The sequence below is a fragment of the Micromonospora sp. AKA38 genome (assembly GCF_027925725.1).
Taxonomy (GTDB): domain Bacteria; phylum Actinomycetota; class Actinomycetes; order Mycobacteriales; family Micromonosporaceae; genus Micromonospora.
Genome location: NZ_BNEI01000005.1, coordinates 1,314,260 through 1,370,840 on the forward strand (window position 1 = coordinate 1,314,260; position 56,581 = coordinate 1,370,840).

Genomic DNA, 56,581 nt, shown 5'->3' on the forward strand with positions numbered 1-56,581 from the left:
TGAGCATGGTGTACACCTCGTCCCAGGTGGTCGGCGACGGGATGCCCAGTTGCTCCAGGATGTCGGTGCGGACCGCGAGCGTGTACTCCTGCCAGGGCTTCTCGTGCAGGCCGGGCAGCAGGTAGAACTTGCCGTCCTCCTGCCGGAGCGTGTCCATCTCCGGCTTGAGGTTCCACTTCTCCAGCTTCTCCGCGAAGTGCGGCATCAGGTCGAGGTAGTCGCTGACCGGCAGGATCGCGCCGGAGGAGACGTACGAGTTCTCCTGCGGGTGGTAGGTCTTCGGGATGATCAGCGGCGCGTCCCCGGAGGAGACGAGCACGCTGCGCTTCTGCTCGTAGTCGCTGAGCGGCACGGCGACCGGGTCGAGCTTGACGTTGGTCCGCTTCGCCAGCTCCGACCAGAACAGCCACTCCGGCTTGAGCGGGTAGTTCGGGTGGTTGTTGTAGAGGATCGAGAACGACACCGGCTCGGTGGCCCGGAACTGGTCGCCGATGCCGTACTTCTCCATCGCGCCGGCCCGGTTGCGGTCGAGGTCCTTCTTGTCGGGGCCGTCGTCACCGCATCCGGTCAGCGAGACGACGGCGGCCGCGCCGGTGGCGAGCAGCACCTGGCGGCGGGACAGCTGGACCATGGGTGTTCCCTTCGGTTGGTGGCACCGCTATCCCTTGACGGCGCCGAGCATGATTCCGGAGACGAAGTAGCGCTGGATGAAGGGGTAGACCGCGAGGATCGGCAGGACCGTCAGCACGACGGTCACGGACTGGATGGTCGCGGCGGCCTGCACGATGTCGTCGCCGCTGCCGAGCCCGCCGCCGGTCTGCGTGGCGTCGGTCGCGCCCACGATGAGGTTGCGCAGGTAGACCGTCACCGGGAGCAGGTCCTGACGGTCCATGTAGAGGAACGCGGCGAACCACGAGTTCCAGAACGACACCGCGTAGAACAGCACCATCGTGGCCACCATCGCCTTGGACAGCGGCAGGACGATCCGCAGCAGCGTCCCGTACGTGCCCAGCCCGTCGACCGCGGCGGCCTCCTCCAGCTCGACCGGCAGGCTCTCGAAGAACGCCTTCATCACCAGCAGGTTGAACACGTTGATGGCATTGGGCAGCGCGACGGCCCACACGGTGTTCTTCAGGCCCAGGCTGGTGACCAGCACGTAGTTGGGGATCAGGCCGCCGGTGAAGAACATGGTGAACACGGCGATCCCGACCAGCGCGGTCCGGCCCCGCAGGTGCTTCTTCGACAGCACGTACGCGTAGCAGGTGGTCAGCACGACGGAGATGAGCGTGGCGACCACCGTGTAGACGACGGTGTTGCGGTAGCTGATCCAGAACGTTGGGTCGGACGTCACCACCCGGTACGCGGTGAGGTTGAACCCGCGCGGGACGAGGTTGACCTGCCCGCTGACGATGGCGGCGTTGTCACTGAGCGAGCGCGCCACGATGGTGAGGAACGGGTACACCGTCACCACCACCACGGCGGTGAGGACGACGGCGTTGACCGCCTGGAAGACGCGGTAGCCCCGGCTGGGCCGGGGGCTCACCACAGGCTCGTCCCCACCGCGCGCCGGGAGATCCCGTTCGCGGACAGCACCAGCGTCAAGCCGATCACGGCCTCGAACAGGCCGATCGCGGCGGCGTAGCTGAGGTTCCCGGAGACGATGCCCACCCGGTACAGATAGGTGGAGATGACGTCCGCGGTCGGATAGGTGAGCGGGTTGTAGAGCAGCAGGATCTTCTCGAAGCCGACCGCCATGAACGTGCCGATGTTCAGGATCAGCAACGTCATCATGGTCGGTCGGATCCCGGGCAGCGTCACGTGCCAGGTCTGTCGCCACCGGTTGGCGCCGTCGATCCGGGCCGCCTCGTAGAGGTCGCCGTCGATCGTGGTGAGCGCCGCGAGGTAGAGGATGGTGCCCCAGCCGACGGTCTGCCAGACCTCGGAGGAGACGTAGATCGACCGGAACCAGCCCGGGTCCTGGATGAACGGGACCGGGCGCCCACCGAACGCGCCGACCACCTGGTTCACCGTGCCGTCCACGGACAGCAACTGCATGACCATCGCGGCCACGATCACGATCGACAGGAAGTGCGGCAGGTAGGACACCGACTGCACGAACCGCTTGAGGACCCGGCTGCGCACCTCGTTGAGCAGTAGCGCGAGCACGATCGGCAGCGGGAAGCAGAACAGCAGCGTCAGCGCGCCCAGCACCAGCGTGTTGGTGAAGACGTCCCAGAACGTGGGGTCGGTGAAGAACAGCCGGAAGTAGCGCAGGCCGGTCCAGTACTCGCCGAACACGCTGCCGCCGGGGCGGAAGCGCCGGAACGCGATCACGTTGCCCAGCATCGGCAGGTAGCGGAAGACCAGGAAGAACAGCAGCGGTAGGACGGCCAGCGAGTAGAGCTGCCAGTCCCGCCGCAGCGCCCGCCGCCAGGGCCGGCGGCGGCCGACGCGGCGTCGGCGGTCCCGCCGCGGCGCGGGCGCGGGCGCCGCCGGGGCGAACCGCGCATCCGAGCGTACGGATGTCATTCGCGCCCTCCCACCGTGGCCGAAAATTCCGGTAATGGCCCGTAAGCTTTCCGGAAATTTATGGCCATCGCTTGATCGATGTCAAGGCGATCGATGTCCCCGTCATCCGTGGAGGATCCGTGCCCTTCTCCGACCTGCCACTCGACCAGCTCCGGCGGTACCGGCCGGAGGTCCCCGAGCCCGCCGACTTCGACAGGTTCTGGCGCGCCACGCTCGACCGGGCCGCCGCGACCCCGGTCCTGTGTGACGTCCGGCCCGAACCCACCGGCCTGCGCCTGGTGGACACCTGGGACGTGACGTACGCCGGCTTCGACGGCGAACCGGTGCGGGCCTGGTACACCCGCCCCGCGGGCGTCGACGGCCCGCTGCCCGCCGTGGTGGAGTACGCCGGCTACGGCCGCGGGCGGGGCCTGCCGGGGGAGCGGCTGACCTGGCCGGTGGCCGGGTACGCCCACCTGCTGATGGACAACCGGGGCCAGGGCGGCTGGCACGCCCGCGGCGACACTCCCGACCCGCACGGCGGCCCGGGCGGTCCGACCATCGCCACCCGGGGCATCCTGAACCCGGACGACTACTACTACCGTCGCCTGATCACCGACGCGGTCCGCGCGGTCGACGCCGTCCGCGCGCTGCCGGGCGTCGACGCGACGCGCGTCGTCGCGGCCGGGAACAGCCAGGGCGGCGGTCTCGCCCTGGCGGTCGCCGGCCTGGTCGACGACCTCGCCGCGGTGCTGGTCACCGCGCCGTTCGCGTGTCACATCCTGCGGGCCGTCCAGCTCACCGACGCCTCCCCGTACGGCGAGATCGCCCGGTACCTGGCCGTGGATCGCGAGGTCGAGGCGGCGGTCCGGCACACGCTCGCCCACGTCGACGGCGTCGCCTTCGCCCGCCGGGCCACCGCCCCGGCGCACTTCGGCATCGGCCTGCGCGACGACGTCTGCCCGCCGAGCACCGGTTTCGCCGCGTACAACCAGTACGGCGCCGCCAGCGGCCGGCCGGTGCCGCCGCTGCGGGAGATGCACACCTACCCGTACAACGGCCACGAGGGCGGGGAGGCGGTCCACGTGCGGCGGCAGCGGAGCTGGCTGGAGGCGGTGCTCCGGCGCGCCGACGCGCCGGTGCGGACCTGACCGCCCGCCGCTCCCGGCGTGCCCGGCCGGTGCGGCCGGGCGCGTCGGGACGGCGGGTACGGTCCGTCGGCGGTCGATCAGCCGACCGAACAGGGGGCGCCGTTCAGGGTGAAGGACGCCGGCTTGCCGGTGTTGCCGGAGTGGCTGGCCTGGAAGCCGATGTCGACGGAGGCGCTCGGGGCGATCGTGCCGTTGTAGGAGACGTTGCGCGCGGTCACCGCCCCACTCGTCGGCGCGTACGAGGCGTTCCAGCCGCCGGTGATGGTCTGCCCGCCCGGCAGCGTGAACGCCAGCGCCCACCCGTTGACGGCCGCGCCGCCGGTGTTGGTGATCGTGACGCTGGCGGTGAGACCGTTGCCCCAGGCGTTGACCGCGTACGCCACCCGGCATCCGCCGGCCGGCGGCGGGGTGGTCGGCGGGGGAGTGGAGGGCGGCGGTGTGGTGGGCGGGGCAGTGGTGGGGGGCGTGCTGTCGCTGATGCTGCCCGGCACCGATCGCAGCGCGTTGTACCAGGCGGCGGCCATCTTGGCGTAACCGCCGGCGTTGGGGTGCACGCCGTCGGCCAGGTCGCCGAGGGTCAGCGCGGCGTACATGTCCACCAGGTGCACACGCCGCCCCGCGTCGGCCCGGCTCTTCACGATGCCGGGAATCGCCGCGTTGTACGCGCGGACCTGCGTGTCCGCGCCGGACTTGGGGACGATCGTGGCGACGAAGAGTTCGGTCGTGGGCGAGGTCGACGTGATGCGGTCGACAAGCGTGGCCAGCCGGCCCGGGGCGCCGCTGGTGTCGCCGTACATGTCGTTGGTGCCGATGTGCAGCAGCACGGTGCGGGGGTTCGTCGCCCGCAACCAGTTCACCACGTTGGCGTCGATCTGGGCGATGGTCCACCCGGAGTGCCCCTCGTGGTCGTGGTCACCCAGGCTGCTCGGGCCGTTGAACTGCGAGCCGACGAAGTCGATCCGGTAGTTGTCCGCCGCCAGCCGTCGCCACAGCTCCGTCCGGTAGCCGCCGGGCACGTTGAACCCGTCCGTGATGGAGTCGCCGAGCGGCATCACCCGGACGCCCCCGTTGGACTCGGCGCTCGCCGGGCCGCCGGCCATCGTCGCCGCGGCGGCCAGGGCCACCATCGCGGCGGCTGCCGCGCTCCACAGTCGAAATCTTCGGATCATCGGGTCCTCCGCGGGGGATCGGTCGGTGCGTGCGTCACCGCGGTCGCCGTGGCACGCGCGGTGAACGGGAGTGAGGTGCGGCGCGGCCGACCGGGACCCGGACACCGGTGTCGTGCCGCACGGGAGCCTGCCCTCCGCTCCCGCCGGCCCCACGCTACTGAGCCTTCGATAACGATGTCAATCGATGGTTCTAAATCGGTTTCGAGCCTCCCGGGTGGGCGCGGCGCGCCGTGGTGCGGCGCGGGCGTGGTAGGCAGGTCGAGGACCGCAACCGCGACGGAGGGCCCGCAGCATGCCGACGTTCATCACCATCGGGTACGGCGACCAGGACGGCTACGACCGCACCGACCCCGCGGTACGCGACGCCGCCCACGCGCACGACGAGCGGCTGCGGGCGGCCGGGGTGCGGATGGGCGTGGCCGGCGCTCCGGTGCAGGTGCGCAACCCCGACGGCGCGGGCGCCGAGGTGCGGGACGGGGCATTCCTGACCTCGGTGCTGCCGATCGGCGGCTTCGCGGTGATCGAGGCGGCGTCGATGGCGGAGGCGATCGAGCTGGTGTCGGGAACGCCGTGCGCGGTGGCCCACGGCGTGGTCGAGGTGTGGCCGCTGCGCGACACGCCCTAGCCGAGCCGGCGTAGCGCCGCGTCCACGGTGTCCTCCGGGGTGCTGTTGAACGCGATCGCCGCGCCCGGGGCGTGCCGGTGCACCAGGTTGACGACCTGCTCGAAGAGCTCCAGCAGCGGCTCGTGCTTGCGGAGGCCGCCACCGACCACCACGCAGGCGTACGCCCGGCGGGTCAGCGCCGCCGCGACCTCCCGTCCGGCGTCCGGGTCCGGCGCGACCAGGCACAGGTCGGCCTCGATCCCGTGCTCGGCGAAGCGGGCGTGACCGCGCGCGATCGCGGCGACCACCGGCGCCGGGTCCCATCCCGGGATCCGAGCCGGGTCGATTCCGATCACCAGCACCGGGCCGTGTGCCATCGCGTCCTCCTCGGTGTGCCGCGCCGTCCGGTCCGTCCCATCCCACCCCACCGGCGGCGCTCCGGTCAGCCCGCCACCCGGTTTCATTTTCCGTTGCCCGGGGCAATTGACCGGTCGACTCACATCCCTGAGGAAGGGCGGCCATCATGCACGTCGGCGGCATCATCTCCGGCATCATCATCGGTCTGATCATCGGCGCGCTGGGCCGCCTGGTCGTACCGGGCAAGCAGAACATCCCGATCTGGCTCACCCTGGTCATCGGCGTGGTCGCCGCGCTGCTGGGCACCGCCGTCGCGGGCGCGCTGGACGTGGCCGACACCAACGGCGTCGACTGGATCGAGCTGCTCATCCAGGTCGTCTTCGCCGCGATCGGCGTGGCGATCGTCGCCGGCACCTACGGCCGGCGACGGATCTGACCCGACCGCACCGCCGTCACCCGGGCCGGTCGGGACGCCGCGAGCGTCCCGACCGGCCGGCGTGTCAGGAACCGTCGGCGGCGAACGGGCCGCCCGCGCCGAACGCCAGCGCGGCGAACCGCTCGCCGATGCGGCGGTCCGCGACCGGGTCGGGGTGCAGCTCGTCGGGCAGCGGCAGCTCGGCGTAGTCCGCCTCGCCGTAGAGTTCCAGCCCGTCCAGGTAGTGCAGGTTCGGGTCGTCGGCGGCGCGGGCGGCCACGATCCGGGCCAGTTCGGCGCGGATCACCCGCAACGTGAGCTTCCCGGCGGCCTGCTCGGCCGGGTCGCCGGTGGCGACGAACCGCAGCGTGCCGGTGCTGAGGTCGGCCGCACCCGGGCCGGGCGTGTCCTCCTGGATCGGGCACAGGATCGACGAGACGACAAGCAGCGGGGTCTCCGGGTGCCCGTCGCGCAGCGTGTCGAGGAAGCCGTGCACCGCCGGGGTGAACGCGCGCAACCGCATCGCGTCGCTGTTCACCAGGTTGATGCCGATCTTCACGCTGATCAGGTCCGCCGGGGTGTCGCGCATCGCCCGCGCGGTGAACGGGTCGAGCAGCGCGCTGCCGCTGAACCCGAGGTTGACCAGCTCCACGCCGGCGAGCCCGGCGGCGACCGCCGGCCAGGTGGCGGTGGGGCTCTCGGCGTCCGAGCCGTGGCTGATCGAGCTGCCGTGGTGCAGCCACACCCGCCGCCCCCGGTCGCCGACCGGCTCGACCGGCGCGTCGGTGCGCAGCGCCACCAGCTCGGTGATCTCGCGCTGCGGCAGCCAGACCTCCACCTCCTTGTCGCCGACGGGCAGGTCGGCGAAGCGGACCGTGGCGACCGGTCCGGCATCGGTGGTCACGTCGCCGGTGGTCAGGTCGATGGTGAGCACCTTGCCGCCGTCGGCGGTGGCCTGCCCGGCCAGCCGCCCGTCGACGAGCAGGTCGTAGCGGCCGTCCGGGCGCGGCGGGGCGCCCCGGTAGACCATCTTGGTGGGCAGCACGTCCAGCTCGACGACGGTGGCGCGGGTGCGGAACACCAGTCGTACGCCGGACGGCATCGTCTCCGCCATCGTCACCTGCGGGTCGGTGTTCTGGGCCCGGGCGCGGGCCGGCAGCCGGTGCGGCAGCACGCCGTGCGCGGTGCGTTCCAGGTCGAGCGCGCCGCGCAGCAGGTCGGCGGTGATCGGCGTGGTGATCGAGGGGGGCGGCAGCGTCATGACCCGATCTTGACCTACCGGTCCGCCGGACGACCACGTGTTTCGTCCGACAGGCCGGACCCGGGCGCGCGTCAGTCGGCCAGCACCAGCTCGACGTAGCGCTCGGCCATGGTGGCGACGACCTGGTCCGGGTCGGTCGCCCACACCTCGGCGTTGAAGATCTCCACCTCGGTGTCCCCGGTGTAGCCGGCCGCCGCCACGGCGCGGCGCAGCGGCGGGAAGTCGATGTGCCCGTCGCCCATCATTCCGCGCCCGAGCAGCACGTCGGCCGGGAGCGGGGTGAGGAAGTCGCACACCTGGAAGCTGGCGATCCGCGCCCCGGCGCGAGCGATCTGCCGCCACACGTCCGGGTCCCACCAGACGTGGAACGTGTCCACCACGACGCCGACCTGGTCGACCGGGAACGCCTCGGCCAGGTCGAGCGCCTGCCCGAGCGTGGACAGCACCGCTCGGTCGGCGCAGTACATCGGGTGCAGCGGCTCCAGCGCCAGGCGCACGCCGCGTTCGCCGGCGTACGGGGCGAGCTCGGTGAGCGCGTCGGCGACCCGCGCCCGCGCGCCGGCCAGGTCGCGGGAGCCGGGCGGCAGACCGCCGACGACCAGCACCAGACAGTCGGTGCCGAGGCCGGCCGCCTCGTCGATGGCGCGCCGGTTGTCGGCCAGCGCCTCGGCCCGCGCGGTCCCGCCGGCGGCGGTGAGGAACCCGCCCCGGCACAGCGACGACACGCGTAGCCCGGCGTCCGTGACGAGCGACGCCGCGGCCGGTACGCCGATCTCGGCGACCGGCTCGCGCCACAGCCCGATCGCCGGGATGCCGGCGCGGACGCAGCCGTCGACCGCCTCCCGGACCGACCAGCGTTCGGTGGTGCGCTGGTTGAGCGACAGCTTCGCCAGCCGCGGATCGGCGGTCATCCGGTCACCCCCGCCACGTCGAGGTACCCGCGCATCCGGTGTGCCGCCAGCTCCGGGTCGAGCAGCAGCCCGGCGGCGTCGGCCAGCCGGAACGTCTCCACCAGGTGCGGTACGCCGCGCCCGCCGTGCAGGCCGCCGACCATGGTGAAGCCGGGCTGCCGGCCGTTGAGCCAGGCGAGGAACGCGATGCCGGTCTTGTAGTACCGCGTCGGCGGCGCGAACACGTGCCGGGACAGCGGCACGGTCGGGTCCAGGACCGCCCGGAAGCCGGCCGGGTCCCCGGCGTCGAGCCGTTGCAGCGCGGCCGACGCGGCCGGGGCGACGGCTGCGAACGCGCCGAGCAGCGCGTGACTGGACCGCTCGCCATCGCCGGCGATCAGCTCCGGATAGTGGTAGTCGTCGCCGGTGTAGACCTTCACGGAGGGCGGCAGCAGCTCCCGCAGCCGCACCTCCCGGCCGGCGTCGAGCAGCGACACCTTCACGCCGTCGATCACGTCGGCGTGCGCGCGCACCAGCGCGACGAACGTCGTGGTGGCGTCGTCCAGGTCGGTCGAGCCCCAGTAGCCGGCGAGCGCCGGGTCGAACATGTCACCGAGCCAGTGCAGCACCACCGGTGCGCCACTGGCGCCCAGCACCTGCTGGTAGACGCGCCGGTAGTCGTCGGGGCCGGTGGCGAGCGCGGCGAGCTGCCGGCTGGCCATCACCACCGCGACCGCGCCGCACTCCTGCACGAACGCGACCTGCTCGGCGTACGCGGTGACCACCTCGTCGAGCGTGTCGGGCACGCCGGTGAGCTGGTCGGTGGCCGCCCCGGCGACGATGCGCCCGCCGCACGCGGCGGCCTCGGCGGCGCTGCGCCGGATCAGCTCGCGGGTGGCCGCCCAGTCCAGTCCCATGCCGCGCTGCGCGGTGTCCATCGCCTCGGCCACGCCGAGCCCCCACGACCACAGGTCGCGCCGTACCGCGAGGGTGGCGTCCCAGTCCAGCCGGGCGGGCGCGTCGGGGGCGTTGTCGGCGTACGGGTCGGCGACCACGTGCGCCGCCGCGTACGCGATCCGGCTGGCCGGCGGCGCGGCCGGCCGCTGCCAGCCGGCCGGTTCCCGCAGCGTCCGCGTCTCGGTGCCGCCGCCCGGGGTGGGCAGCGTGATCCGGACGGTCACCTGTCGATCTCCTCGATCTCGACCCGCCGTCCCTCCCGGGCGGAGCGCAGCCCGGCCTCGGCGAGCTGCACGCCGCGCGCGCCGGCCAGGAAGTCCCACGGGAACGGCTCGTCGTCCACGACGTGCCGCAGGAACGCCTCCCACTGCACCTTGAACCCGTTGTCGTAGTCGGCGTTGTCCGGCACGGTCTGCCACTGGGCGCGGAACGGCTCGGTGACCGGCAGGTCCGGGTTCCACACCGGCATCGGGGTGGCGCCGCGGTGCTGGATACGGCAGTCCCGCAGCCCGGCCACCGCGCTGCCGTGCGTGCCGTCGACCTGGAACTCGACCAGCTCGTCCCGGTACACCCGGACCGCCCACGAGGAGTTGATCTGCGCGATGACGCCGCCGGCCAGCTCGAAGATCCCGTACGCGGCGTCGTCGGCGGTCGCCGGGTAGGTGACGCCGTTCTCGTCGACCCGCTCCGGGACGTGCGTGGCGGTGACCGCGGTGACGGCGGTGACCCGGCCGAAGAGCTGCTCCAGCACGTAGTGCCAGTGCGGGAACATGTCGACGGTGATGCCGCCGCCGTCCTCGGCGCGGTAGTTCCAGCTCGGCCGCTGCGCGTCCTGCCAGTCGCCCTCGAACACCCAGTAGCCGAACTCGCCGCGCACCGACAGGATCCGGCCGAAGAAGCCGCCGTCGACCAGCCGCTTGAGCTTGCGCAGGCCGGGCAGGAACAGCTTGTCCTGCACCACGCCGTTCTTCACGCCCCGGTCGGTGGCGAGCCGGGCCAGCTCCAGCGCCCCGTCCAGCCCTTCGGCGAGCGGCTTCTCGGTGTAGACGTGCCGGCCGGCCTCGATCGCCGCCCGGATCGCCTTCTCCCGCTGGGCGGTGACCTGCGCGTCGAAGTAGATCTGGTGGCGGTCGTCGGCGAGCGCCGCGGCCAGGTCGGTGGTGTACGAGGTGAGCCCGTGCCGGGCGGCGATCTCGGCGAGCCGGGCCTCGTTGCGGCCCACCAGGGTCAACTCCGGCCAGATCCGGCTGCCGTCGCGGGCGGGTAGCCCACCCTGCTCCCGGATCGCGAGCAGGGACCGGACCAGATGTTGCCGGTAGCCCATCCGCCCGGTCACGCCGTTGAGGATGATCCCGATAGACGTGCGCTCCACGTGTGTCCTTCCGGGTGGCGGTCCCGCTCCTGAATGCGTTTTCAGTAAGCGCTTTCAGGAGGTACGGTAGCCACGCCGAAACCGGCCGGTCAAGACGTTCCGCACGGGGGAGATCGATGCAGCCACGGGCGCACGTGACGCTGGAGGACGTGGCCCGGGCCGCCGACGTCTCGCTGGCCACGGCCTCCCGAGCGCTCAACGGCATGCGGGTCACCCCGCACCTGCGCGACCGCGTCCTGGCCGCCGCCGCGCAACTCGCGTACACCCCGAACGCGCACGCCCGGGCGCTGGCCGGGGCCTCCCACCGCACCGTCGGCGTCATCTGCCACGACGTCACCGACCCCTACTTCGCCGCCGTCGCCGGCGGCGTCATGCGGGTCGCCGGCGCCAACGACCTGCTGGTCATGCTGGCCAGCACGTTCCGCGACCCGGAACGCGAGATCGCGTACGTGTCGATGCTGCGCGCCGAACGCGCCCCCGCCATCCTGCTCATCGGCTCCGGCTTCGAGGACACCCGCTGGGAGCGGGCCATGGAGGCCGAGCTGAAGCCCTACCTCGACGGCGGCGGCCGGGTCGCCGTGGTCAGCCGGCACCGCAGCCTCAAGGTCGACAGCGTGCTGCCGGAGAACCGGGCCGGCGCCGCCGCCATGGCCCGCGCCCTGCTGGAGCTGGGTCACCGCCGCTTCGCGGTGCTCTCCGGCCCCCGGACGCTCACCACCGTCACCGACCGGCTCGGCGGCTTCCGGGACGAGCTGGCCGCCGCCGGTGTCGCCCTCGACCCGGCAGACGTGATCGAGGGGCCGTTCACCCGCGACGGCGGCTACCAGGCGATGACCGACCTGCTGACCCGCGGCCTGGACGCCACCTGCGTGTTCGCGGTGACCGACGTGATGGCCATCGGCGCGTACGCGGCGCTGCGCGACCACGGCCTGTCGGTGCCCGGTGACGTGTCCGTCGCCGGGTTCGACGACATCCCGATCGTCCGCGACCTCACCCCGCCGCTGACCACCGTGGCGCTGCCGCTGCGCGAGATCGGCGAGAAGGTGATGGAGCTGGCGCTCACCGAGAACACCACCCGCCGCCGGCGGATCCTGCGCCTGAGCGGCGAGGTGGTCCTGCGCGCCAGCACCGCCAAGGTGGGCGCGTGAGCAGGCGGGAGGGCTGCGCCCACGCCAGCACTGGCACCGCTGACCAGGACGGCGCCTACGGCTCGGCCACCCGAGGGTGCGGCGAGCCGTAGGCGCCGTCGTGTCAGTAGGTCAGGCGGCGCAGGTAGCGGTAGCCGACCTCGGCGGTCCGCTGCGGCGTCACGTCCGGGGTGTCGTTCTCCACGATGTACTCCAGCACCTGGTGCCGGCGGAAGATCCGGGCGAAGTCGATCATCCCGGTGCCGAGGTCGGCCATGTCGCCGGTGACCGGGTCGCGGTCCTTGACGTGGTACTGCAACACCCGCTGGGGCGCGCAGCGGATGACGTCGAGCGCGAAGCCCTCCGGGTCGTCGACGCCCTCACCCGAGTTGATGCCACCGGTCACCGCCCAGTACAGGTCGATCTCCAGGTGCACCAGGCGCGGGTCCAACTCCTCGGTCAGCACGTCCCACGGGCGCCGGCCGTTGCCGAAGTCGATGGTGAACTCGTGCGCGTGGTTGTGGTAGCCGTACCGCAGGCCGGCCCGGCGCGCGGCGGCGGCCTCGACGTTCATCTGTTCCGCCCAGCGCTTCCAGTCGTCCTCGCGGTCGGAGTTCAGGTACGGCACCACCATGAACCGCTGGCCCAGCGTACGGGCGTTGGCGATCTTCTGCTCCAGAGCGGCGGCGTCGGCGGCGATCCCGTCGTGGCTGGAGGTGGCCCGGATGCCGATGCCGTCGAGGAACCGGCGCAGCTCCTTCGCGGTGCGGCCGAAGTAGCCGAGCGCCAGCTCCACCCGCGGGTAGCCGACGCGGGCCAGGTGGGCCAGCGTCGCGTCGTAGCCGGGTGCGCCGTTGAGCGCGTCGCGGACCGTCCAGAGCTGAAGGCTGATCAGCTCCTTCGGCACGTGCCGCCGGCCGTGCTGGTGCCCACCGCCGGCCTGGGCCGCGGTCGCGCCGAGCCCGCCGGCCAGCCCGACACCGGCCAGCGCCGCCAGCGAGCCGCGCAGCAGGTTGCGCCGGTCGAGGGACTGCCGCAGCGCGCTCTCCCCGTCGAATCCGTAACACATGACGTTCTCCTTTTCGCCGGTCTTACGCGGAGGGGACCAGGACGACCTGGTCGGTGCCGGTCAGCGCGGGCAGCCCGTCGCTCCCGGCATCGGTGTAGCTGGCGACGAACACGCCGGTGAGGTTGTCCGTCCCGGGGTCGTGGCCCTCCGGGACGGTGGTGGTGATCGAGCCGGTGCAGCCGCTGGCCGTGGTCTGCGGGTGCCCGTGGCTGTCGTGGCCGAGGATGTAGGTGACGGTGACGCGGGCGCAGTCCACCGGCTGGTCGTCGGCCACACGGACCTCGAAGGCGACCGTGTCGCCGAACGAGAACGACTGACCCTCGACCGGGTCGACCAGCTCCACCACCGGGGCGGCGTTGCCGACCGCGATCCGTACCTCGGTGGAGGCGGACCGGCCGGCGGGGTCGGTGACCTTCAGCGTGGCCCGGTAGAGGCCGTTCTCCCGGTAGGTGAACGTCGGGTTCGGCGCCCGCGAGTCGACCCGGTTGTCGTCGTCGAGGTACCACTCGTAGCGCAGCCGGTCACCGTCCGCGTCGGTGGTGCCGGCGCTGGAGAACGCGACAGTCAGCGGGGTGGCGCCGGCGGTGGGCGTCGCCGAGGCCCGCGGCACCGGCGTGTGGTTGCCGGTCCAGCCGATGTGGTCGATGCGGGCGAGCTGCGCGTCCGGGTTCTCGCTGAAGTAGCCGTCGCCGTACTCCAGCACGTAGAGCGCGCCGTCCGGGCCGAACTCCAGGTCCATCGGGTTGTCGAAGACCACCGAGGGCAGCACCGGCTCGATGCCGGTCACCGCGCCGCGCCGGTCCTGCCGGAACGCCTTGACGTAGTCGCGGGTCCACTCGTGGAACAGCGGCAGGCCGTCGTAGTGGGACGGCCAGCCGACCGCGGTGCGACCCCGGGTGGTGCGCCTGTCGAAGTCGTACGCCGGGCCGGCCATCGGGCCGATGCCACCGTCGCCCAGCTCTGGGAACCGCGGTGAGTCGCCGTACGTGTAGGCCACCTGCGGCTGCTGCACCAGTGGCAGCGCGCGCAGCCCGGTGTTGTGTGGTGAGTCGTTGACCGGGGCGGCGCAGTCGAACGGGGCCCCGGACGCGCCGGTGGCGAAGTCGTGGTCCACGTAGGGCAGGTCGGCGGTGGCGCAGTACGGCCAGCCGAAGTTGCCGGCCCGGCGGGTGGACAGCCACTTGCCGTGCCCGGCCGGCCCGCGCGTCGGGTCCGCCTCCCGCGCGTCCGGCGAGTAGTCCGCGACGTACAGCTCACCGGTGCCCCGGTTCACCTCGATCCGGAACGGGTTGCGCACGCCCATCAGGTAGATCTCCGGGCGGGTGCGGGGCGTCCCGGTGCGGAACAGGTTGCCCGCCGGGATCGAGTACGACCCGTCGGCCGCGACCCTGATCCGCAGGATCTTGCCGCGCAGGTCGTTGGTGTTGGCGGCGGTGCGCTGCGCGTCGTACGCCGGGTTGCGGCCCGGCCGCTCGTCGATGGGCGCGTAGCCGCCGGACTCGAACGGGTTGGTGTCGTCGCCGGTGGACAGGTAGAGGTTGCCCTGGGCGTCGAAGACGATGTCGCCGCCGACGTGGCAGCAGATGCCCCGGTCGACCGGCACGTCCAGGATCTGCTGCTCGGTGCGCAGGTCCAGCCGGTCCTTGACCAGGCGGAACCGGGACAGGCGCAGCACGCCCCGGAACGGCGCGAAGTCCTCGGCGGTGCCCCAGCCGGGCGCGTCGCCCTCGTTGACGCCCGGGGTGGCGGGGTCGTCGACGGGCGTGTCCATCGGCGGCGAGTAGTAGAGGTACACCCAGTTGTTGCCGCCCCGCCCGAAGTTCGGGTCGACGGCGACGTTCTGCAGGCCCTCCTCGTCGTGCCGGTAGACGTCCAACGTGGCGGCGACCGTGTTGCGGCCGGTGGCGGGGTTGTGCAGCCAGACCTCGCCGGCGCGGGTCACGTGCAGCACCCGGCGGTCGGGCAGCACGGCCAGGTCCATCGGCTCGCCGGGACTGTCGTTGAGGGTGACCTTCTGGAAGGCGCTGTCCGGCGGCGGGGCGGCGGTGCCCGGTGCGGCGGTGGCGGCGACGGTGGGAGTGGTGACGAGGGCGGTGGCGGTAACGGTGGCCACCGCGAGTGCGAGTCGTCCAGTCAACTGCCTCTCCTTGCTCGGGACGGTCGGGCAGGTCATGGGATGCGGCCGACGCTACAAAAGCCATGTCGATATGTCCATAGCTTTCTGTTGTTTCGGCTCAACTTTTGCCCAGGTTGGACGAAAGTGGCTCGCCGTGCCATGCTCCGCGCATGACCAGCTACGACGTCGCCCTCGTCCTGCTCGTCGACCCGGCCGGCGCGATCCTCATGCAGCACCGCGACGGCAACGCACCCGTCTCGCCGTACCGGTGGAGCCTCCCCGGCGGCAGCATCGAGCCCGGCGAGACACCCGAGCAGGCCGCCCGCCGCGAGCTGCGGGAGGAGACCGGCCTGACCGCCGGTGACCTGCGCCTGCTGTGCAGCGGCCCCCGACCGTACGAGGAAGGTTTCCCGCACACCGTCACCGTGTACGTCTTCCGTGGCACCACGGACGCCCGCCAGGAGGACGTGGTGCTCGGCGAGGGGCAGGCCATGGTCTTCGTGCCCCGCGACCAGGTGCTCGACCGCGAACTGGCGGTCGGCACCGCCAAGGTCCTGTCGCTGCACCTGGCCGACCCCGAGGTCGGCTAGCGTTCCGTCACGTCACGTCAGGCTTCGGTCGGCGTCGGACGGCCACTGTCGAGCTGAGAGCGGAGACGACTCACGCGGCGGTGATCAGCGCACGACCAGCAGGTCCAACGCGTCGACCACCGGCCCGGTGCCGGCCCGGGCAGCCTCGCGCAGGCGCGCGACGCCCGCCGCGTACTCGTCGTCGGTGATCAACTGGAGCGGCGTGTGCGCCTCCCGGCGCAGCGTGACCGCCGCCTCCCGCAGCGACGTCGCGGTGACCTGCGGGACCGGCTCGACGGACGCGGCGGGGAAACCGGCGCCGGCGAAGGCCGACCCGACCTCGGCGACGCCGGGGTACGTGTCGAGCACGCGCACGGCCTCCGGGAAGTAGCGGAACAGCGTGATCGCCCGATGCCGGCCGGCGAATGCCGAGCGGATGAGCACCGGGCCGCCGGGCCGCACCACCCGGCGCAGCTCGCGCGCCGCGGCGACGAGGTCGGGCACGTGGTGGATCACGGTGGAGAGCCACGCGCCGTCGACGCTGCCGTCGCCGAGCGGGAGGCCCGCCGCGTCGCCGCCCAGGAGCGGCCGGAACGCGGCACGGGCGCGCATCGCCGGCGACGGCTCGACCGCGACGACGTGCAGGCCCGGAAACCAGGTGGTGAACGCGTCGGCCCACCTCCCGGTGCCGGCGCCCAGGTCGAGCAGGCGCATGCCGGGCCGCGGGTCGAGGTGCCGGGCGACGGCCTCCCGCCACGCGGTGAGCCCGTCGTCGGCGAGGTGCCGGGTCGCCGCGAACGCCGCCGCGTCGGTGTCGTCGTACGCGATGCGGGCCATGTCGTCGAGTCAACTATCCGGTGGGCGCCCGGAGCAAGCGTGGAGATGAATTCCGCAGACCGGCGGCGGCCGCATCGAAGATGGATGGCGTTCACCTTTCTCATCTTCGGAAGCGTCCTGGACCTGCTCGCCTCCTGACTGGCGGGACGGCGGCCTACGTTGCGGCCCGCTGTCATGTATCCGACGGCGGCTCGGGGACGCGAATGGGTGCTCTGAGAGCACCGGCCTGATTGCGTAGCCGGCTCAAGGTTCCACGCCCGCGAGGCCGTGGACGTGTCCTGGAGCGGCGCGCCCAGCCCGCACCTTCCGGCCCGAGGCAGGAATCCGATACGGCCTGACCGCGACTCGGAACACGTATGATTATCGATCTCGTGAGGCTGGCAGGGGAGCGTCATGCGGCTGCTGAGAGCGGATGCCCTCGCGGAGTTGGGTCCTGAGCAGACGCCGAGCGTTCTCGGCCACGACGGCGTGGTCCTGATTCGCGAGGCGAGTGTCGACGAAGTCGGTGATCTCCTACGCCGATGGACGGAGCCGGTCGATCACCCGCACCAGGCAGTCGACGGCCTGACCGTCATCACTCCGCGCCACCGCTCCGAGGGCGCGAAGTCCGAGGCCGGTTTCACCCGGTCGGCCCTGCGCCCGCACACCGACCGCAGCCTGCAGGCGACACCGCCGAGCGTGCTCGCCGCGCTGATGGTCTCGCCGGTGGGATCAGGCGGGGCAACCACCCTGGTCGACAGCGCCCGAGTCCTTACCCGGCTACGCCGTCACTTCGGCGACGCCGCGGTGGCGGCCCTGCGGCTGGTGCCGGCGGACGGCTCGGTCGAGCGTCCGGTGGTCGAGACGGCGGCGGGACTCACCCGGCTTCGATACCGCGACGATCAGGTCGCCGGCCCCTACGGAAGCGCTGACCTGGTGGCGCGGTTGCGTCGCCTGATTGTCGAGGAGACGGTCACGGTGGAGCTTGCCGCAGGCGAGGGCTACCTCGTCCACAACCACCGTTACCTGCACGGGCGTACGGCCTTCACCGGCGACCGTCGCCTGATGAGGTTTCTCGCCCGGGTCAGATCCGACCACCCGTACGCGTGGCTCGACAGGGGGTTCTCGAATGCGAATTCCTAGGCCCAGGCCGGGCGAGACGGCGGCGGCCGACCGTGCGCGCCTGATCAGCGCGTTGACCTCGGTGCCTCCGCCCGCCGACGTGGCGTTTCCGCAGGTGATCCGGGAGGTCGTGGAAGCTCATCCCGATCCGGAGCGGGTGCTGCGGACGATTGTCGACGACCGCGGCCTGCGGTCGCGAGTCCGGTTCGCGGCTCTGTACGCGTTGCTGCTGCGGCTGCGCCGCGAGGAACGGCATGCCGAGTACGGCGGCATCGTCCGCGACTACGAAGGCGAGTTCGGCATCGAGCCCTACTTTCACACCTTCCGCGCCATCGTGGCCCGGACGCGAGGCGATCTGGCTTCGCTACGAAGTTCCGTCGAGTATTCTCGGCAAGCGGTCGACGCCATGCCGGACGTGCCGGGAGTCGTGCACCAGCTTGCCGCATTCTGGGTGGAATACCTCGAACGGTTGGAGGAGACCGCACCCGTCAACGACCTCGACCAGATCGAGCGACAGGTCGATCGTGCGATCACCCTGACTCAGGGTCGAGTCGCCCACTACTACGAGACGAAGGGGCGTGTGCTGGCGCTGCGCGGCGAGTTCGAGGCGGCGCGTGCCGCGGTCGGACAGGCTGTCGAACTGGAACAACGCACGTCGCGCGACTATCTTCGCCGGCTCACGCAGTATCAGGCCACCCGGGTACGCGTCGACCTCATGCAGGAGCGGAGTCGCTGGGCCCGTGCCCACGGACGGTTTCGCACCGAGCTGACCGAGTTCAAGGCGCAGCAACTGCAACTCCTCGGCCTGCTTGCGGCGGTGGTCGCGTTCATCGCCACCGCGAGTAACATCGCGAGTCAGAGCAAGGGAACCGACGCTATCCGTCTGATGCTGGTGGCCTCGGGTGCGACCGGCATCGTGTTCGGTACCTTTTCCCTGGTCAACAACAGCAGCATCCGCCGGGTCGCGGCAGCGATCCTGCTCGGCGGCGCGCTGGTCGGGGCGGGGATGTTCGTGCCCAGCTCCTGGATGTCATGAGAACGGACCAGTCCATGCAGGTACGAGAAATGATCACCACTGCGGGCGGCGTGCGGGCGAATGAGGACCGCGTCGGTCACCGTGGCACGCTCGGCTGGGTCATCGACGGGGCCACCGATCTGTACGACGACGCTGCGCTTCCCGCCGGCAGTGACGTGCAGTGGCTCGTCGACACCGTCGGCGAGCGGCTGACGGAGGCCGGGGCGGATGCCTACCGCGACGACCCCGCGGACCTGCTCGACAGCGTCGCCGCCGAAGTGGCCCAGCGCCAGGCCCGGCTCGGGTTTCCGGACGATCGCGTGCCACCGGCGTGCTCGATCGCGCTCTGCGTCGACCAGGGCGCGCGGTTCGCGATCAGCCGGGTCGGTGACGCCACGGCAGCGGTCAGCGGGCGAAAGCCGCTCGTCCTGGCCACCGGCTATTTCGACCGGCGGGAGGCGGCGGCGGTGGGGTCCGGTGAGACGAAAGCCCAGCGGGTCGCGGCGGCGATGCACGAGCGGCGGCTGCACACCATGACTTCCGGCGACATCGAATCCGTCTTCTCCGGGCATCCGCGGCGGGTCCTGCGTCCACACGGGATGGTAGGCGCCTGGGCAGACACCGACCACGTCCTCCTGTGCACCGACGGCTTCGCCCGGCTGGTCACCGACTATCGGCTCTATCCGGGATGGCCGGAGGTCGTCACCGACGCGTGCGAGCGCGGGTTGCCGTTCCTGGAGAAGCTGATCCGCGACGTGGAGGCCGATGTCGGCACGGTGAGCGGCCGGTTCAAGCGCGCCGACGACGTCGCCGCCATTCTGATCACCAGAGACTGACCCTGGAAGGCTGCCCGCATGACCGATCGACCGCCTTATCTCGTCGAGCGTAACCCCGGCTACTTCGAGTACCAACTGCCGATCTCGGTGAAGCTGGTCGTGGACCACCACGGCCGGGTGCCACTGCTGAGGAACGAGCGCGACGAGTGGGAACTGCCCGGCGGCAAGCTCGAGGTCGGCGAGACACCCGAGGACGGGGTGTGCCGTGAGGTCGCCGAGGAACTCGGACTGACGGTTGGCGACGTCGACATCATCGACGCGTGGGTCTACGAGATCACGCCTCAGCGCCACGTGTTCATCGTCAGCTTCGGCGCCGTCTACACCGGAGACGAGGGTCTCGTCTGCTCCGCCGAGCACAAGGAACTGGGCGTTTTCACCTACGACGAGGTGCCCGGCCTGCGCATGCCGGAGCCGTACAAGCGGACCATCGTCCGGTGGCGTGAGCGGGTGGAGCGTCTGACCTCAGCGCCGTGATCCTTGCGCGAGAAGACTTCCGCTTCCGCGTCGGTCGGCCGCTTCCCTGCCCTGAGCAGAATGACTGGCGGCCTGCCGACGGCTGCGGGCAGGCTGCCCGAGTGACGAACGGTTTCACCGGCGAGGTCGCCACCCTGTACGCACTGCATCGGCGCGGCTACCCGCCCGAGGTGCTCGACGCCCTCACGGACGCGTTCCACCTCGACGCCACCGACACGGTGGTCGACCTGGGGTGCGGCACCGGCCAGTTGAGCCTGCCGCTCGCCGCCCGGGCCGGCGCCCTCATCGGCGTGGACCCGGAGCCGGACATGCTGGCCCTCGCCCGTCGCGCCGCCCTGGACGCCGGAACGACGAACGCCACCTGGGTTCTCGGCGGTGACGGCGACCTGCCCGCGCTGTCCCGGCTGCTCGGACCGGGACGGGTCGGCGCGCTGACCGTCGCGGTCGCCATCCACTTCATGGATCGGGACGCGCTCTGTGGCGTCGCCCGGCCGCTGCTGCGGCCCGGCGGCGGCATCGCCGTGATCACCAATGGCGCGCCCCTGTGGTTGCAGGATGCCGACTGGTCGCGCGCGCTGCGCGGATGCCTGGAACGGCTGCTCGGGCATCCGGTGACCGCGAGCTGCCAGACCGACGAGGCCGGTCGCCGACTCAACCGGGAGGCCCTCGTCCGGGCCAGCTACCGGTACGCGGAGTCGGTGGTGTGGTACGACGCCCCGCTCACCGTCGACGACATGATCGGCGGCGTCTTCTCCGCGATGTCCGCCGACCGGTTGCCCACCGCGGAGCGGCGTGCCGCGTTCACCGCCGAGGTCCGCGACGCCCTCGGCGGAAGGGACGAGGTGTCGGAGCGGGTGAACGTCTGGCTGCAGTGCGGGGTGCTCGGAACGTAGCCGTCCTCAGCGAGCCACGCTCCGGTGTGTGAGTCGGACGATCGCGGCCACCGACCGGTCCACGTCCGCCGCCGTGGTGGTCGCGTTCGACACCGAGATCCGCATCAACCGTCGGCCCCGCCACGTCGTCCCGCCCACCCAGCAGGTGCCGTCGGCCTGCACCGCGGCCACCAGCCGGTCGGTGCGCGCGTCGTCGCCGAATCCGACCAGCACCTGGTTGAGCACCACGTCGTTGACCACCTCGAACCCGGACGCGGCCAACCCGTCGGCGAACCGGCGGGCCAGCGCGCAGCACCGGTCCACCAGCGCGGTGACGCCGTCGCGGCCCAGCTCCCGCAGGCCCGCCCAGACCGCGAAGCCACGGGCGCGGCGGGAGGACTCCGCGGTCAGGTCCGCGCCCGCCGGCACCCCGCCGGAACCGACGAGGTACGCGGCCGAATACGACAGGGCCGCCGCGTGCGCGTCGGGTCGGGCGCAGAACGCGAACGCGGTGTCGTACGGCAGGTTCAGCCACTTGTGCCCGTCGCAGGCCCACGAGTCGGCCGCCTCGATGCCGTCCACCAGGTGCCTGGTGGCCGGGCTGGCGGCGGCCCACAGCCCGAACGCGCCGTCCACGTGCACCCAGCCGCCGTGCCGGTGCACGAGGTCGCAGGCCCGGCGCAGCTCGTCGCAGGCGCCGGTGTTGACGTTGCCGGCCTGGAGGCAGACGATCGTGGGCCCGGGCCCGGGCCCGGGCCCGGCATCGCGCAGCGCCCCGGCCAGCGCGTCCGGGTCGATCGCGCCCTGCGGGTCGGCCGGCACCTCGCGCAACGCGTCCGTGCCGAGGCCGAGCAGGCGCAGCGACCGGTCGACGGTGGCGTGCCGTTCGGCGCCGGCGAGCACCCGCACCGGCGGCGCGCCGAGCAGGCCGCGCCGTTCCACGTCCCAGCCGGCGTCGGCGAGGACCTGGTGCCGAGCGGCGGCGAGCCCGGCGGTGTTGGCGGCCTGGCCGCCGGTGACGAAGCCGACCGACGCCGACGCCGGCAGGCACAGCAGGTCCTTGAGCCAGGTGCCGGCGGCGGTCTCGGCGGCGACTGCGGCCGGCGAGGTGACCGCGTTGAACGCGATCTGGTCCCAGCCGGCGGCGAGCATGTCGGCGGCGGTGGCGGCCGGGGCCGCGCCGCCGACCACGAAGCCGAAGTAGCGCGGCCCGGCGGTGGCGACCAGCCCCGGCTCGGCGGCGGCCACCAGTTCCGCCAGCACCTGTTCCGGGGGTGTGGGCGCGGCCGGCAGCGGGGCGGCGAACGCCCGGTCCAGCGCGGCCTGGTCGACCGGCCGGCCGACCGGCCGCTCCGGCAGCGACCGCCGGTAGTCGGCGGCGTGGTCGGCGGCCCGCCGGAACAGCTTCCGCAGCTCGTCCATCGCCGCACCCTAGCCCGGCCACCGGTCACGCGCGTCGCAGGGACGTGGCGGGGCCGCCCCTCACGTCGACCCGATGGCGGCGTCGAGCCGGTCCAGGTGCGCGGCGACCGGGCCGGCGGTGAGCATGCCGCTGCCCGCGCCGGCCACCTCGTGCGCCGCCGGGGCGAGCGCGGCCCGGGCCCGCCGCATCGCGGCCCGGTCGCCGAGCGCCACCGCGGCCCGGCCGGTCAGGCACCACAACGCTTCGAGCAGCAGGTCGGGCGGGGGCGCGGGGGTCCGGCGCAGCGCGACGGCGGCGTCGGCGGGGCGGTCGGCGGCGAGCAGGACCAGCGGGCGGGCCCAGGGCGCGTACGGCCCCCAGTCGGTGTCGTCGGGGAAGTCGGCGGGCCGGTCGTGCCACACCCGCAGGCACAGCAGCGCCAACGGGAGCAGGCCGCGCGCCACGCCGGGCATGCCGCAGCCGACCAGCCGGGGCGCGGCCGACCGGTAGGCGGCCTCGGCCCGCGGGTACGGCGCGCCGGTCGCCGCGGTCCGCATGGCCCGGTACCAGGTGGTGAACACGCCGGTGAGCGGGGACTCGTGCCGGTCGGCGAGTCGGTCCGCGGCGTCCGCGTGCCCGTCGGCGCCGGCGAAGTCGGCGAGTGCGCCGCGGGCCTGCATCCGGATCAGGTGTCCGAGGATCTCGACCGGGGCCTGGCCGTGCCGGGCGGCCAGGGCGACCAGTTCCGCGCCGACGGCGTCCCGTTCGGCGGCCAGCCCGGTGCGGTGGAACGTCTGCAGGAACACGCCGTTGAGCGCTTGGGCCAGCAGCCCCGGGTCGGCCAGTCGCCGGGCGATCGCCTCGGCCTGCCGGGCCGCTTCGGGACCCCGCGTCGACGGCCGGCCGCGTGACTCGACCGCGACGGTGGCGAGCAGCCGCGCCCGGGTCGTCTCCGGCGCGTCCGGGCCGAGACCGGCGAGCGCCCGCTCCGCCGCGGTCACCACCCGGGCCGCCTGTTCCGGGTCGTCCGACCGGGTCCAGATCGCCGGCACGTCGTACCCGCCGATCACCCGCGCGGTGAGGTCCGGGTCGCCGAGCTGCTCGGCCGCGTCGATGGCTGCCAGTCGCTGGTCACGGGCGGCGGCCAGGCCGCCCGGCCCGGTCACCGCGAGGCTGCGCAGCAGGCCGACGGTGGACTCCAGCCGGGCCCGCGCGCCCGGCACCACGCTGCGCTGGTACGCCGCGGCGGCCTCGGCCCAGACGTGCGCGGGACCGGCCGGCTCGGGGTCGGCCTGGCGTCGCAGATCGGTCTCCAGTCGGCGCAGTCGCGGGCCGGGGTCCAGGCCGAGCTGGTCGCGCAGCAGTTCGCGGGCCCGGCGCAGCACCGCGAGCGCGTCGGCCTGCCGCCCGGCCCGGTAGAGCGCCAGCGCCAGCAGCCGCCAGCCGTCCTCCCGCCACGGGTGGTCCGCCACGTGGGCGTCCAGGTCGGGTACGGCGTCGGCGGCCCGGTCGAGCGTGAGCAGCGCCTCGGCCCGGCGTTCGACGGCGGTGAGCCGCACCTGGTCGAGCCGGGCGCGTTCGGCGTGTGCCCACGACCTGTCGACGTCGGCGTACCCGGGCCCGCGCCACAGGCCCAGCGCCGCGTCGAGCCTGTCGAGCGTCGGCCGGGGCAGCGCGTCGGCGGCGTCGGCGACCGCGGTCTCGAAGCGCCAGGCGTCGACCGTGTCCGGGGCGGCGCGTAGCGCGTACCCGGGTCCGTCGGTGACCAGCAGCCGGGCCGGCTGCCGCGGTGGGCGGTGCGGTTCCAGGCCGCGGCGCAGCGCCGCCACGAACGTGCGGACCGCGCCGACCGCGCCGGCCGGTGGGTCGTCCCAGAGGTCCTCGACGAGGTGCCCGACCGGCACCACCCGACCCCGGGCCACGATCAGCCGGGCCAGCACCGCGCGGTGCCGTGGACCCCGTAGGTCGACGGGTGCGCCGGTGTCGTCCCAGGCCGTCACCGGACCGAGCACACCGAAGTTGACCCGCACCGACCGTCCCTCTCCTCGACCGGGCCACCGTACCGCGCTCATCGGTTGCTCATCCGGCGCGGCGACGCTGGTCGGGCACCAGTCGAGCGGAGAAAGGAACGACCGATGACCTCCACCATCGCCGGATTCGACACGCGACGGGTCACCGTCGCCGAGGACGTGGCGCTGCACGTGGCCGTGGGCGGCTCGGGCAGCCCGATCGTGCTGCTGCACGGCTTCCCGCAGACCCACCTGATGTGGCGGCACGTCGCCGCCGACCTGGCCGCCGACCACACCGTCATCTGCCCGGACCTGCGCGGGTACGGGGCCAGCGACAAGCCGGCCGCGGGCGACGAGGACACGTACGCGAAGCGGACCATGGCCGCCGACGTGGTGGCCCTGGCCCGGGCGCTCGGCCACGAGCGGTTCGCGCTCGCCGGCCACGACCGGGGCGCCCTGGTCGCGGTCCGGGCCGGCCTCGACCACCCGGACGCGGTCACCCACCTGGCGTCGCTGGACGTCCTGCCCACCCTCGACATGTGGGAGGTGCTGCACGGCGCGTCCGCGTCGGTCGCGTTCCACCTCTACCTGATGGCCCAGCCGCCCGGCCTGCCGGAGCGGATGATCTCGGCCAGCGCGGACGACTTCTTCGGGTACTTCCTCGACGCCTGGGCCGGCGATCCGGCGGCCATTCCGGCCGACGTGCGCGCCGAGTACCTGCGGGCCTCCCGGGAGGCGGTCGACTCGATCGTCGCGGACTACCGCGCCTCGGCCGGGATCGACGTCGCGCACGACCGGGCGGACCGGGCCGCCGGGCGGCGGCTGGCGATGCCGGTCACGGTGATCCAGCAGGACTGGGGTGCGGCGCTCGGCTACGACGCGGCGGCGGTGTGGCGGGCCTGGGCCCCGGACCTGGAGCACCGCACCACCTCCGCCGGACACTTCCTGGCGGAGTCGGCGCCGGCCGAGGTCAGCGCCGCGCTGCGCGCGCTGCTGGCCCGGTAGCGGCGCGCCCGGCTTCCGGCGTTCCCGTATCCTCTACCGTATGATGTACGCTAGGGCCCGCCGTCGAGGCGACACTGCGGAGGAGGGCGCGACGTGGCAGCGGGCGAACACGCGATCATCGCGGCGGGGCTACGCAAGCGGTACGGGGACCGAAACGTCCTGGACGGGTTCGACCTGCGGGTCCCCCAGGGCACCGTGTGCGGTCTGCTCGGCCCGAACGGTGCCGGCAAGACCACCGCGGTGCGGATCCTGTCCACCCTGCTCCGCTTCGACGAGGGGCGGGCCGAGGTCGCCGGCGTCGACGTCGCCCGCCGGCCCGACCAGGTGCGCCACCGCATCGGTCTGGTCGGGCAGCACGCCGCGCTGGACGAGGTGCTCAGCGGCTACCAGAACCTGGTCATCTTCGGCCGCCTCTGCCACCTCGGCACGAAACGGGCCCGGCAGCGCGCCACCGAGCTGCTGGAGCGCTTCGGCCTCGCCGACGTCGGCGACAAGCCGGTCAAGGCGTACTCGGGTGGCATGCGGCGCCGGCTCGACCTCGCCGCCGGCATGATCCTCACGCCGTCGGTGCTCTTTCTCGACGAGCCGACCACCGGCCTGGACCCGCGCGGCCGCAACGAGGTCTGGGAGTCGGTCCGTGAGCTGGTCCGCTCCGGGACCACCGTGCTGCTCACCACGCAGTACCTGGACGAGGCCGACCAGCTCGCCGACCAGATCTCGGTGCTGGACAGCGGGCGGGTCGTCGCCGCGGGCAGCCCCGACGAGTTGAAGTCGCGGCTCGGCGGCGACCGGATCGACCTCGTCCTGCGCGACGCCGGTGACCTGGCCGTGGCCGCCGCGCGGCTGCGGCTGGTCGCCGGCGCGGAGCCGGCGGTCGACCCCGACCGCCGCCGCGTCAGCGCCCCGGTCGGCGACCGGGTCGGCGCGCTCACCGAGGTGCTGCGGGCGCTCGACGCGGGCGGCGTCGCCGTGGCCGACGTGGCGCTGCGCCGTCCGACGCTCGACGAGGTGTTCCTGCACCTGACCGGCCACCGCTCGCGGGCGGCCGAGGAGGTGGCCGCGTGACCGGCGCGACCCTGCCCACCACGGTCGGCCCGGCCGCCGTGTCCGGGCGACCGTTCCTGCTCGCCGACAGCGTCACCCTGACCCGGCGCGGCCTGGCGTACTGGCGCCGCGACCCGGGGCCGCTGATCGCGTCGCTGGGTTTCGACGTCGTCATGGTGCTGATGTTCGCCTACCTGTTCGGCGGCGCGCTCCGGGTGCCGGGCGGCGGCAGCTACCGCGAGTTCCTGATGCCCGGCATGTTCGCCATGACCATGGTGTTCGGCATCAGCCTCACCACCCTGGCCGTCTCCGCCGACGTCGACCGTGGCGTCACTGACCGGCTCCGGTCGATGCCGGTGTCGCCGCTGGCCCCGCTGATCGGCCGCGCCGCGGCCGACATGCTGTTCGCGGTGGTGACCCTGGCGGTGATGGTGCTCGCCGGCCTCGCCGTCGGGTGGCGGGCGCACGGCGGTGTCGGCGACACGCTCGCCGCGTTCGGGCTGATCCTGCTGCTGCGCTTCGCCCTGGTCTGGGTCGGCATTTTCCTCGGCCTGGTGATGAAGGGGCAGCAGGCGGTCGCCGGCGTGCAGACGCTGGAGTTCCCGCTCGGCTTCCTGTCCAACGCGTTCGTGGCGCCGTCCACCATGCCCGCGTGGCTCGGGGTGGTGGCGGAGTGGAACCCGTTGTCGGCCACCGTCGGCGCCGTCCGGGAGCTGTTCGGCAATCCCGGCTGGGGCGGTGACTCCTGGGCGGAGTCCCACTACCCGGTGCTGGCGGTGGCGTGGCCGTTGGTCCTGGTCGCGGTCTTCCTGCCGCTGTCGGTCCGCGGATACCGCTCCTTGCGCGACTGACCGCCCGGCCGGACGGGTAGGCTACGGTACGTTGTACGCCAAGCGGGGTGGACCGCCGGCGCGATCGGGAGGTACGAGGTGCTGCTCGGGCGGTTCGCGGTCGTCTTCGAGCCGGGCGATCCGCCCCGGGCCGGCACGGTCAGCTTCTACGATCCGACCGGCGACGCGGTGCCGGACGAGTGCGACGCGCTCGGCGACGTCCGCGAGCTGACGCTGGCCCTGCCCCTCGACGGCCCGGTCGCGGCGTGGCAGGTGCGAGTCTGCGCCGTGCCGGTCGCCGACGCGGTCCGGCAGCTCGTCGCGCTGCGCGACGCGGCGGACGTGACGCCCGCCGCCGCGTTCTGGTCGGCGGTGGCGGTCACCGGCCTGCACCTGGTGGCGCGGGGCCGGCTGCTGCCCGGCGTCACCCCGGACGGGCACGACGCCTGGCGGGTAGGCCCCTTCGACGTCGCCGACGTGGCGCGCATCCGCGCGCTCGCCGCGGCGATGCCGGCCGGGGCCCGCGCCGTGCCGGTCGACCCGTTCGCCGAAACGCTCGTGCTGCCCGACGCCGAGGGCCTGGTCCGGGCGTTCCTGGACGCGGTGGCCGACACGCTGCCGCGCATCCCGGCGGCACCGTGGCTGACCGGCGACGACCGGTTCACCGGCCTGGACCCGCAGCCGGTGGAGGAGCTGCGCGACTGGGCGCGCGAGGTCTCCGCCGGCGTGGACACCGGGCTGCGGGTGGCGTTGCGGCTGGTGGGGCGTGGCGACTTCGCGACCACCGGCCTCACCGCCGTGGTCCGCCTGCGCAGCCTCGCCGACCCGACGGTGGTCAGCGACGCGGCCGCGCTCTGGGAGGGCGACGCGCACGGCCTCGGCGAGCAGGCCACGTTCGAGGCCATGCGCGCGGTGCGCCGGGCCGCGACGGTGTGGCAGCCGCTGGCCCGGCTGCTCGACGAGGCCGCCCCGGTCGAGCTGGAACTGCTCGACGAGGACCTGATCGACCTGCTGGGCGGCGCCGAACGGCGGCTCGCCGCGGCCGGAATCGACGTCGAGTGGCCGCCGCGGTTGTCCCGCGAGCTCACCGCCCGCGTCCTGATCTCCTCGCCGCCGGAACAGCCGGCCGACCCGGCCGGCGTCCTCCGCTCGGCCGCGCCGATGCCGCGGAGCTGGCAGCTCACGCTCGCCGGCGAGGCGCTCACCGACGCGGAGATGGACCTGGTCGCCAAGTCCCGGCCGATCGTCCGACTGCGCGAGCAGTGGGTGGCGGTCGAGCCGGAGCTGGCCCGCCGGGCCCGGGAGCGGCAGCTCCCTCCGCTCAAGGCGTACGACGCGCTGGCCGCCACGTTGATCGCCAGCACCGAGGTGGACGACGAGCGCGTCGAGGTGGTGGCCGACGGCTGGCTCGGCGCGTTGCGGGAGCGGATCGCCGAGCCGGACGGCGGCCCCGAGCGGCTGGCCCCGCCGGCCGGGCTGGACGGCACGCTCCGCGCGTACCAGCTGCGGGGGCTGCGCTGGCTGGACCGGATGACCTCGCTCGGCTTCGGCGGCTGCCTCGCCGACGACATGGGTCTGGGCAAGACCGTCACCGTCGTCGCGCTGCACCTGCGCCGCCGCGCCGGCCCGGCCCTCGCCGGGCCGACGCTCGTGGTCTGCCCCGCCTCGGTGCTGGGCAACTGGGAACGCGAGATCCGCCGGTTCGCGCCGGGCGTGCCGGTCCGCCGGTTCCACGGCGCGGCCCGCACGCTCGACGACCGCACCGACGGGTTCGTGCTGACCAGCTACGGCACCATGCGACTGGACGCGGCCGTGCTCGGCGGGCGACGGTGGGGGATGGTGGTCGCGGACGAGGCGCAGTACGTGAAGAACCGGCTCAGCGGCACCGCGAGGGCGCTGCGCGAGATCCCCGCCGACGCCCGCCTCGCGCTCACCGGCACGCCGGTGGAGAACAACCTCTCCGAGCTGTGGACCATCCTCGACTGGACCACGCCCGGCCTGCTCGACACGGTCGGCACGTTCCGGGCCCGGTGGGCCCGACCGATCGAGGTGGACCGGGACGCGTCAGGCGTGGACCGGCTGTCCCGTCTGGTCCGTCCCTTCCTGCTGCGGCGCCGCAAGTCCGACCCGGGCATCGCGCCGGAGCTGCCGCCGAAGACGGTCACCGACCACCTGGTGTCGCTCACCGGCGAGCAGGAGACGCTCTACCGCCGGGTCGTCGACGAGGTGATGGGCGAGATCCGCGCCAGCCCGACCGGCATCGCCCGCCGGGGGCTGGTGCTGAAGCTGCTCGTCGGGCTGAAGCAGGTGTGCAACCACCCGGCGCACTATCTGAAGGAGCCGCACGGCGAGCTCGCCGGCCGCTCGGAGAAGTTGCAGCTCCTCGACGACCTGCTGGAGACCATCCTCGCCGAGGACGGCGGCGCCCTGGTCTTCACCCAGTACGTGCGGATGGCCCGGCTGCTGGAGCGGCACCTGGCCGCGCGGGGCGTGCCGGCGCAACTGCTGCACGGCGGCACGCCGGTGCCGCAGCGCGAGGAGATGGTCCGCCGGTTCCAGGCCGGCGCGGCGCCGGTGTTCCTGCTCTCCCTCCGGGCGGCCGGCACCGGTCTCAACCTGACCAGGGCCGACCACGTCATCCACTACGACAGGTGGTGGAACCCGGCCGTGGAGGAGCAGGCCACCGACCGGGCGTACCGGATCGGGCAGACCCGGCCGGTGCAGGTGCACCGACTGATCGCCCAGGGCACCCTGGAGGACCGGATCGCCGCGCTGCTGGAGTCCAAGCGGGAGCTGGCCGACGCGGTGCTCACCGGCGGCGAGACCGCGCTGACCGAACTGTCCGACGCCGAGCTGCTCCGGCTCGTGCGGCTGCGTGACGAGGGATGACGGACGTGGACTTCGACGTCGAGTTCGACGACGAGCCGGACGACGACGCGACCGGGCCGGTCGAGGACGACGGGCGGGCCCGGAGCTTCCCGGCGTTCGGGCCGGGCCGGCGGATCGGCAGGAAGTTCGCCGACACCTGGTGGGGCAACGCCTGGATCGAGTCGATGGAGCACACCGCGCTCGACCCGGAACAGCTCAGGAAGGGCCGGCGGTACGCGTTCGCCGGTCAGGTCGGGCCGATCACGATCAGCCCCGGGCGGATCTCCGCGCCGGTGCACGACGGCGACCAGTACACCCCGCACCACACCGAGGTCCGGATCTCCACGCTCGCGGACGCGGAGTGGGACCGCCTGCTGGACCGGGTCGCTGCCCGGGCCGGGCACATCGCCGCGCTGCTCGACCGGGACATGCCGCAGGACCTGGTGACCACCGCCGACGACGCCGGGGTGCGGCTGCTGCCCGGCTACGGCGACCTGGAGCCGTCGTGCGACTGCCCGTCCTGGGACCATCCCTGCCGGCACGCCGCCGCGCTGTCCTACCAGGCGTCCTGGCTGCTGGACCGGGATCCGTTCGTGCTGCTGCTGATGCGGGGGCGGGCGGAGCCGGAGCTGATCGAGGAGCTGCGCACGCGTAACGCCGGCCGCGCGGTCGCCGCCGGCGCGGCGGACGCCGTCGGCGTCCGGGCCGAGGAGGCGTACGCGACCGTCCCGGCCGCCCTGCCCGGACCGCCGCCGGCGGTCCACGACGAGCCGATGGCGCTTACGCCGCTGCTGGCCCCGCACGACGCGCCCGGCCTGGACGCCGAGGCGCTGGGCGTGCTCGCCGCGGATGCCGCGTCCCGGGCCCGGCGTCTGCTCACCGCCGACGCGGCCGAGGCGCTGGCGCCCGAGCACGACGCCTGGTCGGACGCCGTGCGGCTGGCGTCGCGGATGCCGCGGTCGCGGGCCGCGCGCCGCCTCGCCGAGGCCAGCGGCCGGGTCGACGACCTGCCCCTGGCGATCAGGGCCTGGGAGTACGCCGGTGCCGCCGGCCTGGCCGCGGTCGACGCGGTGTTCAGCCCGCCGAAGGAGTTGGTGTCCCGAACCACCGACGCGCTGCGCGAGGCCGGCGGGATCGGCGGCGCGACGCCGCAGGTGCGGAACTGGCGCAACCGCTGGACCGTGGGCCGGGACGTGCAGGTGCGCTACGGCCCGGACGGCCGCTGGTACCCGTTCCGCAGGCGGTCCGGCCGGTGGTGGCCGGCGGGCCCGCCCGGACCGGATCCGGCCGACGCGCTGCTGGAGCTGTCGAGGGACTGATCCGTGGACCGGCGGCCGGCCGGAGGGTCCCGCTCCGGCCGGCCGCCTCAGCGGACGGCCCGTACGCCATACGGTATGGCGCCGGTAGGATGGAGCCACTATGTCGAAGGAGCGCAGCGGCAAGGCCGACCCCGCACGCAGCCTGGCCATTCTGTGGCGCACCCGGGAGCCCACCAGCCGCGGCACCGGTCCGGGGCTGAGCGTCGACCGGATCGTGCGGGCGGCCGTCGAGATCGCCGACGCCGAGGGCATCGACGCGCTCACCATGCGGCGGGTCAGCGAGGCGCTGGGCGCCGGCACCATGTCGGTCTACACCTACGTGCCCGGCAAGTCGGAGCTGCTCGACGTCATGGTCGACACCGTCTACGGCGACATGCCGCGCCCGGCCGACGTGCCCGGCGGCTGGCGCGGCCGGCTGGACCGGATCGCCCGGGACAACCTGGCGCTCTACCGCGCCCACCCGTGGCTGCTGCGCGCCGAGACCAGCCGCCCGGTGCTCGGCCCCCACACGCTCGCCAAGTACGACTACGAGCTGCGCGCCGTGGCCGACATCGGGCTGGACGACGTGGAGATGGACGCCGTGCTCACCCTGATCCTCGGGCACGTCAAGAGCATCGCCCGCGCCGACCACGACGGCGCGCAGCTGGAACGCGAGACCGGGATGACCGACGGGCAGTGGTGGCAGATCCACGGCCCGTGGCTGGAGAAGTTCATGACCTCGGGCAGCTACCCGACCGCGGCCCGGGTCGGCTCGGCGGCCGGGGCGGCACACGGCGCGGCCTACGGCCCGGAGTACGCCTTCGAGTTCGGGCTGCGGCGGGTGCTGGACGGCGTCGCGGTGGTGGTCGCCGAGCGCACGGGCGGGGCCGGTCCACTGGGCTCGCCCCCGAGCGACGCCGGTGACGCCGGGCGGTGACCGCGCGCCGCTAGGGTGGTCGCATGATCACGTGCGTCGTGCACTACACCATCGATCCCGCCCGGATCGAGGCGTTCGAACGGTTCGCCCGCGCCTGGATGACGCTGGTGGCCCGGCACGGCGGCGTGCACCACGGCTACTTCCTGCCCGCCGAGGGCGCCAGCGACCGGGCCGAGGCGCTGTTCAGCTTCGAGAGCCTGGCGGCGTACGAGCGGTACCGCTCCCGGTTCGGCGTGGACCCGGAGTTCGTCGCGGCCGACCGGATCCGCGACGAGTCGGGGTGCGTGCTGCGGTACGAGCGCACGTTCATGCGTCCGCTCCTGCCGACCGACTGACGCCGTCGTCCCGGCGAGGGGCGGCGGAACCGTCGACGGTCGTCCTACGATGAGCGGCGATGACGACCCGCGTGACGCCCCGTCCCGGGCTGGACGGATGGGCGGAGGTCGACCCCGCCCGGCACCCGTTCGACCCGGCCGTCGCGGCCGGCGTGGTGCGCCGGCTGGCTCCGCCACCACCACCTCCCGCGCCCGACATGCCGTCCCTGGAGCCTTACGACGCCACGGCGTGGTCGGCGTACCAGGAGGCCGGCCGGCGGTCCGTCGAGTGGAACATGGCCATGACGGACGCGCTCGTGGCCCACTACGGCACCTGGGCGTACGACTGGGCCTGGCCTCCCACCCCGGTCTGGGACCGCTGGACGCCGATCGTCACGTCGTCGGATGAGACCCTGCGCCTGGTCACCGCGTCGCTGGTGGCCTGGCGGCGGTGGGTGGAGGAGACGGCCGGGCGCTTGCACCGGCTGCTGCCGTCGTTGCGCGCCGCCGCGCTCATCGGACCGGACGACGCGGTCGTGGCCTGGGAGGCGGCGATCGCGGAGCTGCTGACCGCCGCGGTGGCCTGGGCCGAGGAGACGGACGACTGGTTCGGGCGGGGCCGTCGGCTCCTCACCTGGCTGCTCACCGCCGCCGGCCTGCCGGTCGAGCACAGTGTGACGCTGGTCGGCCGGGCGCTGGACGCGCGGTTCCACGGCTGGGTGCACCTGACGGCCGCCGATGTCGCCGACGTCGCCGAGCACCTGGCCCGGGAGGTGATCGGACGGTCGGCCGGCCGGCTCGCCGGGCCGGGCGAGTGCGGTGACGACTGGCCCGACACGTGGCCGCACGGCTGGCCGTCGTGGCGGGCCGCGAACCGGCCGCGACCGTACAGCTAGGACGTCGGCGCGTTCGGAGCCCTGGCCGCGGCGGCGTAGCGCCGGGCCAGGCGGGCGAACGCGTCCCGCAGCTCGGGCGGCCCGACCACCTCGATGTCGGCGTCGTACCGGCCGAGCAGGGCGGCCAGGCCGGGCCAGGACCAGCCGCCGAGCACCAGCCGGCAGCGGTCCGGGCCGAGCTCCTCGACCAGGCCGTCGCGGGTCCAGGTGGAGACCGTCCGGGCCGGCAGGTCGAGGATCACCTCCCCGCGGCACGGCCAGTCACCGGGGCCGCCGGCGCCGTGGAACCGGCCGGCGACGAACGCCGCCACGTCGCCGCCGGGAAGCTCCCGGGGCGTGAACCGGGGGCCGGTCGGGGTGCGCGGACTGACCCGGTCGACGCGGAACGTGCGCCAGTCGTCGCGGTCCAGGTCCCAGGCGACGAGGTACCAGCGCCCGCCCCAGGTGACCAGGTGGTGCGGCTGGACCCGGCGTGGCGGCGGCAGGCCGGCCGGTGGATCGGCCGCCGACCCGGCCGGGTAGTCGAAGCGCAGCACCTCGCGGGCGTGCACCGCGGCGCTGAGCGTCACCAGCAGGCCCGGCTCGACCCGGGGCCGGGCCGGGCCGCCGGACTTCTCCACCGCGACCACCCGCAGGGCGTCGACGCGGTGGCGCAGCCGCGCCGGCATGACCTGCCGGACCGTGGTCAGCGCACGCGCGGCGGACTCCTCGATGCCGGTCACGGTGGTCGCCGCGGTCTGCAACGCCACGGTGAGCGCCACGGCCTGCTCGTCGTCGAAGAGCAGCGGCGGCAGCGCCGCCCCGGCGCCCAGCCGGTAGCCGCCGTCCGGGCCCTTGGCGGCGGCGATCGGATAGCCCAGCTCGCGCAGCCGGTCGACGTCGCGGCGCACGGTCCGCGCGCTCACCCCGAGCCGTTCGGCCAGCACCGCGCCCGGCCAGTCGCGACGGGCCTGCAACAGGGACAGCAGGGCGAGCAGGCGGGCGGACGTCGTCGACATGGGCCGCATTCTGCCCCGGGTAGCGGACAGAAACTGACCGCTACGCCTGCGAGCGTGGACCGGCACCGATCGCCGACCGGAAGGAACCGATGACCGTGACCATGATCGCCCCGACCGCGCCGCCCACCACGCTCGACGCCGAGCGGACCGACCTGCTCCGGGCGCTCGCCGGCGCCCGCGCCGCGCTGACCGCCACGGTGCGCGACCTGACCGACGCCCAGGCGGGGGAGCGCCCCACCGTGAGCGCGCTCTGCCTGGGCGGGGTGCTCAAGCACGTCGCGTCCGGCGAGGAGGCCTGGCTGCGGTTCGTGGTCGACGGCCCGGCGGTGATGGCCTTCACCCTGCCCGACGGCGTGACCTGGGCGGAGTTCCTGGCCGGCACGGCGCGCGAACTGCCGCGCTGGGCGATCGAACGGGAGCGGACGTTCCAGATGCTGCCCGAGGACACGCTGCCCGCCATCCTCGACCGGTACGCGCGGGTCGCCGCCCGTACCGAGGAGATCGTCGCCGGTCTGGCCGACCTGTCGGCGGCGCATCCGGTGCCGGACGTGCCCTGGCACGAGCCCGGCACGGTGCTGAGCGTGCGCGCCGTGCTGATGCACGTCATCGCCGAGACCCGGCAGCACGCCGGGCACGCGGAGATCCTGCGCGAGACGCTCGACCGGCGGACCACCACCTGACCCGGCGCGGGCCCGCCCTCACCCCGGCGCGGCGACGGCCCGGCCCATCCGGGTCACCGCCTCGGTCAGCACGGCGGGCGAGGTGGCGAAGTTGAGCCGGACGAAGCCCGCGCCACCGGTGCCGAAGACGTGCCCGGAGCTGAGCGCCACCCGGGCGTCGTCGAGGAACATCCGCGCCGGGCCGGACAGGTCGGTGACCACGCCCGGACCGTCACCCGGCGTCTCGGTGGGCACGCCGAGCCGGGTGCAGTCCAGCCAGGCGAGGTAGGTGCCCTCGGGCGGCTGCCAGGACACCGCGGGCAGGTGCTCGGCGAGCAGCGTCCCGAGCAGCGCGCGGTTGGCGTCGAGGCCGTCGAGGAGCTGGTCCAGCCACGGCCCGCCGGCGGCGAACGCGGCGGTGTGCGCGAGCACCCCCAGGTGACTGGGCCCGTGGCCGACCTCCTCCGGCATCCGGGCCAGGTCGGCGGCGGTGTCCGGCCCGGCGACCGCCACCGCCGCCTTGAGACCGGCGAGGTTCCACGCCTTGGACGCCGACAGCAGCGCGAACGCGTTCCCGGAGCCGGGGACCGTGAGGTAGGGGGTGAACCGCGCGCCGGCGAGCGCCAGCGGAGCGTGGATCTCGTCGGAGACGACCCGGACGCCGTGTCGCGCGGCCAGCTCGGCGACGGCGGCCAGCTCGTCACGGCGGTGCACCACGCCGGTCGGGTTGTGCGGGTTGCAGAGCAGGAACGCGGGCCGTGCGCCGAGCAGCCGGGCCCGGCGGAACGCCTCGTCCAGCGCGGCGAGGTCGAGCCGTCCGTCGGGCCCGAGCGGGGCCTCCAGCACCCGCCGGTCGGCGTGCGAGACGAACGCGTAGAACGGCGGATAGACGGGCGGGCAGACCACCACCGCGTCATCCGGTTCGGTGACCAGCCGCAGCACCTCGACCACGCCCATCATCACGTCGGGCACCAGCGTGCTGCGCCCGACCGGGAAGTCCGGCCAGTCCCAGCGCTGCGCCGCGAACCCGGCGAGCGCCTCCGCGTAGCCCGTCCCGTGCGCGTAACCGGTGTCGCCCTGCTCGACCGCGCGGCGCAGCGCGTCGGCCACCGGCGGCGCGAGCGGCACGTCCTGCTCGGCCACCCACAGCGGGAGCACGTCCGGCGGGTGCAGCCGCCACTTGACGCTGGTGCGCTGCCGGAGCTGCTCCAGCGTCAGCCGGGTGAGCGGGTTGCGGTCGTCGGCGGAAACGCGCATGCCGTTCACCCTAGGCGGCTCTACCATCGCCCGATGGCCCGCCCGACGTATCCACTGCGGACGCCGCGACTGCTGCTGCGCCCGGTCACGCCCGACGACCTGGACGACGTGCACGCCTGGCAGCGACGTCCCGACGTGTGCCGCTGGACGCTCGCGCAGCCGCGTACCCGGGAGCAGTCCCGGGCGTCGGTGGCCGCGATGGTGGGCGAGGACGCGCTGCGGGCGGAGGGCGACTGCCTGACACTGGCCGCGGTCGCCGGCGACCGGGTGATCGGCACGGTGGAGCTGGTCTGGCGCAGCCGCGCCGACCGCACCGCCGAGCTGGGGTACGTCTTCCATCCCGACCACGGCGGCCGGGGCCTGGCCACCGAGGCGGCCGGCGCGCTGCTGGACTGGGGGTTCGGCCCGTTCGGGCTGCACCGGGTGACGGGCCGGTGCCACGCCGGCAACGAGGCGTCCGCCCGGCTGCTGGCCCGGCTCGGCATGCGCCGGGAGGCGCGGCACGTGCGCAGCTACCGGTTCCGTGACGAGTGGGCCGACCAGCTCGTCTTCGCCGTCCTCGCTGACGAGTGGCGCCCCCGCGCGGGCTGAGCCGGCCCGCGTGCGGCCCTGGGCCCGGAGGCGGTCAGTCGGCGGTGACCGGGTCGCCGACCCGGATCTCGCCGGCGCCGACCGGGATCAGTCGGATGCCGAACCACACCTTCCCGTCCCACCGCCGGTGCCGCGCCAGCGTGCGGATCGGCTCCCTGCCGCTGGTGAGCGTCACCGGGTCGATCAGCGTGAGTGAGCAGCGGTCGCAGCGTTCGGCGACCCGGAAGTCGACCGCGCCGATGCGCACCCGGGTCCAGCCGTCCTCGGCGAACGGCGCGACCGGGCCGTCGAGCACCACGGTGGGCCGGAACCGGGCCATCGGCAGCGGGTCCGGCGCCGGCTCGCCCCGCTCCAGCGCGCCCTCGACGATCCAGTCCCGCAGCCTGCGCAGCGACGGCAGCGTGGCGGCCAGCAGCGGGCCGGCGTCGGCGAGGTTCAGCGGGTCGCCGGGGCGGCCTCCGTGCGCCTCCGACACCGGGCGCCGGCGCGGGTCGTCCAGCCAGCCCAGCCGCACCGGGCGCGCCAGGCGCTCGGTGAGCCAGTCGTGCGCCTCGGCGGTGGCCAGGCGTACCGAGTCCAGCCGGGACAGCGTGGTGGCGACCGGCGGGCCGGCCACCGGCTCGGGGACGACCAACGAACCGCCGGCCCGGTCGGTGAGCGTGAGGGAGCCGACGCCGGGCACGGCGGTCAGCCCGAGCATCCGGGGCACGGTGCGGGCGGTGAGCACCGCGCCGTCCGGTTGCAGCAGCACCCAGCGCCGGTCGTGGCGCAGCCCCCACGGCTCGACCGTGGCCCGGTCGACGTCCACGCCGGCCAGCGACTTCACGGGGTGGACGTGGGCCGAGACGAGTCGCACCGGTCAGCCGACCTTCGGGGTGGCCCGGTCGATGATCGCGGCGAGGTCGAGGCCGCCGGGCAGCGTCCCGTACGCCTGACCGTGGTCGCCGCCCAGCCGGGACGCGCAGAACGCGTCCGCGACCGCCGGGTGGCCGTGCCGGACCAGCAGCGCGCCCTGGAGCACCAGCGCGAGCCGCTCCACCACGCGGCGGGCCCGCAGCTCCAGGTCGGTGTGGTCGGCCAGCTCGTCACGCACCGCGCGGACCGCCGCGTCGAGGCGCGGGTCAGCGCCGGCCGCGGTGGCGACCTCCGCCTCGTACGCGGCCAGCACCTGCGGCTCCCGGGTGAGCGCGCGCAGCACGTCCAGCGCGGCGACGTTGCCGGAGCCCTCCCAGATCGAGTTCAGCGGCGACTCGCGAAACAGCCGCGGCATGCCGGACTCCTCGACGTAGCCGTTGCCGCCCAGGCACTCCAGCGCCTCGGCGGCGTGCCCCGGCCAGCGTTTGCACACCCAGTACTTCCCGACCGCCAGCGCCAGGCGCTTGAACGCGGTCTCGCCGGCGTCCCCACGCGCCGACCGGTCGGTCGCGCCGGCCAGCCGCGTCATCAGCACGGTGGCCGCCTCGGACTCCACCGCCAGGTCGGCCAGCACGTTACGCATCAGCGGCTGCTCGGCCAGGTAGCGGCCGAACGCCCGCCGGTGCGTGGCGTGGTGCACGGCGGTGGTCACGCCCTGGCGCATGCCGGCCGCGGCGCCGATCACGCAGTCCAGGCGGGTCAGGTTGACCATGTCGATGATGGTGCGCACGCCGCGGCCCTCGTCGCCGACGCGCCACGCCACCGCGTGCTCGTACTCGATCTCGGCGGAGGCGTTGGAGCGGTTGCCGAGCTTGTCCTTCAGCCGCATCAGCCGCATCGGGTTGCGAGCGCCGTCGGGCAGCACCCGGGGGACCAGGAAGCAGGTGAGGCCGTCCGGCGCCTGGGCGAGCGTGAGGAACAGGTCGCACATCGGCGCGGAGGTGAACCACTTGTGCCCGACCAGCCGGTAGCTGCCGTCCGGCTCGGGCCGGGCGGTGGTGGTGTTGGCGCGCACGTCCGAGCCGCCCTGCTTCTCGGTCATCGACATGCCGGCCAGCAGGCCCCGCTTGCCCAGCGGGGGACGCAGCCCGTGGTCGTAGTCGGTGCTGGTGAGCAGTGGCTCGTAGCGTGCGGCCAGCTCGGGGCTGTGCCGCAGCGCCGGCACCGCCGCGTAGGTCATCGAGATCGGGCAGCCGTGCCCGGCGTCGGGCCGCCAGACGTAGAAGCCGGCGGCGCGGGCCACGTGCGCGCCGGGCCGGTCGTCGACCCACGGCGCGGCGTGCAGGCCGTGCCCGACCGCGGTGCGCATCAGCTCGTGCCAGGAGGGGTGGAACTCCACCTCGTCGACGCGGTGGCCGTAGCGGTCGTGGGTGCGCAGCACCGGCGGGTGCTCGTTGGCCAGCCGGCCGTGCTCGTTGGCCGCCTCGCCGCCGGCCAGCCGGCCCAGCTCGCGCAGCCCGGCGGCGGCCCAGCCGGCGCCCTCCCGGGCCAGACCGTCGAGCAGCGCCGGATCGTCGGCGGTGTCGTGGCCGACCAGCGGCGGGACCTGGTTGACGACCTCGTGTGTGGTCACGGCGGCACTCCCAGCGCGCGGTGGCGGAAGGTGGATTGAACCACCGTTCAACCCCGACCGGCAACCGCGTGTCGACCGGTCGATTCGGCTCGATTCGTTTGACATCATCCCGCTCGGCGAGAAGAGTGGCCGAAACTTTCTTTTGTTCGGAAAGCGGCAGGGGGGCCAATGTCCAGGAACAAGCTCGGTGTGATCGGCGCGGCGCTCACGCTCGCGGCCGGTGTCCTGTCCGGATGCAGCGGCGGCGAGGCCGTCGACGTCGGTGACGGCGACGGCGGTGCCGGGGGCGCGGGGGGCGTCCTCAACGCCGCGATCGGTGGCGAACCGGACCAGCTCGACCCGCACAAGACGTCCGCCTACTACAGCTTCCAGGTCCTGGAGAACGTCTACGACACGCTCGTCGAGCCGGACGCCGACCTGAAGATGGTGCCGTCGCTGGCCACCAAGTGGACCACCAGCGCCGACCAGCTCACCTGGACGTTCACCCTGCGCGACGGGGCGAAGTTCTCCGACGGGTCGCCGCTGACCTCGGAGGACGTGGTCTACTCCTACGAGCGGATCATCAAGCAGAAGCTGAACACCGCCTACAAGTTCGCCACCGTCAAGTCGGTCACCGGCCCCGACCCGGCCACCGTCGTGGTGACGCTGACCGCGCCCACCCCCAACCTGCTGGCCAACCTGGGCGGCTTCAAGGGCGTGGCGATCGTGGAGAAGTCCAACGTGGAGTCCGGCAAGGTGAAGACCGCGCCGGTCGGCAGCGGCCCGTTCAAGGTCGCCGGCTACACCTCGGGTGACAGCATCAAGCTGGTCCGCAACGACACCTACTGGGGCGACAAGCCGAAGCTCGACGGCGTCACCTTCACGTTCGTCAAGGACCCGACCGTCGCGCTGCAGAACCTGCGCAGCGGCCAGGTGCAGTGGACCGACAACCTGCCGCCGCAGCAGGTGAAGTCGTTGCGCGACGGGGACGACCCGGTGGTGAAGACCGCGCCGTCGACCGACTACTGGTACGTGGCGCTCAACGAGGCCCGCAAACCGTTCGACAACCCCGAGGTCCGCCGCGCGATCGGCTACGCGCTGGACCGGGAGGCGATCACCAAGGCGGCCAAGTTCGGTCTCGCCACGGTCAACCAGACCGCCATCCCGCGCGACAGCGCGTTCTTCTACGACTACGCGCCCTTCTCGCACGACCCGGCCAAGGCGAAGCAGATGCTCGGCCAGGCCGGCGTCGGCAACCTCACCATGGACCTGATGGTCACGAGTGAGTACCCGGAGACGGTCACCGCCGCCCAGGTCATCGCCGCCCAGCTCAAGGACGTCGGGATCACCGTGAAGATCCGTACGCTGGACTTCGCCCAGTGGCTCGACGAGCAGGCCAAGGGGAACTTCGACGGCTTCATGCTCGGCTGGCTGGGCAACGTCGACCCGGACGAGTTCTACTACGCCCAGCACCACAGCGGCGGCACGTTCAACTTCCACAAGTACGCCAACCCGGCCGTGGACAAGCTGCTCGACACCGCCCGCACCGAGACCGACCAGGCCGCCCGCAAGCAGGCGTACGACCAGGCGGCGAAGCAGATCGTCGACGACGCCAGCTACCTCTACCTGTACAACCCGGACGTGGTGCAGGGCTGGTCGAAGAAGGTCTCCGGCTACGACGTCCGCAGCGACCGGGCGATCCGGTTCCGCACGGTCGCCCTCGGCAAGTGACATGACCCGCTTCGTCCTGCGGCGGGTCCTCCAGTCCGCGGTCGTGCTGCTCGGGGTGACCCTGGTGGTCTTCCTGCTGCTGCAACTCGTGCCGGGGGACCCGGTGCGGGTGGCGCTCGGCACCCGCTTCGACCCGCAGACGTACGAGGCGCTGCGGGAACGCGCCGGCCTCGACCAGCCGCTGCCCGTGCAGTACGCCAGCTACCTCGGTCACGCGCTCACCGGCGACCTCGGGGTCAGCTTCCGCACCGGTCAGCCGGTCAGCCGGATCGTGCTGGAACGACTGCCGGCGACGCTGTCGCTGGCGCTCACCGCGGTGGTGTTCGCGCTGCTGGTGGCGTTCCCGCTGGGCATCGTCGCGGCGGTGCGCAGCGGCTCGGCGGTCGACCACGCGGCGCGCGTGTTCAGCCAGTTCGGCGTCTCGGTGCCCGACTTCTGGATGGGCATCATGGGGATCATCCTCTTCGCCGGTGTGCTGGGCTGGCTGCCGCCGTCGGGCTACGTGGCGCTCACCGAGGACCCGGGCCGGTGGGCGTCGCACGTGGCGCTGCCGGCGGTCACCGTCGGCCTGGTCACCGCGTCGATCCTCACCCGGTTCATCCGCTCCTCGGTGCTGGAGGTCCTCTCCGCCGACTACGTGCGCACCGCCGAGGCGAAGGGGCTGCGCAACCGGGTGGTGATCCTGCGGCACGTGCTGCGCAACGCGCTGATCCCGGTCGTCACCGTGGTCGCGGTGCAACTGGCCAGCCTGCTCGGCGGCGTGATCGTCATCGAGGTGCTGTTCGCCTGGCCCGGCATCGGCCGGCTCACGTTCGACGCGGTCCAGGCCCGCGACTATCCGGTCCTGCAGGGCGCCGTGCTGCTCGTGGCCGCGCTGTTCCTACTGGTCAACCTGCTGGTGGACATTCTCTACGCCCGCCTCGACCCGAGGATCACGGTCAGGTGAACGGCGCATCCGAGAGCACCAGGCGTCGCGTGCTGGACGCGCTGCGCCGCGACCCGCTCGCCGTCGGCGGCACGCTGGTCCTGCTGCTGCTGGTCGTGGTGGGCGTCGCCGGTCCCTGGCTGGCTCCGTCCGGCGTCAACGACGTCGACGTCGACGCGATGCTGCGACCACCCAGCGGGGCGCACCCGTTCGGCACCGACGAGCTGGGCCGGGACGTGCTCAGCCGGGTGCTGGTCGCGGCGCGCGTCTCGCTCCAGGTCGGCGTGGTCAGCGTCGGCATCGCGCTGGTCGCCGGCATGACGCTCGGGCTGTTCGCCGGCTACTACCGGGGCTGGCTGGACAGCGTGCTGATGCGCTGCATGGACGTGCTGTTCGCGTTCCCGGTGCTGCTGCTGGCGGTGGCCATCGTGGCGGTGCTCGGGCCCGGCCTGCTCACCGCCATGGTCGCCATCGGCGTGGTCTACACCCCGATCTTCGCCCGGATCACCCGTGCCGGCGTGCTGGCCGTCCGCGAGCAGGTCTTCGTCCGGGCCGCCGTCTCCATCGGCGCGTCCGACCTGCGCATCATGCGCCGGCACGTGCTGCCCAACATCGCCGCGCCGCTGATCGTGCAGACGTCGCTGTCGCTGGCGTTCGCGATCCTGTCCGAGGCGGCGCTGTCCTTCCTCGGGTTGGGCATCCAGCCGCCGGCGCCGGCCTGGGGTCGGATGCTCTTCGACGGGCGGGGCTTCGTCACCGACGCCTGGTGGCTGGGCGTGTTCCCGGGCGCGGCGATCTTCCTGACCGTGCTCGCGTTCAACCTGGTCGGTGACGCGCTGCGCGACGTGCTCGACCCCCGCCAGCTCACCCTCAGCGAGGCCCGCAGGAGCACCACCGCATGAGCGAGCGCACCGAGCGAAGCGAGGGCCACGAGCGCATGCCCAGCCAGCACCGCATGAGCGAGCGCACCGAGCGAAGCGAGGGCCACGAGCGCATGCCCAGCCAGCACCGCATGACCAGTGGCGATGCCGTGTTCTCCGTCGAGGACCTCACCGTCACCGTCGGCACCCGGCGCGGGCCGGCCCGCGCCGTGGCCGGTGTGTCCTGGCAGGTGCGGGCCGGCGAGACGTTCGCGCTGGTGGGCGAGTCGGGCAGCGGCAAGAGCATGACGCTGCTCGCGGCGACCGGCCTGGCGCCACGCGCCGCCACGGTCACCGGCCGGGTCCGGCTGCTCGACACCGAGCTGAGCGCGCTGCCCGACGACCGTCGGCGCAGGCTGCGCGGACGGCACGTCGGGTTCGTGTTCCAGGACCCGATGACCTCGCTCAACCCGGTGCTGCCGGTCGGCCGGCAGGTCACCGAGGCGGCCGAGGCGCACCTCGGGCTGACCCGCCGCGCCGCCCGGGCCCGGGCGGTGGAGCTGCTCGACCTGGTCGGCATCCCGTCCGCCGCGCGACGGGTCGACGCGTTCCCGCACCAGTTCTCCGGCGGCATGCGCCAGCGCGTCGTCATCGCCATGGCGCTGGCCTGCGAGCCGGACCTCCTGATCGCCGACGAGCCGACCACCGCGCTCGACGTCACCACCCAGGCGCAGATCGTCGAGCTGGTCGCCGACCTCCAGCAGCGGCTCGGCACCGCGGTCGTCTGGGTCACCCACGACCTGGGCGTGGTCGCCGGCATCGCGGACACCGTCGCGGTGATGTACGGGGGGCGGATCGTCGAGCAGGGCCCGGTCGACGCGGTGTTCGACGCGCCGACGCACCCGTACACCCGGGCGTTGCTCGCGGCGCGGCCGGACCCGGCCCGCCGGGGGGAGGACCTGGTGGCGATCCCGGGCGCCCCGCCGAGCCCGCTCGACCTGCCGCCGGGCTGCGCGTTCTGGCCGCGCTGCCCGGTGCGCGCCGACCCCCGGTGCGAGCACGAGCTGCCCCCGCTGACGCCGGTCGGTGACGGGCACACCGTCCGCACCTTCTATCCGGGAGAGACGCCATGACAGCGGCGGACGTGGTCGCCGAACTGGACGACCTGGCGGTGCACTTCCCGACCCCGGCCGGCGTGGTCCGCGCCGTGGACGGCGTCACCCTGGCCGTCCGCCGGGGCGAGACGCTCGGCCTGGTCGGTGAGTCCGGCAGCGGCAAGTCCACCGCCGGCCTGGCGCTGATGCGGCTGGTCGACCCGACCGCCGGCCGGGTCCGGGTGGCCGGCGCGGACGTGACCCGGTTGTCCCGGCGTCGCCTGCGCGGCATGCGCCGGCACGTGGCGATGGTGTTCCAGGACCCGCAGGCGTCGCTGGACCCGCGCCGTACGGTCGCGGACAGCGTCGCCGAGCCGCTTGTGGTGCACCGGCTGGCCACGTCCGCCGCCGCCCGCCGGTCCCGGGTGGCGGAGCTGCTGGAGCTGGTCGGCCTGCGGCCGGAGACCGCCGACCGGCACCCGCACGAGCTGTCCGGCGGCCAGCGTCAGCGGGTGGGGGTGGCCCGCGCGCTGGCCGGTGAGCCGGACCTGATCGTGCTGGACGAACCGATCGCCTCGCTGGACCTGAGCGTCCAGGCGCAGATCATGAACCTGCTCCGACGGCTGCAACGCGATCTCGGGCTGACCTACCTGTTCATCGCGCACGACCTGGCGGCCGTCGAGCACATGAGCGACCGGATCGCGGTGATGTATCTCGGCCGCATCGTGGAGACCGGCCCACCGGAGCGGATCTACCAGCGGCCGGCGCACCCGTACACGGCGGCGCTGCTGTCGGCGGTGCCGGTGGCCGATCCCCGCGTCGAGCGGGAACGCCGGCGCATCGTGCTCTCCGGTGACATCCCCAGCCCGGTGGACCCGCCCAGCGGTTGCCGCTTCCGTACCCGCTGCCCGCAGGCCCGCGACGCGTGCGCCGAGACCGATCCGGCGCTGGCCGAGGTCGCTCCCGGCCAGCACGCCGCCTGCCTGTTCCCGCTGGACGGCGTGCTTCGCCCCACCGGCGGGCGGCGACCGGACGGCGGGCCGGACCGGGACGGCGGCGCGGCGTAGGCTCACCGGGCCGCCGTCGCCCGCAGGAGCCGCCCGATGACGTTCACCACCCGGCCGACGCTGCGCGGCACGTTCGGCATGGTCTCCTCGACGCACTGGCTGGCCAGCCAGTCCGCGATGGGCGTGCTGGAGCGCGGCGGCAACGCGTTCGACGCCGCGGTCGCCGCCGGTTTCGTGCTGCACGTGGTCGAGCCGCACCTCAACGGTCCCGGCGGCGAGGTGCCGGCGATCCTCGCCACGGCCGGCGATCCCACCCCGCGGGTGCTCTGCGGCCAGGGCCCGGCCCCGGCCGGCGCCACCGTCGCGCACTTCCGCGCGCTCGGCCTGGACCTGGTGCCCGGCGCCGGCCCGCTCGCCGCCGTGGTGCCCGGCGCGGTGGACGCCTGGCTGCTCCTGTTGCGCGACCACGGCACCCGCACGCTCGACGAGGTGCTGGAACCGGCGATCGGCTACGCCGCCGCCGGTCATCCGCTGGTCGGCGCGGCCGGGCAGACCGTGGCGCGGGTCCGGTCGCTGTTCACCGAGCACTGGCCGACCTCCGCGCGGCTCTGGCTGCGCGACGGCCGCCCGCCAGCGCCGGGGGAGATGGTCACCAACCCGGCGTACGCGGAGACGCTGCGCCGCCTGGTCGAGGCCGGGCGGGATGCCGGGGCGGACCGGGTGGCGCAGATCGAGGCGGCCCGGCGCGCCTGGCGGGAGGGTTTCGTCGCCGAGGCGATCGACCGGTTCAGTCGCCGCCCGTTCCGGGACTCCAGTGGTCGCCCGCACGCCGGCCTGGTCACCGGCGACGACCTGGCCGGTTGGTCGGCCACCTGGGAGGAGCCGGTCACGCTCGACTGGCGGGGGCACACCGTGGCGAAGACCGGTTTCTGGGGCCAGGGCCCGGTGCTGTTGCAGGCGTTGGCGACGCTCGACGCGCTCGACGATCCCCGGGCGCTGGACCCGTCCACGGTGGACGGCATCCACGCCCAGGCCGAGGCGCTGAAGCTCGCCTTCGCCGACCGGGAGGCGTGGTACGGCGACACCGACGTACCGGGCGCGGCGCTGCTCTCGTCGGCGTACGCCGGTGAGCGGGCCGCGTTGATCGGCGAGCGCGCCGCGACCGGGCTGCGCCCCGGTCACCCGGCGGGCGCGTCGCCGCGGCTTCCGGCGCACCTGCGCGCGCACGCCGCTCGGCGGACCGGCCCGCAGGACCCGAGCACCGGCGAACCGACGGTACGCGCGGACGGGGTGACCCGCGGCGACACCTGCCACGTCGATGTGGTGGACCGGTGGGGCAACATCATCTCGGCCACCCCGAGCGGCGGCTGGTTGCAGAGTTCGCCCGTCATCGAAGAGCTGGGCTTCCCGCTGGGCAGCCGGTTGCAGATGTGCTGGCTGGAGGAGGGGCTCGCGTCGTCGCTGCGGCCGGGCCGGCGTCCGCGTACCACGTTGAGCCCGACGCTGGTGCTGCGGGACGGCGAGCCGGTGCTGGCCTGCGGCACGCCCGGCGGCGACCAGCAGGACCAGTGGCAGTTGCTGTTCCTGCTGCGTCACCTCGCCGGCGGGCAGGAGTTGCAGGAGGCGATCGACGCGCCGGCGTGGCACACCACCAGCCTGCCGGCGTCGTTCTACCCGCGTGAGGTCGAGCCGGGCGTGCTGGTGGTGGAGGACCGGATCGACCCGGACGTGCGGGCCGCGTTGCGCGCGAAGGGCCACACCGTGCGCCGCGCCGACCCGTGGAGCCTGGGCCGCCTGTGCGCCGTCACCCGCGACCCGGCCACCGGCGTCCTGTCCGCCGCCGCCAACCCCCGAGGCGCCCAGAACTACGCCACCGGCCGCTGACCCCCCATCCCGTCCCACCCCACCCCACCCCACCCTCGCCGTGTCGATCTTGCAGATTCGGCCCCGGCATCGCGGACGAATCGGGCTTCCGCCGGGCCGCAACTGCAAGATCGCGGGGGAGAGGGAGGGGTGGGGGGTGGTGTCGAGTAGGTGCTCGGTCCGGGTGAGCAGGGCGGCCATCGCGGCCGGGGTCCACGTGGAGCGCCACGGCTCGTCCGCCCAGACGCTCGACCGGCCGGTGGTGGCCGCCAGCAGCCGGGCCAGCAGCCGACCGTGCGGTCGCTCAGCCGTCGATCCGGGTGATGTTGCGGATCTTGTTGGCGGCGTCCAGCGCCGCCACCTTGTACGCCTCGGCCAGCGTCGGATAGTTGAACACCGCGTCGAGCAGGTAGTCGACCGTCCCGCCGCAGCCCATCACCGCCTGCCCGATGTGGACGATCTCGGTGGCGCCGGTGCCGAACACGTGCACGCCGAGCAGCCGCCCGTCCGTCGGCGAGACGAGCAGCTTCAACATGCCGTACGGGTCGCCGACGATCTGCCCCCGGGCCAGTTCCCGGTAGCGGGCGATGCCCACCTCGAACGGGGTGGACGCCTCGGTCAGCTCGTCCTCGGTCTTCCCGACGAAGCTGATCTCCGGGATGGTGTAGATGCCGATCGGCTGGAGTTCCGGCATCGCGCGGGCCGGTTCCCCGCAGGCGTGCTGCGCGGCCAGGCGACCCTGTTCCATCGAGGTGGAGGCCAGCGCCGGGAAGCCGATGACGTCGCCGACGGCGTAGATGTTCTCGACCGCGGTGCGGTAGTCGGCGTCGACCTGGATCCGGCCGCGGTGGTCGGCGGTGAGCCCGGCCGCCTCCAGCGCGAGTGCGTCGGTCTGCCCCTGGCGGCCGGCGGAGTACATCACCGTGTCGGCGACGATCTTCTTGCCGCTGCGCAGCACGCAGAGCGCGGCGGTGCGGTGCTTCTCCACCGAGGCCACCTCCTCGCCGAAGCGGAACGTCACGGACAGGTCCCGCAGGTGGTACTTGAGCGACTCGACGATCTCCTCGTCGCAGAAGCCGAGCATCCGTTCGCGGCGCTCCACCACCGTCACCTTGGTGCCGAGCGCGGCGAACATCGAGGCGTACTCCATCCCGATCACGCCGGCGCCGACCACGACCATGCTGCGCGGCACGGCCTGCAGGTTGATGACGCCGTCGGAGTCGACGATCGTCCGGTCGTCGAAGTCGACGCTGTCCGGGCGGGCCGGGCGGGTGCCGGCGGCGATGACCGCCTTGTCGAAGCTGACCCGGGTCTCCCGGCCGGAGCCGGCGTCGACCCAGACCGAGTGCGCGTCGGCGAAGCGGCCGGTGCCGGTGATCATCGTGACCCGGTTGCGGGCCAGTTGGTCGCGGATCACGTCGGTCTGCCGGCCGATCACGTGCTGGGTCCGGGCGGCCAGGTCGGCGACCGTGATGTCCTCCTTGACCCGGTAGCTGCTTCCGTAGAGGTCACGCTGGCTGAGCCCGGTCAGGTAGAGGACCGCCTCGCGCAGCGTCTTGGACGGCACGGTGCCGGTGTTGATGCACACCCCGCCGAGCATGTCGCGACGGTCCACGACGGCGACGCGACGGCCCAGCTTGGCCGCGGCGATAGCCGCCTTCTGTCCACTTGGTCCGGAGCCCAGCACCAGCAGGTCGTAGTCATACACGCCCGACAGCCTGGCAGCATGTCCCGGCGGACGCCAGCGGAGGGGCCCCCAGAAGTGGATCTTTCCCGTATGGTGCGCTGATGCGTCGCCGCGTACCGCTGATCCTGCTTCTCGCGCCGCTGCTCGCCGCCGGGTGCACCACCGACCCCGCCGCGCCGGCCGCCGACCCGTCCATGCCGCCGACCACGCCCGCTCCGACCGTTCCCGCCGTCGACTACACCGCCTGGCAGGCGGGCCGTTCCACGCCGGTGGCCGACAAGGTCTACCCGGCGCGGGGCACCGACGCGCTGGACGTCCTGCACTACGACCTGGCGGTGGAGTGGGCGCCGTCGACCCGGACCCTCACCGGCGTCGCCACGCTGCGGATCCGTCCGGTCCGGGACGCGCCGAACCTCGTGCTCGACTTCATGCCTTACCAGCTCGACGGCGTGACGCTGGACGGCACACCGGTCACCGCCGCGGTGGCCCGGGAGAAGCTCACGGTGACCGCGCCGGTCGTGGCCGACAAACCGGTGACGCTGGTGGTCGAGTACCACGGCCGGCCGCGGACCACGCCGATGCCGTCGCACCGCAAGGACGTGGAGGACCTCGGCCTCACCGTCACCAAGGAGGGCGGCCTCTGGACGATGCAGGAGCCGTTCGGGGCGTTCACCTGGTACCCGGCGAACGACCAGCCCGCCGACGAGGCGCTCTACGACATCCGGGTGACCGTGCCGGCGGGGTGGACCGCGATCGCCGGCGGCACCCCGGCCGGGCAGTCCGGCACCACGTTCTCCTACCGCAGCGCCGACCCGGTCGCGACGTACCTGACCACGCTCGCGGTCGGGAAGTACCAGAAGCTGACCGCCAAGGGGCCGCGCGGCGTGCCGCTGACCTACTGGTACCGCAAGGGCGCCGACGACGATCTGGTGCCGTACCTGAAGAAGTCCCCGCAGTACCTGGCCTGGCTGGAGAAGAAGTTCGGCCCGTACCCGTTCCCCTCCGGCGGCGTCGTGGTGGTGGACTCGGCGTCGGGCATGGAGACCCAGCAGATGATCACGATGGGCGGGAAGATCGAGGACACCCGGGCCCGCCGGGACCGCTGGGGCAGCGACCTGCTGCACGAGTACGCCCACCAGTGGTTCGGCAACTCCGTCACGCCCACGAGCTGGACCGACCTGTGGCTGAACGAGGGCTGGGCGAAGTACGCCCAGGACCTGTACACCCAGGAGACGCTGAAGCTGAGCGCGGCGAGCCTGGACCGCTACCTGCGCGAGGGCGACGCGGTCCTGCGCAAGAAGCTGGGCCCGCCCGGCAAACCCGACCCGAAACGGTTCGCCGAGGGCAACGTCTACCTCTGCCCGGCGGCCATGCTCCGCGAGATCCACCGGCAGGTGGGCGACAAGACGTTCTTCGTGCTGGCCCGCGCCTGGGTGCAGGACCAGCGCAACACCCAACAGGACCGCGCGTCGTTCATCGCGTTCCTCAACGAGCGGACCGGCCGCGACTTCACCGAGCTGGTCAACGCCTGGCTGGACTCGAAGACCACGCCGAAGCAGATCAAGGTCGGTTGACCGGGTCCGGGGCCCCGCGGATCGGCGGGGCCCCGGACCGGGCTCAGCGGCCCTGGAGCGCCCGGACGTTGTCGCCGAACGTCCAGCCCTTCGACCCGTCCCAGTTGATCGACCAGGTCATCAGGCCCTTGAGTCCCGGCACTCCGTGCCACGCCTGGCTGACCAGCGACGGGCTCAGGTAGCCGCCGCCCGCGCCGGGCTGCGCCGGCAGGCCGGGGACCTGCTTGTCGTACGGGACGCGGATGGTGACGCCCTGGACGGTGAGCCCGTTGTTCAGGCACTGCGTCTGCACCGTGAAGCCCTGCACGGTGCCGGCCGGGTACGAGTCACCGGCGCAGCCGTACATGGAGCCGTTGTAGTACTGCATGTTCAGCCACCAGAGCCGGCCGTTGTCGGCGTACTTCCTGACGATCGGCAGGTACGCGCCCCAGATCGAGCCGTAGGTGACGCTGCCGCCGGTGACGTACGCGGTCTCCGGCGCCATGGTGAGCCCGAAACCGGCCGGCATCTGGGCCAGCACCCCGTCGATGATGCGGATCAGGTTGGCCTGCGACGGCGAGAGCTGGTTGATGTTCCCGCTGCCGGTCAGCCCGGTCTCGATGTCGATGTCGATGCCGTCGAAGTTGTGCCGTTTGAGGATCGGCACCACGGTGGCGACGAACCGGTCGGCGACGGCGGCGGAGCTGAGGTCGATGCCGGCGGCGGCCCCGCCGATGGAGAGCAGCACGGTCAGGCCGGCGGCCTTGGCCTGACAGACCTGCGCCGGGGTGGGCACCCGGACGCCGGCGTCCATGCCGTCCTCCCAGAGCACGGTGCCGTCGGCGCGGATGACCGGGAACGCGGCGGTGACCACGTTGTAGCCGTGACCGGTGATCCGGGCGTCGGTGACCGGGATCCAGCCGAGTCCGGGGTGCACGCCGTTGGCCGCGCCGTCCCAGTTCTCCCAGTAGCCCTGGAGCACCTTGCCGGTCGGCCGGGACCGCAGCGCACAGGTGTCACCGCCCGGCGTGGACGTCGCGGTCGGGGTCGGCGTGGGGGTCCGGGTGGGGGAGGGGGACGCGGTGGGACTGGGCGTGGGTGACGGTGGCCGGGTGGTCGGGCTGGGTGACGGTGTGCCGCCGGTGCAGGCGCCGAGATCGGTCCAGAGCGCCGGCACGGCGGCCGGCGTCCAGCCCGCGCCGACCGGCGGGGTGTGCGTGACCAACGCCTGGTAGAGCCGGCCGGCGTAGCTGGCCCGGCTGCCGGCGGTCCAGGTGACGCCCTCGGCCCAGGCCGGCGCGTCGCAGGCCACCAGCGCGGTGGGGTTCGCGGCGGCGGCGAAGCCACCGGCGGCGGGCAGGGCCACGGTGGCGGCGAGCAGCGCGACGCCACCGAGCAGAGCGGTCGTCCCACGTCCGAGTCGCATGACATACCTCCTCATCAATGCGGCGGAGGTTATCAGTTAACTTTGTTAAGTGTAAATGCGCAGTAGTCTGTCAGCACTTGATTCAGGGTCTGAAATGCGGGCCGCCGACGCGCGGCCCCGGGGAAGGACGGCGGCGGACGTGGACGCCAGACGCACCACGGTGCGCGACATGCGCCGGGCCAACCGGTCGGTCCTGCTCACCCGGATCTGGCTGGACGGCCCGCTCAGCCGGCACGAGCTGGGCCAGTCCACCGCGTTGAGCCTGGCCAGCGTGAGCAACCTGGTCGGCGAGATGATCGCCGAAGGGTTGGTCGAGGAGGCCGGCTCGGTGGAGTCCGACGGCGGTCGCCCCCGGGTCCTGCTGCGGGTCGCCCCCGGCCACGGCTACCTGGTCGGCGCCGACGTGGGCGAGACCCGGGTGCAGGTCGAGCTGTTCGACCTGACCATGACCGCGCTGGCCAAGGCGGAGTACCCGATCGCCGCCGCCGAGCCCGACCCGCGACAGGTCGCCAGGCACCTGCTTCACGGCCTCGCCGCGGTGACCGAGCAGGCGGGCGTCGACCCGGCCGCGGTGCTCGGGTTCGGCGTCGCCGTCTCCGGCACGGTCGAGCGCGCCGCCGACGCGGTGGTGCACGCGCAGACGCTCGGCTGGGACGGCGTCCCGCTCGGGGCGATGCTGCGCGCCGGCACCGACGTGCCGGTGCACATCGACAACGGCGCCAAGACGCTCGGCCAGGCCGAGATGTGGTTCGGCGCCGGCCGTGGCGTCCGGCACGCGGTGGTCGTCCTGGTCGGGTCCGGCGTCGGGGCGTGCGTGGTCGCCGACGGCGTCGGCTATCGCGGCGCGCACAGCAGCGCCGGCGAGTGGGGTCACACCACCATCGTGTACGGGGGCCGGCGCTGCCGCTGCGGCAACCTCGGCTGCCTCGAGGCGTACGTCGGGGCGGAGGGGGTGCTCGACCGGTTCCGGCGGGCCAACCGGGGCCGCCCGGCGCCCGGCGGGGACGAGGAGAGCGCGTTCGGTGACCTGCTGCGCGCCGGCAGCCGCACCGCCGCCACGGTGATCGACGAGACGGTCGGCTACCTCGGCGCCGGCCTGGCCAACCTGGTGAACCTGTTCAATCCGGAGCGGGTGGTGCTGGGCGGCTGGGCCGGGCTGGCGCTGGGCGAGCGCCATCTGCCGGCGATCCGCGAGGCGACCGCGCGCCACGCGCTGCGCCAGCCGTACGCGCAGACCTCGGTCGAGCTGTGCCGGCTCGGACCGGACGCGGTCGCGATGGGCGCGGCCACCCTGCCGATGGCCCGGCTGCTGCGCGACGGCGGCGTGCGCCGCGAGCCGGCGGTCCGGCCGGCCCCGGCGCGGCGGTCGCCGGGCCGCTGACCGGCCGGACCGGCGTCACCCGCGGCAGTGGCCGGACCGGCGGCGACGCCGGCCCGGCCACCCGGGGGGTCAGGACGGCAGCGTCCACTTCTGGTTGGCGCCGCCGGTGCAGCTCCACAGTTGTGTCTTCGCTCCGTCGGCGGACGTGTTGCCGGTGACGTCGAGGCACTTGTCCGCCTGCGGGTTCACCAGGTCCCGCCCGGCGGTCGCGGTCCACTGCTGGGCGGCGCTGCCGTTGCACGCCCACAGCTGCACCCTCGTGCCGTCGGCGGTGCCGCCGCCGGCCACGTCCAGGCACTTGCCGAGCGCACGCAGCGTCCCGTCGGCGGCCCGGGTCCAGCGCTGGTTGGCCGCCCCGGTGCAGCTCCAGATCTGCACCGGCGTGCCGTCGGCGCTGGCGTTGTCGGTGACGTCCAGGCACTTTCCGCCGATGCCGGTGACCGGGCCGGTCGGCGTCGCGCCGCCGCCGGACTGGGTGCCGGACCAGGTGAACGTGGCGGTGGTACGGGCCGGCAGCGTGTAGCTGAAGGACTGCCCGCCCCACACCACCCGGACCGACTGCGCGGACGTGCCGCCGTTGTGCGCCAGCAGCGCCTTGGAGCCGTCCGGGTTGCGGTACGCCACGTTCTGCACCGTGCCGTTGGCGGTGGAGTCGATCCGGGTCGCGCCGGGCCGGACGAACCTGGTCAGGTGGCCGGTGGTGTAGTACTCGATCGTGTAGTCGACCTGGCCGGCCCGGGCACCGCCCTCCTGCACGGTGATCAGGCCGGTGCAGGTGCCGCAGCCGCCGTTGTGCGGGCCCATGTTCTGGTTGACCGCGAGGCTCCACTTCACCACGCTGCGGCTCCAGTTCCGCGAGTAGTTCACGATGTCGGCCATGTCCTCGTTGTGCTGGTTGGTGATCCAGGTGCCGCCGGAGTGCTCGGTGCTGAACTGCGGCACCGCCGGGTACTGCGCGCGCACCTGGCTGCCGACCGCCGGGTCGCCGAAGTAGCCGTGCCAGGCGATGCCGCCGAAGAGCGGGTCGGTGCGGACCACGCTGTCGGCGAGCAGCCCGGAGCCGATGGTGCCGTAGTCGCCGTAGTTCCAGTCGTGCACCAGCACCTTCGAGTTGATCCCGGCGGCGCGGAACGCCGGGTAGACGAAGTTCTTGGTCAGCTCCGTCAGGCCGGAGGCGTTCCAGCTCATGCCGGGGTAGTCCATCGCGGTGGGGTTGCCGGACTGGCAGCAGTTCGGCTCGTTCTGCACCGACAGGTAGTCGACGGTGACGCCGCGAGCGGCGTACGCCTGAATGGTCCGGACCAGGTACTGCGCGTAGGTGGCGTAGTGCTCCCACTTCAGCCAGCCCATCTGGTCCATCCGGCCGTTGTCCTTCATCCAGCCGGGCGCGCTCCACGGCACCACCATCACCCGCAGCGCCGGGTTGAGCTGGCGGGCCTGCGCGGTGAGCAGCTCGACGTTCGTGTCGTAGCCGTTCGCGCCGAAGTCGTTGAGGTCGCAACAGGTGTCGTCGAGGGACACGTTGCCGGGCCGGGACAGGTCGGACGCGCCGACCGGGTTGCGGACGAACGACAGCCCGATCCCGTCGGTGGGGCTGAACAGCTTGCGCATCACCGCGTCCCGGGTGGCCGCGCTGACTCCGCCGCCGCGCAGCAGGTACGCGGTGGTGTCGGTGATGGACGCGCCGGCGCCCTCGAACGGCTGGTAGCGGGTGTTCTCGTCGACGGTGATGGTGTGCGTGGCGCCGGGGCTGGTGGCGGCGAAGGCGAGTGGGCTCTGCTGTTGCAGGCCACGGGTGACGGTCCGGCCGCCGCTGTCGGAGGTGGTGGTGAGCCAGACGTCGACGCGTTCACCGGCGGCGTGGGCCGCGGTGGTGGGGGCGAGGGCGCCGGCGGTGAGGCAGAGCGTCAGGGCGACGCGGCCGGCGAGGCGGGCAACGGTGGTGGGGGACACGGGTGCTCCTTCCGGATGAATAGACATCCGCGAATGAGCGAACCGTTGTTCCGGGCTTGTGTCAAGACGTGAAAGAAAGGGGCGGCCGCCCGGGAAGCTCCGCGTGGCCGCCCCCTACGCCGGATCAGCGCCGCTCGCGCGCTCGCCGGACGGTGTCGCGGTACCACAGCGCGCTGCGCTTCGGGGTGCGGCGCTGGGTGTCGTAGTCCACCCGGACGATGCCGAACCGCTTGTCGTAGCCGTACGCCCACTCGAAGTTGTCCAGCAGCGACCAGGCGAAGTAGCCCCGCACGTCCGCGCCCGCCTGCCGGGCCCGGGCCACCGCCCGCAGGTGCTCGGTCAGGTAGCCGACCCGGTCGTCGTCGGCCACGAACCCCTCCGCGTCCGGCTCGTCGTCGAACGCCGCGCCGTTCTCGGTGATCACCATCGGCACGCCCGGGTAGTCGCGGTGCAGCCGCACCAGCAGGTCGGTGAAGGACTCCGGGACGATCTCCCAGTCCATCGCGGTGCGCGGCAGGTCCCGGCGGACCACCCGGCGCACCGGCCGGCCGTCGTCGTCGCGCTCCCGGCCCTGCTCGTCCACGCCGGAGTGCAGCTGCCCGAAGTAGTAGTTCACGCCCAGCACGTCGATCGGGGTGGCGATGACGTCCAGATCGCCGTCCTCGACCGGGATCCGCACCCCCTCGGCCGCCAGGTCCTCGATCACGTCCTGCGGGTACGACCCGCGCAGCACCGGGTCCAGGTAGAGCCGGTTGCCCAGCCCGTCCGCCGCCCGCGCCGCGTCCCGGTCCGCCGCGCTGTCGGTCGCCGGGTCGGCGGTGGACAGGTTCACGGTCAGCCCCAGCTCGATCGGCGTCTGCGCGACCGCGCGCAGCCGCTGGCTGGCCAGCCCGTGCCCGAGCAGCAGGTGGTGCGCGGCGGCGATGCCGTCACCCAGGTTCCGCCGGCCGGGGGCGTGGTCGCCGTAGGCGTACCCGAGCATCGCCGAGCACCACGGCTCGTTCAGCGTGGTCCAGGTGCGGACCCGGTCGCCGAGCGCGGCGAAGACCAGCTCCGCGTAGTCCGCGAAGCGGTACGCGGTGTCCCGGTTCGGCCAGCCGCCGGCGTCCTCCAGCTCCTGCGGCAGGTCCCAGTGGTAGAGCGTCACCCACGGGTCCACGCCGCGGCCGAGCAGCTCGTCCACCAGCCGGTCGTAGAAGCCCAACCCGGCCGCGTTGGCCGGCCCGCGCCCGCCCGGCTGCACCCGCGGCCAGGCCACCGAGAACCGGTAGGTGTCCAGCCCCAGGTCGGCGATGAGCGCCACGTCCTGCGGCATCCGGTGGTAGTGGTCGCAGGCCACGTCGCCGTGGTCGCCGTTGGCCACCGCTCCCGGGACCCGGCAGAAGGTGTCCCAGATCGACGGCGTGCGACCGTCCTCGGCCACCGCGCCCTCGATCTGGTACGACGACGTCGCCACCCCCCACCGGAAGGTCGGCGGCAGCGTGTCGATCGGGTCGGCCTGATCGACGCTCGGGCGGTTGAGGTCGGTGTCCATGGTTCTCCTCGCGGTAGCGGTGGGCTCGGACTTCTCAGCGGGGCAGGGGGGCGACGGCCGGGTGCAGCCAGCACGCGACGGCCCTGGTCGGATCGTCGACACCGGGTGGGCCCAGCACCGGCAGGCGCTCGTCGCACGGCGTGAACGCCTTCGGGCAGCGCGGGTGGAACGCGCAGCCGGCCGGCATGGCGCGCAGGTCCGGTGGGGAGCCGGGGATGCCGGTCAGCTCCCGGCGCGGCCCGTGCAGCGCCGGGAACGAGTGCAGCAACCCCTCGGTGTACGGGTGCAGCGG

General features: G+C 73.6%; 51 protein-coding genes (2 of these 51 cut by a window edge). 28 read left to right on the forward strand and 23 right to left on the reverse strand.

Going from position 1 to position 56,581, the window contains the following annotated elements:
• The 3 genes in view from TPA0908_RS22660 to TPA0908_RS22670 are tightly spaced (at most 27 nt apart) and all read right to left on the reverse strand, a layout consistent with a single transcriptional unit that may run on beyond the window.
• Positions 1-631: the beginning of an ABC transporter substrate-binding protein gene (locus TPA0908_RS22660; RefSeq protein ID WP_281941030.1), read on the reverse strand. It extends 1,013 nt beyond the left edge of the window; the window shows 631 of its 1,644 coding nt (coding positions 1-631); it begins with the start codon at positions 629-631; the stop codon falls past the left edge of the window.
• Positions 632-658: 27 nt separating this feature from the next.
• Positions 659-1,543, reverse strand: coding sequence for a carbohydrate ABC transporter permease (locus TPA0908_RS22665; RefSeq protein WP_281941032.1), 885 nt, complete (start codon positions 1,541-1,543; stop codon positions 659-661).
• The gene (locus tag TPA0908_RS22670; protein ID WP_281941035.1) at positions 1,540-2,529 is read right to left on the reverse strand and encodes an ABC transporter permease; all 990 of its coding nucleotides are present in this window, start codon (positions 2,527-2,529) and stop codon (positions 1,540-1,542) included. Before TPA0908_RS22670 ends, TPA0908_RS22665 begins: the two co-directional genes overlap by 4 nt.
• A 119-nt stretch (positions 2,530-2,648) precedes the next feature.
• Between TPA0908_RS22670 and TPA0908_RS22675 the strand changes: the two genes are divergently transcribed.
• Positions 2,649-3,659, forward strand: a complete 1,011-nt coding sequence (locus TPA0908_RS22675) for an acetylxylan esterase (protein WP_281941037.1) — start codon at positions 2,649-2,651, stop codon at positions 3,657-3,659.
• Between the two features lie 77 nt (positions 3,660-3,736).
• On the opposite strand, the gene TPA0908_RS22680 is transcribed toward TPA0908_RS22675, so the two are convergent.
• Positions 3,737-4,828 (reverse strand): cellulose binding domain-containing protein, encoded by a 1,092-nt coding sequence (locus TPA0908_RS22680; protein WP_308447841.1) that lies wholly within the window; start codon positions 4,826-4,828, stop codon positions 3,737-3,739.
• A gap of 292 nt (positions 4,829-5,120) precedes the next feature.
• On the opposite strand from TPA0908_RS22680, the gene TPA0908_RS22685 reads away from it, so the two are divergent.
• Entirely contained in the window at positions 5,121-5,453 is a 333-nt protein-coding gene (locus tag TPA0908_RS22685) for a YciI family protein (protein ID WP_281941040.1), read from the forward strand.
• On the opposite strand, the gene TPA0908_RS22690 is transcribed toward TPA0908_RS22685, so the two are convergent.
• Entirely contained in the window at positions 5,450-5,809 is a 360-nt protein-coding gene (locus TPA0908_RS22690) for a hypothetical protein (RefSeq protein ID WP_281941042.1), read from the reverse strand. The genes TPA0908_RS22685 and TPA0908_RS22690 overlap by 4 nt on opposite strands.
• A 146-nt stretch (positions 5,810-5,955) precedes the next feature.
• Between TPA0908_RS22690 and TPA0908_RS22695 the strand changes: the two genes are divergently transcribed.
• Entirely contained in the window at positions 5,956-6,225 is a 270-nt protein-coding gene (locus TPA0908_RS22695) for a GlsB/YeaQ/YmgE family stress response membrane protein (RefSeq protein WP_107156754.1), read from the forward strand.
• Between the two features lie 64 nt (positions 6,226-6,289).
• Here the strand turns inward: TPA0908_RS22695 and TPA0908_RS22700 are convergent, their stop codons facing one another.
• From TPA0908_RS22700 to TPA0908_RS22715, 4 genes are all read right to left on the reverse strand, one after another.
• Positions 6,290-7,465: an SGNH/GDSL hydrolase family protein gene (locus TPA0908_RS22700; protein ID WP_281941046.1), complete on the reverse strand. Its 1,176-nt coding sequence runs from the start codon at positions 7,463-7,465 to the stop codon at positions 6,290-6,292.
• Positions 7,466-7,536: 71 nt separating this feature from the next.
• Positions 7,537-8,376, reverse strand: coding sequence for a sugar phosphate isomerase/epimerase family protein (locus TPA0908_RS22705; protein ID WP_281941048.1), 840 nt, complete (start codon positions 8,374-8,376; stop codon positions 7,537-7,539).
• The gene (locus tag TPA0908_RS22710; protein ID WP_281941051.1) at positions 8,373-9,536 is read right to left on the reverse strand and encodes a dihydrodipicolinate synthase family protein; all 1,164 of its coding nucleotides are present in this window, start codon (positions 9,534-9,536) and stop codon (positions 8,373-8,375) included. Before TPA0908_RS22710 ends, TPA0908_RS22705 begins: the two co-directional genes overlap by 4 nt.
• Entirely contained in the window at positions 9,533-10,684 is a 1,152-nt protein-coding gene (locus TPA0908_RS22715) for a Gfo/Idh/MocA family protein (protein WP_281941053.1), read from the reverse strand. The genes TPA0908_RS22710 and TPA0908_RS22715 overlap by 4 nt, the downstream gene beginning before the upstream one ends.
• 116 nt (positions 10,685-10,800) lie before the next feature.
• Here TPA0908_RS22715 and TPA0908_RS22720 point away from each other — a divergent pair, with 116 nt between their 5' ends.
• Complete coding sequence (locus TPA0908_RS22720; protein WP_281941055.1) at positions 10,801-11,832, forward strand: LacI family DNA-binding transcriptional regulator; 1,032 nt, start codon at positions 10,801-10,803, stop codon at positions 11,830-11,832.
• A 103-nt stretch (positions 11,833-11,935) separates the two neighbouring features.
• On the opposite strand, the gene TPA0908_RS22725 is transcribed toward TPA0908_RS22720, so the two are convergent.
• Together TPA0908_RS22725 and TPA0908_RS22730 are read right to left on the reverse strand one after the other, a co-directional pair.
• Positions 11,936-12,880: a sugar phosphate isomerase/epimerase family protein gene (locus tag TPA0908_RS22725; protein WP_281941057.1), complete on the reverse strand. Its 945-nt coding sequence runs from the start codon at positions 12,878-12,880 to the stop codon at positions 11,936-11,938.
• Positions 12,881-12,902: 22 nt separating this feature from the next.
• Positions 12,903-15,017: a PQQ-dependent sugar dehydrogenase gene (locus TPA0908_RS22730; RefSeq protein ID WP_281941059.1), complete on the reverse strand. Its 2,115-nt coding sequence runs from the start codon at positions 15,015-15,017 to the stop codon at positions 12,903-12,905.
• A 149-nt stretch (positions 15,018-15,166) separates the two neighbouring features.
• Between TPA0908_RS22730 and TPA0908_RS22735 the strand changes: the two genes are divergently transcribed.
• The gene (locus tag TPA0908_RS22735) at positions 15,167-15,586 is read left to right on the forward strand and encodes an NUDIX hydrolase (RefSeq protein ID WP_281941060.1); all 420 of its coding nucleotides are present in this window, start codon (positions 15,167-15,169) and stop codon (positions 15,584-15,586) included.
• 84 nt (positions 15,587-15,670) lie between these two features.
• On the opposite strand, the gene TPA0908_RS22740 is transcribed toward TPA0908_RS22735, so the two are convergent.
• Positions 15,671-16,402 (reverse strand): class I SAM-dependent methyltransferase, encoded by a 732-nt coding sequence (locus TPA0908_RS22740; protein WP_281941061.1) that lies wholly within the window; start codon positions 16,400-16,402, stop codon positions 15,671-15,673.
• A gap of 393 nt (positions 16,403-16,795) precedes the next feature.
• On the opposite strand from TPA0908_RS22740, the gene TPA0908_RS22745 reads away from it, so the two are divergent.
• The 5 genes from TPA0908_RS22745 to TPA0908_RS22765 all read left to right on the forward strand — a co-directional run bounded on the left by TPA0908_RS22745 (position 16,796) and on the right by TPA0908_RS22765 (position 20,721).
• Complete coding sequence (locus tag TPA0908_RS22745; protein ID WP_281941062.1) at positions 16,796-17,524, forward strand: TauD/TfdA family dioxygenase; 729 nt, start codon at positions 16,796-16,798, stop codon at positions 17,522-17,524.
• The gene (locus TPA0908_RS22750) at positions 17,511-18,539 is read left to right on the forward strand and encodes a hypothetical protein (RefSeq protein ID WP_281941064.1); all 1,029 of its coding nucleotides are present in this window, start codon (positions 17,511-17,513) and stop codon (positions 18,537-18,539) included. The genes TPA0908_RS22745 and TPA0908_RS22750 overlap by 14 nt, the downstream gene beginning before the upstream one ends.
• Before the next feature lie 29 nt (positions 18,540-18,568).
• Positions 18,569-19,354, forward strand: a complete 786-nt coding sequence (locus TPA0908_RS22755) for a protein phosphatase 2C domain-containing protein (RefSeq protein WP_281941066.1) — start codon at positions 18,569-18,571, stop codon at positions 19,352-19,354.
• 18 nt (positions 19,355-19,372) lie between these two features.
• Entirely contained in the window at positions 19,373-19,828 is a 456-nt protein-coding gene (locus TPA0908_RS22760; protein ID WP_281941068.1) for an NUDIX hydrolase, read from the forward strand.
• 101 nt (positions 19,829-19,929) lie between these two features.
• The gene (locus TPA0908_RS22765; RefSeq protein WP_281941070.1) at positions 19,930-20,721 is read left to right on the forward strand and encodes a class I SAM-dependent methyltransferase; all 792 of its coding nucleotides are present in this window, start codon (positions 19,930-19,932) and stop codon (positions 20,719-20,721) included.
• A gap of 6 nt (positions 20,722-20,727) precedes the next feature.
• Here TPA0908_RS22765 and TPA0908_RS22770 read toward each other — a convergent pair whose 3' ends face one another.
• A complete protein-coding gene (locus TPA0908_RS22770) occupies positions 20,728-22,122 on the reverse strand; it encodes a pyridoxal phosphate-dependent decarboxylase family protein (RefSeq protein WP_281941072.1) in 1,395 nt (464 codons plus the stop codon).
• 60 nt (positions 22,123-22,182) lie between these two features.
• Positions 22,183-24,174, reverse strand: coding sequence for an AfsR/SARP family transcriptional regulator (locus tag TPA0908_RS22775; protein ID WP_281941074.1), 1,992 nt, complete (start codon positions 24,172-24,174; stop codon positions 22,183-22,185).
• A 63-nt stretch (positions 24,175-24,237) separates the two neighbouring features.
• On the opposite strand from TPA0908_RS22775, the gene TPA0908_RS22780 reads away from it, so the two are divergent.
• The 8 genes from TPA0908_RS22780 (at position 24,238) to TPA0908_RS22815 (ending at position 33,303) form a co-directional block, all read left to right on the forward strand.
• Positions 24,238-25,116, forward strand: coding sequence for an alpha/beta fold hydrolase (locus TPA0908_RS22780; protein ID WP_281941076.1), 879 nt, complete (start codon positions 24,238-24,240; stop codon positions 25,114-25,116).
• Between the two features lie 93 nt (positions 25,117-25,209).
• On the forward strand, positions 25,210-26,181 hold the full coding sequence (locus tag TPA0908_RS22785) for an ATP-binding cassette domain-containing protein (RefSeq protein ID WP_281941078.1): 972 nt from the start codon (positions 25,210-25,212) through the stop codon (positions 26,179-26,181).
• Between the two features lie 11 nt (positions 26,182-26,192).
• Complete coding sequence (locus TPA0908_RS22790) at positions 26,193-27,011, forward strand: ABC transporter permease (RefSeq protein ID WP_281942655.1); 819 nt, start codon at positions 26,193-26,195, stop codon at positions 27,009-27,011.
• A 78-nt stretch (positions 27,012-27,089) separates the two neighbouring features.
• Complete coding sequence (locus tag TPA0908_RS22795; RefSeq protein WP_281941080.1) at positions 27,090-29,879, forward strand: DEAD/DEAH box helicase; 2,790 nt, start codon at positions 27,090-27,092, stop codon at positions 29,877-29,879.
• The gene (locus TPA0908_RS22800) at positions 29,876-31,177 is read left to right on the forward strand and encodes an SWIM zinc finger family protein (RefSeq protein ID WP_281941082.1); all 1,302 of its coding nucleotides are present in this window, start codon (positions 29,876-29,878) and stop codon (positions 31,175-31,177) included. The genes TPA0908_RS22795 and TPA0908_RS22800 overlap by 4 nt, the downstream gene beginning before the upstream one ends.
• Before the next feature lie 100 nt (positions 31,178-31,277).
• Complete coding sequence (locus TPA0908_RS22805; RefSeq protein ID WP_281941084.1) at positions 31,278-32,093, forward strand: TetR/AcrR family transcriptional regulator; 816 nt, start codon at positions 31,278-31,280, stop codon at positions 32,091-32,093.
• A 23-nt stretch (positions 32,094-32,116) separates the two neighbouring features.
• Entirely contained in the window at positions 32,117-32,428 is a 312-nt protein-coding gene (locus tag TPA0908_RS22810) for an NIPSNAP family protein (RefSeq protein ID WP_281941086.1), read from the forward strand.
• Between the two features lie 59 nt (positions 32,429-32,487).
• On the forward strand, positions 32,488-33,303 hold the full coding sequence (locus TPA0908_RS22815; RefSeq protein ID WP_281941088.1) for a hypothetical protein: 816 nt from the start codon (positions 32,488-32,490) through the stop codon (positions 33,301-33,303).
• On the opposite strand, the gene TPA0908_RS22820 is transcribed toward TPA0908_RS22815, so the two are convergent.
• Entirely contained in the window at positions 33,300-34,301 is a 1,002-nt protein-coding gene (locus tag TPA0908_RS22820; RefSeq protein WP_308447842.1) for a helix-turn-helix transcriptional regulator, read from the reverse strand. The genes TPA0908_RS22815 and TPA0908_RS22820 overlap by 4 nt on opposite strands.
• An 89-nt stretch (positions 34,302-34,390) precedes the next feature.
• Here TPA0908_RS22820 and TPA0908_RS22825 point away from each other — a divergent pair, with 89 nt between their 5' ends.
• Positions 34,391-34,981, forward strand: coding sequence for a mycothiol transferase (locus TPA0908_RS22825; RefSeq protein WP_281941092.1), 591 nt, complete (start codon positions 34,391-34,393; stop codon positions 34,979-34,981).
• Between the two features lie 18 nt (positions 34,982-34,999).
• On the opposite strand, the gene TPA0908_RS22830 is transcribed toward TPA0908_RS22825, so the two are convergent.
• Positions 35,000-36,217 carry a MalY/PatB family protein gene (locus TPA0908_RS22830; protein ID WP_281941095.1) on the reverse strand — a complete coding sequence of 406 codons (1,218 nt, stop codon included), beginning with the start codon at positions 36,215-36,217 and terminating at the stop codon, positions 35,000-35,002.
• 33 nt (positions 36,218-36,250) lie between these two features.
• Here TPA0908_RS22830 and TPA0908_RS22835 point away from each other — a divergent pair, with 33 nt between their 5' ends.
• Entirely contained in the window at positions 36,251-36,808 is a 558-nt protein-coding gene (locus tag TPA0908_RS22835; protein ID WP_281941098.1) for a GNAT family N-acetyltransferase, read from the forward strand.
• Between the two features lie 34 nt (positions 36,809-36,842).
• On the opposite strand, the gene TPA0908_RS22840 is transcribed toward TPA0908_RS22835, so the two are convergent.
• A complete protein-coding gene (locus TPA0908_RS22840) occupies positions 36,843-37,664 on the reverse strand; it encodes an MOSC domain-containing protein (protein WP_281941100.1) in 822 nt (273 codons plus the stop codon).
• Positions 37,665-37,667: 3 nt separating this feature from the next.
• Positions 37,668-39,296 (reverse strand): acyl-CoA dehydrogenase family protein, encoded by a 1,629-nt coding sequence (locus tag TPA0908_RS22845; RefSeq protein ID WP_281941103.1) that lies wholly within the window; start codon positions 39,294-39,296, stop codon positions 37,668-37,670.
• A 168-nt stretch (positions 39,297-39,464) separates the two neighbouring features.
• On the opposite strand from TPA0908_RS22845, the gene TPA0908_RS22850 reads away from it, so the two are divergent.
• The 6 genes from TPA0908_RS22850 to TPA0908_RS22875 all read left to right on the forward strand — a co-directional run bounded on the left by TPA0908_RS22850 (position 39,465) and on the right by TPA0908_RS22875 (position 46,776).
• Positions 39,465-41,006: an ABC transporter substrate-binding protein gene (locus tag TPA0908_RS22850; RefSeq protein ID WP_281941105.1), complete on the forward strand. Its 1,542-nt coding sequence runs from the start codon at positions 39,465-39,467 to the stop codon at positions 41,004-41,006.
• Position 41,007: 1 nt separating this feature from the next.
• Positions 41,008-41,952 carry an ABC transporter permease gene (locus tag TPA0908_RS22855; protein WP_281941108.1) on the forward strand — a complete coding sequence of 315 codons (945 nt, stop codon included), beginning with the start codon at positions 41,008-41,010 and terminating at the stop codon, positions 41,950-41,952.
• A complete protein-coding gene (locus TPA0908_RS22860; protein WP_281941111.1) occupies positions 41,949-42,833 on the forward strand; it encodes an ABC transporter permease in 885 nt (294 codons plus the stop codon). The genes TPA0908_RS22855 and TPA0908_RS22860 overlap by 4 nt, the downstream gene beginning before the upstream one ends.
• 110 nt (positions 42,834-42,943) lie before the next feature.
• Positions 42,944-43,924 (forward strand): ABC transporter ATP-binding protein, encoded by a 981-nt coding sequence (locus tag TPA0908_RS22865; protein WP_281942656.1) that lies wholly within the window; start codon positions 42,944-42,946, stop codon positions 43,922-43,924.
• Complete coding sequence (locus TPA0908_RS22870; RefSeq protein ID WP_281941113.1) at positions 43,921-44,952, forward strand: ABC transporter ATP-binding protein; 1,032 nt, start codon at positions 43,921-43,923, stop codon at positions 44,950-44,952. The genes TPA0908_RS22865 and TPA0908_RS22870 overlap by 4 nt, the downstream gene beginning before the upstream one ends.
• 36 nt (positions 44,953-44,988) lie before the next feature.
• On the forward strand, positions 44,989-46,776 hold the full coding sequence (locus tag TPA0908_RS22875) for a gamma-glutamyltransferase family protein (RefSeq protein ID WP_281941115.1): 1,788 nt from the start codon (positions 44,989-44,991) through the stop codon (positions 46,774-46,776).
• A 283-nt stretch (positions 46,777-47,059) separates the two neighbouring features.
• Here TPA0908_RS22875 and sthA read toward each other — a convergent pair whose 3' ends face one another.
• A complete protein-coding gene (gene sthA, locus TPA0908_RS22880) occupies positions 47,060-48,463 on the reverse strand; it encodes a Si-specific NAD(P)(+) transhydrogenase (RefSeq protein WP_281941117.1) in 1,404 nt (467 codons plus the stop codon).
• A gap of 80 nt (positions 48,464-48,543) precedes the next feature.
• On the opposite strand from sthA, the gene TPA0908_RS22885 reads away from it, so the two are divergent.
• Entirely contained in the window at positions 48,544-50,016 is a 1,473-nt protein-coding gene (locus tag TPA0908_RS22885) for a M1 family metallopeptidase (RefSeq protein WP_281941119.1), read from the forward strand.
• Positions 50,017-50,059: 43 nt separating this feature from the next.
• Here the strand turns inward: TPA0908_RS22885 and TPA0908_RS22890 are convergent, their stop codons facing one another.
• Positions 50,060-51,421, reverse strand: a complete 1,362-nt coding sequence (locus TPA0908_RS22890) for a glycosyl hydrolase family 18 protein (protein WP_281941121.1) — start codon at positions 51,419-51,421, stop codon at positions 50,060-50,062.
• A gap of 139 nt (positions 51,422-51,560) precedes the next feature.
• On the opposite strand from TPA0908_RS22890, the gene TPA0908_RS22895 reads away from it, so the two are divergent.
• Complete coding sequence (locus tag TPA0908_RS22895; RefSeq protein WP_281941123.1) at positions 51,561-52,802, forward strand: ROK family transcriptional regulator; 1,242 nt, start codon at positions 51,561-51,563, stop codon at positions 52,800-52,802.
• Positions 52,803-52,871: 69 nt separating this feature from the next.
• Here the strand turns inward: TPA0908_RS22895 and TPA0908_RS22900 are convergent, their stop codons facing one another.
• The 3 genes from TPA0908_RS22900 to TPA0908_RS22910 all read right to left on the reverse strand — a co-directional run.
• The gene (locus TPA0908_RS22900; RefSeq protein WP_308447843.1) at positions 52,872-54,755 is read right to left on the reverse strand and encodes a ricin-type beta-trefoil lectin domain protein; all 1,884 of its coding nucleotides are present in this window, start codon (positions 54,753-54,755) and stop codon (positions 52,872-52,874) included.
• A 124-nt stretch (positions 54,756-54,879) separates the two neighbouring features.
• The gene (locus TPA0908_RS22905) at positions 54,880-56,289 is read right to left on the reverse strand and encodes a GH1 family beta-glucosidase (protein ID WP_281941124.1); all 1,410 of its coding nucleotides are present in this window, start codon (positions 56,287-56,289) and stop codon (positions 54,880-54,882) included.
• A gap of 34 nt (positions 56,290-56,323) precedes the next feature.
• Positions 56,324-56,581, reverse strand: the final stretch of a protein-coding gene (locus tag TPA0908_RS22910; RefSeq protein ID WP_281941126.1) for an ABC transporter ATP-binding protein. 750 nt of this gene lie beyond the right edge of the window; 258 of the gene's 1,008 nt are visible here — the last part of the coding sequence; its start codon lies beyond the right edge, outside the window; it ends in the stop codon at positions 56,324-56,326.

Coding starts and splice junctions, on each gene's coding strand:
- TPA0908_RS22770 (WP_281941072.1), bottom strand. CDS start 22,122: ATGGACGAGCTGCGGAAGCTGTTCCGGCGGGCCGCCGACCACGCCGCC.
- TPA0908_RS22670 (WP_281941035.1), bottom strand. CDS start 2,529: ATGACATCCGTACGCTCGGATGCGCGGTTCGCCCCGGCGGCGCCCGCG.
- TPA0908_RS22780 (WP_281941076.1), top strand. CDS start 24,238: ATGACCTCCACCATCGCCGGATTCGACACGCGACGGGTCACCGTCGCC.
- TPA0908_RS22685 (WP_281941040.1), top strand. CDS start 5,121: ATGCCGACGTTCATCACCATCGGGTACGGCGACCAGGACGGCTACGAC.
- TPA0908_RS22835 (WP_281941098.1), top strand. CDS start 36,251: ATGGCCCGCCCGACGTATCCACTGCGGACGCCGCGACTGCTGCTGCGC.
- TPA0908_RS22750 (WP_281941064.1), top strand. CDS start 17,511: ATGCGAATTCCTAGGCCCAGGCCGGGCGAGACGGCGGCGGCCGACCGT.
- TPA0908_RS22705 (WP_281941048.1), bottom strand. CDS start 8,376: ATGACCGCCGATCCGCGGCTGGCGAAGCTGTCGCTCAACCAGCGCACC.
- TPA0908_RS22740 (WP_281941061.1), bottom strand. CDS start 16,402: ATGGCCCGCATCGCGTACGACGACACCGACGCGGCGGCGTTCGCGGCG.
- TPA0908_RS22890 (WP_281941121.1), bottom strand. CDS start 51,421: ATGCGACTCGGACGTGGGACGACCGCTCTGCTCGGTGGCGTCGCGCTG.
- TPA0908_RS22735 (WP_281941060.1), top strand. CDS start 15,167: ATGACCAGCTACGACGTCGCCCTCGTCCTGCTCGTCGACCCGGCCGGC.
- TPA0908_RS22815 (WP_281941088.1), top strand. CDS start 32,488: ATGACGACCCGCGTGACGCCCCGTCCCGGGCTGGACGGATGGGCGGAG.
- TPA0908_RS22865 (WP_281942656.1), top strand. CDS start 42,944: ATGACCAGTGGCGATGCCGTGTTCTCCGTCGAGGACCTCACCGTCACC.
- TPA0908_RS22695 (WP_107156754.1), top strand. CDS start 5,956: ATGCACGTCGGCGGCATCATCTCCGGCATCATCATCGGTCTGATCATC.
- TPA0908_RS22820 (WP_308447842.1), bottom strand. CDS start 34,301: ATGTCGACGACGTCCGCCCGCCTGCTCGCCCTGCTGTCCCTGTTGCAG.
- TPA0908_RS22725 (WP_281941057.1), bottom strand. CDS start 12,880: ATGTGTTACGGATTCGACGGGGAGAGCGCGCTGCGGCAGTCCCTCGAC.
- TPA0908_RS22690 (WP_281941042.1), bottom strand. CDS start 5,809: ATGGCACACGGCCCGGTGCTGGTGATCGGAATCGACCCGGCTCGGATC.
- TPA0908_RS22875 (WP_281941115.1), top strand. CDS start 44,989: ATGACGTTCACCACCCGGCCGACGCTGCGCGGCACGTTCGGCATGGTC.
- TPA0908_RS22885 (WP_281941119.1), top strand. CDS start 48,544: ATGCGTCGCCGCGTACCGCTGATCCTGCTTCTCGCGCCGCTGCTCGCC.
- TPA0908_RS22855 (WP_281941108.1), top strand. CDS start 41,008: ATGACCCGCTTCGTCCTGCGGCGGGTCCTCCAGTCCGCGGTCGTGCTG.
- TPA0908_RS22870 (WP_281941113.1), top strand. CDS start 43,921: ATGACAGCGGCGGACGTGGTCGCCGAACTGGACGACCTGGCGGTGCAC.
- TPA0908_RS22720 (WP_281941055.1), top strand. CDS start 10,801: ATGCAGCCACGGGCGCACGTGACGCTGGAGGACGTGGCCCGGGCCGCC.
- TPA0908_RS22850 (WP_281941105.1), top strand. CDS start 39,465: ATGTCCAGGAACAAGCTCGGTGTGATCGGCGCGGCGCTCACGCTCGCG.
- TPA0908_RS22775 (WP_281941074.1), bottom strand. CDS start 24,174: ATGAGCGCGGTACGGTGGCCCGGTCGAGGAGAGGGACGGTCGGTGCGG.
- TPA0908_RS22680 (WP_308447841.1), bottom strand. CDS start 4,828: ATGATCCGAAGATTTCGACTGTGGAGCGCGGCAGCCGCCGCGATGGTG.
- TPA0908_RS22745 (WP_281941062.1), top strand. CDS start 16,796: ATGCGGCTGCTGAGAGCGGATGCCCTCGCGGAGTTGGGTCCTGAGCAG.
- TPA0908_RS22700 (WP_281941046.1), bottom strand. CDS start 7,465: ATGACGCTGCCGCCCCCCTCGATCACCACGCCGATCACCGCCGACCTG.
- TPA0908_RS22825 (WP_281941092.1), top strand. CDS start 34,391: ATGACCGTGACCATGATCGCCCCGACCGCGCCGCCCACCACGCTCGAC.
- TPA0908_RS22810 (WP_281941086.1), top strand. CDS start 32,117: ATGATCACGTGCGTCGTGCACTACACCATCGATCCCGCCCGGATCGAG.
- TPA0908_RS22760 (WP_281941068.1), top strand. CDS start 19,373: ATGACCGATCGACCGCCTTATCTCGTCGAGCGTAACCCCGGCTACTTC.
- TPA0908_RS22905 (WP_281941124.1), bottom strand. CDS start 56,289: ATGGACACCGACCTCAACCGCCCGAGCGTCGATCAGGCCGACCCGATC.
- TPA0908_RS22830 (WP_281941095.1), bottom strand. CDS start 36,217: ATGCGCGTTTCCGCCGACGACCGCAACCCGCTCACCCGGCTGACGCTG.
- TPA0908_RS22755 (WP_281941066.1), top strand. CDS start 18,569: ATGATCACCACTGCGGGCGGCGTGCGGGCGAATGAGGACCGCGTCGGT.
- TPA0908_RS22805 (WP_281941084.1), top strand. CDS start 31,278: ATGTCGAAGGAGCGCAGCGGCAAGGCCGACCCCGCACGCAGCCTGGCC.
- TPA0908_RS22800 (WP_281941082.1), top strand. CDS start 29,876: ATGACGGACGTGGACTTCGACGTCGAGTTCGACGACGAGCCGGACGAC.